At 39.5% G+C, this 57,671-nt stretch carries 42 protein-coding genes and 7 tRNA genes (1 of these 49 running past the window's edge); 22 read left to right on the top strand and 27 right to left on the bottom strand.

The features are described from left to right. The 3 genes in view from H5160_RS17290 to H5160_RS17280 are tightly spaced (at most 9 nt apart) and all read right to left on the bottom strand, a layout consistent with a single transcriptional unit that may run on beyond the window. Positions 1-1,362, bottom strand: partial view of a TonB-dependent siderophore receptor gene (locus tag H5160_RS17290; protein WP_182738148.1) — the 5' end (the start) only. The gene continues 1,674 nt to the left of window position 1, outside the view; 1,362 of the gene's 3,036 nt are visible here — the first part of the coding sequence; it begins with the start codon at positions 1,360-1,362; its stop codon lies beyond the left edge, outside the window. Between the two features lie 9 nt (positions 1,363-1,371). Continuing rightward, the gene (locus H5160_RS17285) at positions 1,372-2,451 is read right to left on the bottom strand and encodes a FecR family protein (RefSeq protein WP_182738146.1); all 1,080 of its coding nucleotides are present in this window, start codon (positions 2,449-2,451) and stop codon (positions 1,372-1,374) included. Beyond that, complete coding sequence (locus tag H5160_RS17280) at positions 2,448-3,014, bottom strand: RNA polymerase sigma factor (RefSeq protein WP_182738144.1); 567 nt, start codon at positions 3,012-3,014, stop codon at positions 2,448-2,450. Before H5160_RS17280 ends, H5160_RS17285 begins: the two co-directional genes overlap by 4 nt. A gap of 374 nt (positions 3,015-3,388) precedes the next feature. Here H5160_RS17280 and H5160_RS17275 point away from each other — a divergent pair, with 374 nt between their 5' ends. After that, the gene (locus H5160_RS17275) at positions 3,389-3,904 is read left to right on the top strand and encodes a DUF2937 family protein (protein WP_165723945.1); all 516 of its coding nucleotides are present in this window, start codon (positions 3,389-3,391) and stop codon (positions 3,902-3,904) included. Here H5160_RS17275 and H5160_RS17270 read toward each other — a convergent pair. Then, positions 3,884-4,771, bottom strand: coding sequence for a LysR family transcriptional regulator (locus tag H5160_RS17270; protein ID WP_002961497.1), 888 nt, complete (start codon positions 4,769-4,771; stop codon positions 3,884-3,886). The genes H5160_RS17275 and H5160_RS17270 overlap by 21 nt on opposite strands. Positions 4,772-4,893: 122 nt before the next feature. Between H5160_RS17270 and H5160_RS17265 the strand changes: the two genes are divergently transcribed. From H5160_RS17265 to H5160_RS17230, 8 genes are all read left to right on the top strand, one after another. Continuing rightward, complete coding sequence (locus H5160_RS17265; protein WP_039490073.1) at positions 4,894-5,544, top strand: peroxiredoxin-like family protein; 651 nt, start codon at positions 4,894-4,896, stop codon at positions 5,542-5,544. Further along, complete coding sequence (locus H5160_RS17260; RefSeq protein ID WP_182738142.1) at positions 5,544-6,311, top strand: haloacid dehalogenase type II; 768 nt, start codon at positions 5,544-5,546, stop codon at positions 6,309-6,311. Before H5160_RS17265 ends, H5160_RS17260 begins: the two co-directional genes overlap by 1 nt. 220 nt (positions 6,312-6,531) lie before the next feature. Continuing rightward, the gene (locus tag H5160_RS17255; protein WP_182738140.1) at positions 6,532-7,140 is read left to right on the top strand and encodes a PilZ domain-containing protein; all 609 of its coding nucleotides are present in this window, start codon (positions 6,532-6,534) and stop codon (positions 7,138-7,140) included. 57 nt (positions 7,141-7,197) lie between these two features. Further along, positions 7,198-8,253 (top strand): agmatine/peptidylarginine deiminase, encoded by a 1,056-nt coding sequence (locus H5160_RS17250; RefSeq protein WP_154903878.1) that lies wholly within the window; start codon positions 7,198-7,200, stop codon positions 8,251-8,253. Beyond that, positions 8,250-9,143, top strand: coding sequence for a carbon-nitrogen hydrolase (locus H5160_RS17245; protein WP_024597239.1), 894 nt, complete (start codon positions 8,250-8,252; stop codon positions 9,141-9,143). The genes H5160_RS17250 and H5160_RS17245 overlap by 4 nt, the downstream gene beginning before the upstream one ends. Before the next feature lie 59 nt (positions 9,144-9,202). After that, a complete protein-coding gene (mfd, locus tag H5160_RS17240) occupies positions 9,203-12,676 on the top strand; it encodes a transcription-repair coupling factor (RefSeq protein WP_182716158.1) in 3,474 nt (1,157 codons plus the stop codon). Next, positions 12,676-13,512 (top strand): peptidoglycan binding protein CsiV, encoded by an 837-nt coding sequence (locus H5160_RS17235; RefSeq protein ID WP_165723939.1) that lies wholly within the window; start codon positions 12,676-12,678, stop codon positions 13,510-13,512. The genes mfd and H5160_RS17235 overlap by 1 nt, the downstream gene beginning before the upstream one ends. Positions 13,513-13,531: 19 nt before the next feature. Further along, positions 13,532-13,786: a lipoprotein gene (locus H5160_RS17230; RefSeq protein WP_024597375.1), complete on the top strand. Its 255-nt coding sequence runs from the start codon at positions 13,532-13,534 to the stop codon at positions 13,784-13,786. A 54-nt stretch (positions 13,787-13,840) separates the two neighbouring features. Here H5160_RS17230 and H5160_RS17225 read toward each other — a convergent pair whose 3' ends face one another. From H5160_RS17225 to H5160_RS17215, 3 genes are all read right to left on the bottom strand, one after another. Then, positions 13,841-15,193 carry a hypothetical protein gene (locus H5160_RS17225; protein ID WP_024597376.1) on the bottom strand — a complete coding sequence of 451 codons (1,353 nt, stop codon included), beginning with the start codon at positions 15,191-15,193 and terminating at the stop codon, positions 13,841-13,843. 104 nt (positions 15,194-15,297) lie between these two features. Beyond that, a complete protein-coding gene (locus tag H5160_RS17220; RefSeq protein WP_182671753.1) occupies positions 15,298-17,880 on the bottom strand; it encodes a TonB-dependent receptor in 2,583 nt (860 codons plus the stop codon). 622 nt (positions 17,881-18,502) lie between these two features. Then, on the bottom strand, positions 18,503-18,928 hold the full coding sequence (locus H5160_RS17215) for a hypothetical protein (protein ID WP_039490088.1): 426 nt from the start codon (positions 18,926-18,928) through the stop codon (positions 18,503-18,505). A 339-nt stretch (positions 18,929-19,267) separates the two neighbouring features. Between H5160_RS17215 and ccoN the strand changes: the two genes are divergently transcribed. The 11 genes from ccoN (at position 19,268) to ttcA (ending at position 29,376) form a co-directional block, all read left to right on the top strand. Then, entirely contained in the window at positions 19,268-20,701 is a 1,434-nt protein-coding gene (gene ccoN / locus H5160_RS17210) for a cytochrome-c oxidase, cbb3-type subunit I (protein WP_002961515.1), read from the top strand. A gap of 12 nt (positions 20,702-20,713) precedes the next feature. Next, positions 20,714-21,388 carry a cytochrome-c oxidase, cbb3-type subunit II gene (ccoO, locus tag H5160_RS17205; protein ID WP_024597379.1) on the top strand — a complete coding sequence of 225 codons (675 nt, stop codon included), beginning with the start codon at positions 20,714-20,716 and terminating at the stop codon, positions 21,386-21,388. A gap of 6 nt (positions 21,389-21,394) precedes the next feature. Beyond that, positions 21,395-21,580, top strand: a complete 186-nt coding sequence (locus H5160_RS17200; RefSeq protein WP_024597380.1) for a CcoQ/FixQ family Cbb3-type cytochrome c oxidase assembly chaperone — start codon at positions 21,395-21,397, stop codon at positions 21,578-21,580. Beyond that, positions 21,577-22,611 carry a cytochrome-c oxidase, cbb3-type subunit III gene (gene ccoP, locus H5160_RS17195; RefSeq protein ID WP_138488889.1) on the top strand — a complete coding sequence of 345 codons (1,035 nt, stop codon included), beginning with the start codon at positions 21,577-21,579 and terminating at the stop codon, positions 22,609-22,611. Before H5160_RS17200 ends, ccoP begins: the two co-directional genes overlap by 4 nt. Positions 22,612-22,760: 149 nt before the next feature. Then, positions 22,761-23,252 (top strand): FixH family protein, encoded by a 492-nt coding sequence (locus H5160_RS17190; protein WP_002963075.1) that lies wholly within the window; start codon positions 22,761-22,763, stop codon positions 23,250-23,252. Between the two features lie 8 nt (positions 23,253-23,260). Continuing rightward, positions 23,261-25,636, top strand: a complete 2,376-nt coding sequence (locus tag H5160_RS17185; protein WP_182738138.1) for a heavy metal translocating P-type ATPase — start codon at positions 23,261-23,263, stop codon at positions 25,634-25,636. Continuing rightward, the gene (gene ccoS / locus H5160_RS17180) at positions 25,633-25,800 is read left to right on the top strand and encodes a cbb3-type cytochrome oxidase assembly protein CcoS (RefSeq protein ID WP_002963071.1); all 168 of its coding nucleotides are present in this window, start codon (positions 25,633-25,635) and stop codon (positions 25,798-25,800) included. Before H5160_RS17185 ends, ccoS begins: the two co-directional genes overlap by 4 nt. Continuing rightward, a complete protein-coding gene (locus H5160_RS17175; RefSeq protein WP_039490095.1) occupies positions 25,793-26,464 on the top strand; it encodes a sulfite exporter TauE/SafE family protein in 672 nt (223 codons plus the stop codon). Before ccoS ends, H5160_RS17175 begins: the two co-directional genes overlap by 8 nt. Positions 26,465-26,534: 70 nt before the next feature. Next, positions 26,535-27,272 (top strand): FNR family transcription factor, encoded by a 738-nt coding sequence (locus H5160_RS17170; protein WP_002963069.1) that lies wholly within the window; start codon positions 26,535-26,537, stop codon positions 27,270-27,272. Positions 27,273-27,375: 103 nt separating this feature from the next. Then, on the top strand, positions 27,376-28,308 hold the full coding sequence (gene uspE, locus H5160_RS17165; RefSeq protein WP_182716156.1) for a universal stress protein UspE: 933 nt from the start codon (positions 27,376-27,378) through the stop codon (positions 28,306-28,308). 153 nt (positions 28,309-28,461) lie between these two features. Beyond that, entirely contained in the window at positions 28,462-29,376 is a 915-nt protein-coding gene (gene ttcA, locus H5160_RS17160) for a tRNA 2-thiocytidine(32) synthetase TtcA (protein WP_002963067.1), read from the top strand. 81 nt (positions 29,377-29,457) lie between these two features. Here the strand turns inward: ttcA and H5160_RS17155 are convergent, their stop codons facing one another. The 10 genes from H5160_RS17155 to H5160_RS17110 all read right to left on the bottom strand — a co-directional run bounded on the left by H5160_RS17155 (position 29,458) and on the right by H5160_RS17110 (position 48,834). Then, a complete protein-coding gene (locus H5160_RS17155; RefSeq protein WP_165723935.1) occupies positions 29,458-30,519 on the bottom strand; it encodes a hypothetical protein in 1,062 nt (353 codons plus the stop codon). 216 nt (positions 30,520-30,735) lie between these two features. Further along, positions 30,736-31,806 (bottom strand): hypothetical protein, encoded by a 1,071-nt coding sequence (locus H5160_RS17150; RefSeq protein ID WP_182671759.1) that lies wholly within the window; start codon positions 31,804-31,806, stop codon positions 30,736-30,738. Positions 31,807-32,092: 286 nt separating this feature from the next. Beyond that, entirely contained in the window at positions 32,093-33,418 is a 1,326-nt protein-coding gene (locus H5160_RS17145; protein WP_182737806.1) for a PAS domain-containing methyl-accepting chemotaxis protein, read from the bottom strand. 479 nt (positions 33,419-33,897) lie between these two features. Continuing rightward, entirely contained in the window at positions 33,898-35,946 is a 2,049-nt protein-coding gene (gene recD / locus H5160_RS17140; protein ID WP_182738136.1) for an exodeoxyribonuclease V subunit alpha, read from the bottom strand. Continuing rightward, complete coding sequence (gene recB, locus H5160_RS17135; protein WP_182738134.1) at positions 35,943-39,521, bottom strand: exodeoxyribonuclease V subunit beta; 3,579 nt, start codon at positions 39,519-39,521, stop codon at positions 35,943-35,945. The genes recD and recB overlap by 4 nt, the downstream gene beginning before the upstream one ends. Further along, positions 39,508-42,807: an exodeoxyribonuclease V subunit gamma gene (gene recC / locus H5160_RS17130; protein WP_182738133.1), complete on the bottom strand. Its 3,300-nt coding sequence runs from the start codon at positions 42,805-42,807 to the stop codon at positions 39,508-39,510. Before recC ends, recB begins: the two co-directional genes overlap by 14 nt. A 160-nt stretch (positions 42,808-42,967) precedes the next feature. Continuing rightward, complete coding sequence (locus H5160_RS17125; RefSeq protein WP_182738131.1) at positions 42,968-44,029, bottom strand: alkaline phosphatase D family protein; 1,062 nt, start codon at positions 44,027-44,029, stop codon at positions 42,968-42,970. Continuing rightward, a complete protein-coding gene (locus H5160_RS17120; RefSeq protein ID WP_182738130.1) occupies positions 44,026-45,153 on the bottom strand; it encodes an alkaline phosphatase family protein in 1,128 nt (375 codons plus the stop codon). The genes H5160_RS17125 and H5160_RS17120 overlap by 4 nt, the downstream gene beginning before the upstream one ends. 73 nt (positions 45,154-45,226) lie before the next feature. Further along, the gene (locus H5160_RS17115) at positions 45,227-47,596 is read right to left on the bottom strand and encodes a TonB-dependent receptor domain-containing protein (protein WP_182738129.1); all 2,370 of its coding nucleotides are present in this window, start codon (positions 47,594-47,596) and stop codon (positions 45,227-45,229) included. A 194-nt stretch (positions 47,597-47,790) separates the two neighbouring features. Beyond that, positions 47,791-48,834: an alkene reductase gene (locus H5160_RS17110; RefSeq protein WP_165723927.1), complete on the bottom strand. Its 1,044-nt coding sequence runs from the start codon at positions 48,832-48,834 to the stop codon at positions 47,791-47,793. Positions 48,835-49,058: 224 nt separating this feature from the next. Here H5160_RS17110 and H5160_RS17105 point away from each other — a divergent pair, with 224 nt between their 5' ends. Then, positions 49,059-49,448, top strand: coding sequence for a DUF2750 domain-containing protein (locus H5160_RS17105; protein WP_002962412.1), 390 nt, complete (start codon positions 49,059-49,061; stop codon positions 49,446-49,448). Positions 49,449-49,514: 66 nt separating this feature from the next. On the opposite strand, the gene H5160_RS17100 is transcribed toward H5160_RS17105, so the two are convergent. Then, complete coding sequence (locus H5160_RS17100; RefSeq protein WP_182738128.1) at positions 49,515-50,384, bottom strand: alpha/beta fold hydrolase; 870 nt, start codon at positions 50,382-50,384, stop codon at positions 49,515-49,517. Between the two features lie 106 nt (positions 50,385-50,490). After that, positions 50,491-51,816, bottom strand: coding sequence for an OprD family outer membrane porin (locus tag H5160_RS17095; RefSeq protein ID WP_182694195.1), 1,326 nt, complete (start codon positions 51,814-51,816; stop codon positions 50,491-50,493). Between the two features lie 624 nt (positions 51,817-52,440). On the opposite strand from H5160_RS17095, the gene H5160_RS17090 reads away from it, so the two are divergent. Further along, the gene (locus H5160_RS17090; protein WP_182738127.1) at positions 52,441-55,119 is read left to right on the top strand and encodes a CHASE domain-containing protein; all 2,679 of its coding nucleotides are present in this window, start codon (positions 52,441-52,443) and stop codon (positions 55,117-55,119) included. A 70-nt stretch (positions 55,120-55,189) separates the two neighbouring features. Here the strand turns inward: H5160_RS17090 and H5160_RS17085 are convergent. The 8 genes from H5160_RS17085 to H5160_RS17050 all read right to left on the bottom strand — a co-directional run bounded on the left by H5160_RS17085 (position 55,190) and on the right by H5160_RS17050 (position 57,517). Further along, positions 55,190-55,279 (bottom strand) — tRNA-Ser (locus H5160_RS17085). Between the two features lie 262 nt (positions 55,280-55,541). After that, positions 55,542-56,582 (bottom strand): quinolinate synthase NadA, encoded by a 1,041-nt coding sequence (gene nadA / locus H5160_RS17080; protein WP_182738126.1) that lies wholly within the window; start codon positions 56,580-56,582, stop codon positions 55,542-55,544. A gap of 141 nt (positions 56,583-56,723) precedes the next feature. Next, a tRNA-Lys gene (locus tag H5160_RS17075) sits at positions 56,724-56,799 on the bottom strand. A gap of 63 nt (positions 56,800-56,862) precedes the next feature. After that, positions 56,863-56,938 (bottom strand) — tRNA-Lys (locus H5160_RS17070). Between the two features lie 83 nt (positions 56,939-57,021). Further along, a tRNA-Lys gene (locus H5160_RS17065) sits at positions 57,022-57,097 on the bottom strand. Between the two features lie 24 nt (positions 57,098-57,121). Continuing rightward, a tRNA-Lys gene (locus tag H5160_RS17060) sits at positions 57,122-57,197 on the bottom strand. An 83-nt stretch (positions 57,198-57,280) separates the two neighbouring features. After that, positions 57,281-57,356 (bottom strand) — tRNA-Lys (locus tag H5160_RS17055). 85 nt (positions 57,357-57,441) lie between these two features. Next, a tRNA-Lys gene (locus H5160_RS17050) sits at positions 57,442-57,517 on the bottom strand. Between the last annotated feature and the right edge of the window lie 154 nt (positions 57,518-57,671).

The raw sequence follows: 57,671 nt of genomic DNA, 5'->3' as shown, positions 1-57,671 counted from the left end.
TTCACGTGTTGAGTAAGTAATAAAGCCGTAAAGCTCGCCATCACCTAACTCGTAACCGGTATTAATTGTTAAACCAAACTGCTGAGAATCAGCATCACCAATTCTAAAGGTATCACGATCGGCTGTCAGCTCACGCGGATCGCCAGCAAGTAAAGTGCCGTCACTTAGTTCTGTACAACCATAAAACTGACAAGAGCCATGTAAACCTGCACGGTTAGTCGGTGCACGGTCACGGTAATTAATAGTTGTATTTAAATAACCGTCATCACCTAGCGCAAAGCCTTTATTAAAATCAAGGTTAATGGTTTCGCCATCGCCTTCAGAATATTGACCGTAGTTAATAGCTGCTTTACCGCCTTCGCTACCATCTTTAAGTACAATATTAATAACACCTGCAATTGCATCAGAACCATACTGAGCAGCAGCGCCATCACGTAATACTTCAATGCGTTTAATTGCAGAGGCTGGAATTGCATTCATGTCAGTACCTGCGGTACCACGCCCAACAGAGCCATTAATATGAATAATACTTGCTTGGTGACGACGTTTGCCGTTAATTAACACCAATGTTTGATCGGGGCCCAAACCGCGAAGTGTCGCAGGTCTTAAAGCATCAGTACCGTCACTAATTGCAGAGCTTGAAAAGTTAAATGAAGGGGCGATAGACTGTAGCATACGACCAACTTCTGTTTGGCCCGTATTTTCAAGTGCTTCTGCACTTAGGATATCTACTGGAACGGGTAAATCTTCAACTGAACGTCCTGCTACACGGCTACCGACAATAGCAATTTTTTCAATTTTTTCTTGAGCGACTTCTTCTGCTGCGTTTACACCTTGCGAATTTACTGCAAGTAAAGCTGGTAATACTGCTGCACTGACCGCTGAAAGCTTCATCATGTTGTTATCATTCCTGTTGATTTGTTTGAGTTTTATACTCAGTAAACCATTTTGATCAACAACCGCATCGAGCTCAGTCCCACCTAATAATGCCTCTAGAGCATCTAGCTGAGTGTAAAATCCATAAACTGAATTTGCGTCATACTGCTTTGCCAACTCATAAGAAAACACCACGGTTTGCTCTGTTTGTTTAGCATATTCAATTAAGGCTTTGTCTGCTCGCTGCGCTTTTATATCAAATTGCACCATTTGCCCAGTGGTTTGTGTTGCTGCTTGTACACTTAAACTAAAAATAGCCGGTGCAAGCACACTAAATCCACTCAATAAATGCGTTTGGTTACTGCGCAACTTATATAAACAGCTGACAAACAAAAATCCTCTATGGGTTTGTTTCTTTTTTTTAATGTTTTTTTTACGTTCAATCTTTATTGATGCAACTTTATCTAACATTAGTTTGATTTGCATAACGTCTACTTATGATTCTGTATGGTGTTTTAGCGTTACTACATGCTCACCTAAACGCTCATGATCAATCGAAAAATTAGTTTGTAAACTTTCTAGTAAACCTTCAACGTCACCGGCTTTGAATACTCCAGCCACTTTAATACTGGCAAGCTCAGCTGATGAAAGCTCAAAACGTGTGGCTGTATAGCGGCTTACTTCATCTAAAGCATCGCTTAGCTCTTCTCCATTAAAAATAAGCATCCCGTTTTGCCATGCCAAATCGCGTTGTACGTCGTTCATTGAAAGCTGCGTAATTGGTTTTGTAACACTTTGCTCAATAACTGCTTTTTCGCCTGAGGTAACAATATTGGCATTAATTTGACGAATTTTTTTCGTGCTGTTATCTGCAAGTTGATAATCTTTAAAGTCATTTGCATCAACCGCTACACTTGGGTCAGTGATCATCACTTTGCCTTCAGTAACCACCAGTTCTAAATCTGATGAAGTATTGCGTTGTACATTAAATACCGTGCCTAACGCGGTAAAACTTTTATCACCAGCCATGACACTAAATGGACGCGTGGCATCTTTTGCTACATTAAAGCGACCTTCCCCACGACTAAGTAATAACTGTCTGCGACCTTTGCTATAAGCAACTTCTAGTAAGCTATTAGTATTAAGCTGCACTATGGTGCCATCTGGCAATACATACGTTGCTTGCTCGCCTACTTTTGTTTTGTAAATTTTAGTGTAATTAACTTTAGCAAGCTCTTGGTTGTAGCCATTTTCTAAGTTAATTAATAAGTAGCTGCATACCATTAACGCTGCAAACAAACTCGCTGCAATTGAGTAAGAAAACATCCACTTGTTTTTTGATGTTTTAGTATTGTTGCGCTGAGGAAATAAATGACTTAATTCGTTTAATACTGAAAGCTCATCCCAAAGCTGAGCAAGCTCATATATAGAATCTTGATGTGCAGTGCTTTGCATCATCCATAATTTAAATTGCTCTTTTTCATCATCAGTTAAACCACGATCAATCGCGCTTATCCAATCACATGACTTTTCTAAGATTAAATCTTTTGAATTAAATTGATGAACATTACTCATTCTGCGACCCTCTTAACTGATATAGGATGTGCCTGAGCTTTAGGGTTCGTTTGAGGGCTTTGCTCATGTTCACGCATGTATAACATGGTTTGTAACAATCCTTTGGCAATGTGTTTTTCAACAGTGCTTTGGCTTAACTGCATTTGGTCTGCTATCTCTTTTTGGCTCATACCGTAAACTTTTTTTAATATAAAGCATTTACGAATCGATGAGCTTAGTTGCTCAGTAGCTCTACAAAAAAGTAAAAAACGCTCTTTAGATGTGTATTCGTCTTCGAGCTTCATTGATTTGAGTAATAAGGGCAATTCGTTATCGTTTTCTAACGAATCATTAAATTTATTGTCCCACTTAGCTATATGGTTGAGTGCTAGATGTTTTGCTGTTTTTAGCATATAACTGCGGGTAAACTGGATGTCTTGTTTTAAATCAGCTTCATAGCTTTTTACAAAAGTTTCTTGCACAATATCTTCTACATCGTCGGGTTGAACAATGCGCGATACAAAACGTTTGAGCTGTTTAGAAATATCAACAAATGTTGACGTGAACTTTACTTTTTTCGTCATCCTTAACATCCACCTGTTGTTATTTTTATTATTAGGGCGTGTTGGCCTTTCGTGGTTGAATTTGCAGCAGTACGTTTGGTATTTAGGCAAGGCAGAGCCTATGTAGTGTGGTTACTCCCCGTAAATAGGTGATAACGCAGCATAAATGCCAAACATGCGCTGCCCGTTGGGTTCTTTCTAGGGACGATTAACTCTTTGTTGCTCGGTTTTGACTTAGCCCGCTAGGTTACAAACCTCGCGCCGCGATTAAATCGTACCTAGATTGAACAAATTTCAATCCACAAAGGTTAACACGCCCCAATAGATTACGAGTTTTTGACATAAAAACAAGCTCAAATGTTAATTCTGGGTTATTTAAATGCATAGGAAGATAAATGAGTAAACTTTTAGATTATATACGACTTAGTTTCTTTGCATTCGGTTTACTACTTGGAGTGCAAATACCTGCATTTGTAAGTGACTTTGGCCAAGCATTATCAGCCCAGTTAATTGAAGCTAATAATGCCGTTGCGCCTTTTAAAAGCGATGCAGCTAAGTATTTCAATAATGATTTAACTAAGCTAATAAAACACTATCAAAATATTGATGATGAAATTGTGAACAAAGGGGCAAGTAATATCAGTACTCTTTACGAGCGACAGCAAGATTTACAGATAGCCGTAAATAGGTTTGAGAAATCTCCGTATATATTTACTATGATCAGTGGCATGAGCGATATAAAGCAACAAGTATGGCAACGCTTTGAAGGTCAAATCATTTTGAAAAAAGACTCTATTATAGCCGCCATTGTTGCAGCCATAATTGTTGCCTTGCTTGCAGAGCTTACTGGTTATTTGTTTTTAATTGGAGTAAAACGCTCATTTAAACGCTTATTCGCAGCTCAAAAATAGTGATTTCATAAAATCATAAAATACATCGGTTTTGCGGGTTGTTAAACTATTTTGCGGACGTAAAAACCAAACCGGTGCATCATCTTGTGCCATTACCCCAGGCATAACTTCAACCAAAATACCGTTTTTAAGATCTTCATTAATCGCTATTTTTGATTTAATAGCAATACCATGACCTGCAATGGCAGCTTGTGTCATATTATCAGAGTTTGAAATAGTAAAACGAGTTTTAGCATTAAAGGTATGTATTTTTTTGTGTTCGTCAAAAAGCTTTAACTGGCGTTGCCACGGCAGGCAAACCCAATAATGCTCACTCAATTGCGTTAAATTTTCAGGCATGCCGTACTTTTCTATATAGCTAGGGGCTGCACACAGTATGCGACTATTGTTTACGATTTTACGAGAAAGTAATCCTGAGTCATTTAATTTTCCCACCCTAATTGCAACATCTTGCGCGTCATCAACTACATTTACAAAATGATCCGTTATTAAAAAATCAAGCTTTAGTTCAGGGTAAGCTTGCTCAAACTCATTGAGTTTAGGCATTACGTATTTTGAAAAAACCCAAGGCGGCATGGTCACGCGTAGTAAACCACTCACCGATGAGCTGCGCGCGCCAATACTATGTTCAGCATCGTGAAGGGCTTCTATTATAGCCCCCACACGCGTATAAAATATTTCACCTGCGGGAGATAACCGTACTCGCCTGCTATCTCTAAAAACAAGTACTGTAGCAAGCTCACGCTCTAGTTTACTTAAGCGATGGCTCACCGTTGCAGGCGATAAACGCTGCTCGCGGGCAGCAGCAAGTACGCCCTTGTTTTCAACTACAGCTATAAATGTTTCTAGGTCGCTTAAATTATACATAAAGATGCCATTGTGCACTTTTCAATGTTTAATATTTTCGAATGAAGCTTTCAGTATTGCAATGTTTATTTAAATATGTAAAACACTATAATTGCAAATAGTCTAATTATTGAGGTTCAATCATGAGTTTAAAAGCGCAAATAGATGCCTATAACGTACAAAAAGATGCCAAATTGCCAGCTGACGTTTTGGCACTAATGAACACTACAAACGAAGAGCTAATTGCACAGCATATAAAAGACAATGCATTGCAAATTGGTCAAAAAGTAGAAAACTTTAGCTTAGCCAACCATAACGGCGAAAACATTGAGCTTGCAGATTTATTAAAAAAAGGCCCGGTAATTATTAGCTTTTACCGTGGTGGCTGGTGCCCATATTGTAATTTAGAACTAAAAGCACTTAACGACTACTTACCACAATTTAAAACTCAAAGTGCTCAGTTAGTCGCAATATCACCACAACTACCTGATGAAACTCTCTCAACTGCACAAAAAAACGACCTTGAATTTGACGTGCTTTGCGATGTGAGCAATAAAGTAGCTGAGCAATTTGGTTTATTGTTTACACTTGATGAGCGTATTCAAGCGTTATATACACAATTTGGTATTGATTTTGAACACTACTACGGCGATAAAAGCTTTAAATTACCGCTACCGGCCACCTATGTGATAAACCAAGAAGGTGTTATTACATACGCATTTTTAAGCGAAGATTATACCCTACGCGCAGAACCTATTGATGTTATGACAGCACTTGAATCGGAGAATAATTAATGTCTATTTTAAAATCGTTAAAAACACTTACTCTTTCACTACTTCTGGGCACAAGCCTTGTATCTGGTTATGCAGTCGCTGATGAACCAAAAGAACAAGCAAAACCTAAAGTGCTTATTTTTGATGTAAACGAAACCCTACTTGATTTAACGTCAATGCGTACCTCTATTGGTAAAGCGCTAGGCGGACGTGAAGATTTATTACCACTGTGGTTTTCAACTATGCTGCATCATTCATTAGTAGATACAGTAAGCGGTAGTTATCACGACTTTGGGCAAATCGGTGTGGCGTCACTTCTTATGGTTGCTCAAAACAACAACATTGATATTACAAGTGAACAAGCTAAAACAGCTATTGTTACGCCTCTTTTAACGCTTCCTCCACACAGCGATGTTAAAGAAGGACTAGCAAAACTCAAAGCACAGGGCTATAAGTTAGTAAGCCTTACAAATTCTTCTAACAAAGGTGTAAAGGCACAGTTTGAAAGCGCTGGTTTAATGTCTTACTTTGATGCGCGTTACAGCATTGAAGATATTAAAATTTACAAACCAGACTTACGTGCGTATGAGTGGGTACTTAAAAAGCTAAACGTAGCACCAAATGAAGCAATGATGGTTGCAGCCCATGGTTGGGATGTTGCTGGTGCAAAAGAAGCTGGCTTACAAACCACTTTTATAGCACGCCCAGGTAAAGCACTTTACCCATTAGCTAAAAAACCAGATCACGTTGTGAAAGATTTACATGAATTAGCCGCTCTACTTAAATAAGTACACGCTGATGAATCAATACCCAAGCGGCCAATGTTAGGATGACATTGGCCGCTTTTTTATAACTAACCCTAAATATGTCTTAGTGTATTTATTTTCATAATTAGTATGTTAAAAATCGAATGTAAACAAAGCATTTAGACCGCTATGCGCTATTTTATCTGCTAGCAATTTAGTACTCACAACGCTACTATTAAATAAATACGTGGTGGAGAACATAATGAATAGTGAAAGATTAGGTGAGTTTGAGCAGTACTTTCAAATTAATGAAAGTATAAGAGTGAATTTATTCGCTGTATCGAACGAGCAAGTTCCTAAATCGCAGCTTGAGCTTGAAGACGACATTCCCCCACTATTTAGATTAGCAAATGAAGTAAGTGAACTTGAGCAAAGCTCGTTACGCCCACTGCGTAACTTGGGCGATATAGCACAAGAGCTAGCTACTTTTTTACAAGCGCAGTCACGTAAAATAGATTTAATAATGAGCCATATTTTGGCCTCAGAACAAGCCCAAGATAACGCAATACAATGTGATAGCTACGGCGGTGGCGGTATTCGTTTTACATCACCTGAAGTACACTCAATTGGCCAAGCATTTAGAACCAAACTGTTTTTGCACCACGAGGCCTCTGCGGTTTATTGTTACACCGAAGTTGTAGCAGTAGAAAAACAAGATAGCGAACACTACCAATACACTATGCTCTTTACCGCAATTAGAACTACTGACCAAGAACTTATTGTTAGAGCGAGTTTACATGCTCAAACCCGCCAACTTAAAAAACGTCAAGAACTTGATCAAAACCGAGGCGACCTAAACAGTGATAATTAGCTGACATCTTTATGTAAAATGCTAAACTAGCGCCATCTTAATTAGTATATAAAATTCATGAACTTTAGACTTTTACCAGAATGGGCCGAGCAAGACGCTGTTATGCTTACATGGCCTCACAAAGACACCGATTGGGCCGACAACTTAGCGCGTGTAGAACCTGTATATATTGAACTTGCTAAACACATAACAACGCAGCAACAGCTTGTTATTGTGGCGCATAACAGTGCCTTAAAAGTGCATATTACAGCATTACTAAATAGTGCTAACGTCTCTCTTAATCGTGTTCATTTTGTAGTAACCCCTACTAACGATACATGGGCGCGCGATCATGGTCCGCTTACTTGCGCCGCTATTGATTCAACAGAACAATTAAAAGTATATGATTTTACTTTTAATGGTTGGGGCAATAAGTTTGAAAGCGCATTAGACAATCAAATTAATCGCACTTTGGTAAAAGAGCTAAGTAGTACAAACAACCAATATCAAGCGCTCGATATGGTACTTGAAGGTGGCGGTATTGAAATAAACGAGCACGGTGTGTTGCTAACAACCAGCGAATGTTTGCTTAATAAAAACCGTAACCCTGATTTAAACCCAAATGATATTGAAGCACTTTTAAAAGAGCACTTAGGCGCGACGAGTTTTTTATGGGTTGAACATGGCTATTTAGCGGGCGATGACACCGACAGCCACATTGATACTTTAGTGCGTTTTGCTCCAAATAATACCCTTGTATATGTGCAGTGTGACGATAAAACTGATGAGCACTTTAGCGCACTTGATGCGATGGAAAAACAACTAAAAACCTTTAAAACTGCCGATAACACCCCATATAACTTAATTGAGTTACCGTGGCCAAAAGCCGCTTATGACGATGAGCAAACACGCTTACCGGCTACCTACGCTAACTACTTAATTATTAATAATGCTGTGCTTGTGCCAACGTATAATGATGCCAATGATAAACGTGCTCTTGCACAAGTTCAAAAAGCATACCCACAACACACTATTATTGGCGTAAATTGCCAACCAATTATTGAACAATTTGGCAGCCTGCACTGTATTACAATGCAATTACCTCGTGGATTTTTAGCTGGAGCAGCACAATGACAAGCCCTGCAAAATTAACCGTTGCGTTAGTGCAACAAAGCAATACCGATAACGCAAAGGACAATATGGCAAAATCAATAAGTGCCATTCGTGAAGCCGCTCAAAAAGGTGCAAAACTGGTTGTACTCCAAGAGCTACACCGAAGCCTCTATTTTTGCCAAACCGAAAATGTTGACGTATTTGATTTAGCCGAAACCATTCCAGGCCCTAGCAGTAATGCCTTAGGTGAGCTTGCTAAAGAGCTAAGCATTGTTATTGTCGCGTCTTTATTTGAAAAACGCGCTACGGGCCTTTATCACAATACTGCAGTTGTATTAGAGCAAGACGGCAGTATTGCAGGTAAATACCGCAAAATGCATATTCCTGATGATCCAGGTTTTTACGAAAAATTTTACTTTACCCCAGGTGATATCGGTTTTGAGCCTATTCAAACCTCGGTGGGTAAATTAGGCGTGCTAGTATGTTGGGATCAATGGTTTCCTGAAGCTGCACGTTTGATGGCAATGGCTGGCGCTGAGGTATTAATTTACCCAACCGCTATCGGTTGGGATCCTAACGACGACATTGCTGAGCAAACCCGTCAAAAAGATGCGTGGGTTATTAGCCAGCGTGCCCATGCTGTTGCCAATGGCGTGCCGGTAATTAGCTGTAACCGCGTTGGCCATGAAAGTGACCCTAGTGCGCAAAGCGATGGTATTTCGTTTTGGGGCAATTCGTTTATTGCAGGCCCACAAGGTGAACTATTAGCAGAGGCTAATAATACTGATGAGCAAATTTTAGTAGTAGAAATTGATCAAAAACGCTCAGAAAACGTAAGACGTATTTGGCCTTTCTTACGTGATAGACGAATTGATCACTATAAAGACCTAACAAAAATATACCGAGACTAAGTAACCTTAACTCAAGATGGCTCTTACTTGCTAAGAGCCAACTATAAATGGAGTAATAAATGGCGTTTGAGCAATGGGCAGCCTTGCCTTGGGTAAAATCTCATAAAGATAAAATTCAATGGGGCCAGCTAAGCGGAAGTGGTTTAAGTATTGCTATTGCTGAAGGCGTTAAACAACAAGATAACTTAGTCTTAATTGTTACGCCTGATACACCAAGTGCACTGCGCCTTGAAACAGAATTAGAATATTTATTACCCGATAACCCAGTCATGGTATTTCCTGATTGGGAAACTCTGCCATACGATCATTTTTCTCCCCATCAAGATATTATTTCAGCCCGTTTGGCCACTTTAAACACCTTAAAAAAAGAACAACAAAGTGTGTTAATTGTGCCTGTATCTACTTTAATGTTGCGCACAGCCCCGGCCTCATTTATTTACGGTTCAACAATAAACTTTAAAGTAGGCGACAAACTAGACACACATAACTTTCGTGACAACTTAGAGCAAGCTGGTTATTTAAATGTTCAACAAGTAATGGAGCACGGCGAATACGCTATACGCGGCTCTATCGTTGACTTATACCCAATGGGTAGCCCACACCCATTTAGACTCGACTTTTTTGATGACGAACTCGATACCATTCGCTTATTTGATGTAGAAACACAGCGCTCTGATGAAAAAGTAGATAAAATTGAGCTACTTCCAGCGCATGAATTTCCTACTAACGACGCTGATATTGAACGTTTTAGAATAAGCTACCGTGAAAAATTTGGCGCAAGCTCGCAGCAAGATTCAGTATACATGCAAGTAAGCAAAGGTAACTGGCCTGCAGGTATTGAATACTACATGCCATTATTTTTTGAAAAGCTCGCGACTATTTTTGACTACCTGCCAGATACAACAACCGTTATGCAGCTAGGTGATTTAGAGCACGCGGCAGATAACTTTTGGCACGATGTAAATGTACGCTATGAAAACCGCAGAGTTGACCCACTTCGTCCATTACTTGAACCTAATGCGCTTTATCAGCCTATTGAAGAGCTGTTTTCTAATTTAGGCAATTTTGCACGTATTAGATTATCCCTTGCAAAGCTTGGCACTAAAGCGGGTAATAAAAACTTAAGCGTTAGTGAGCTGCCGGCCATTCGTATTGATCATAAACAGCATGAACCTTATGGCGCGTTTATAAATTATGTAGCAGAGCAAAAAAAGAAAAAAGGCCGCATATTACTCAGTGTTGAATCGGACGGTCGTCGCGAATCATTGCTGAGCATTTTAAAACCAAGCGGTTTAAAATTTAAAGAATTTGAAACACTCGAACAATTTATAAAAAGTGCAAGTGACGTAGGCTTAATAGTAAGTCCGCTCGAGCAAAGTGTAGTACTTGGCACTAAACCAAGCCTTTCTATTATTACCGAGCAAGAACTGCTTGGCATAAAAGTATCTCAGCGCAGACGCCGCAAGCACAAGTACGAAGCCAGCCAAGATGCGCTAATTCGTAATTTAGCCGAGCTTAAAGAAGGTCAACCTGTTGTGCATCTTGATCACGGTGTTGGCCGTTATCAGGGGTTGCAAACAATTGATGCTGCAGGTGTAGTTACTGAGTTTGTTACGATTACTTACGCAAGTGAAGCTAAATTGTACGTGCCAGTATCTGCATTGCATATGCTGAGTCGTTACTCTGGCGGTGAAGAAGCCAGCGCCCCACTGCATAAGCTTGGCTCAGATGCATGGGAAAAAGCAAAAAAACGTGCTGCTGAAAAAGTTCGCGATGTAGCCGCAGAATTACTCGACATTTATGCTCAGCGCCAAGCAAAACCTGGTAATAAATTTACTCTAGATGCCCCCGCATATCGACAATTTAGCGATAGCTTTCCGTTTGAAGAAACTGACGATCAGCGCAACGCCATAGAAGCCGTATTAGGTGATATGCAATCAAAACAAGCGATGGATCGTTTAGTGTGTGGTGACGTAGGCTTTGGTAAAACAGAAGTGGCCATGCGCGCTGCTTTTGTAGCAGTTAACGATGATAAACAGGTAGCCATTTTAGTGCCTACCACCTTGCTGGCTCAGCAGCACTTTGAAAACTTTAAAGACCGTTTTGCTGATTTTCCTATTGAAGTAGGTGTGCTTTCGCGCTTTAACTCCACTAAAGAGCAAAAAGACACACTTGAAAAAATGGCCAATGGTAAGCTCGATATAGTTATTGGCACGCATAAACTTATTCAACAAGACATTAAATTTAACGATTTAGGCTTGTTAATTGTTGATGAAGAGCATCGCTTTGGTGTTCGCCAAAAAGAGAAAATTAAAGCACTGCGCGCCGATGTAGACATACTCACACTGACTGCAACGCCAATACCTCGTACACTCAACATGGCCATGAGCGGCATGCGCGATTTATCGATAATCGCAACGCCACCGGCTAAACGTTTAGCGGTAAAAACCTTTGTACGCCAACGCGATGTAGAACTAATACGCGAAGCGGTACTGCGAGAAATTAAACGCGGTGGCCAAGTTTACTTTTTACATAACAACGTAGAAACTATCGAGCGTGTTGCACAAGAAATTAGTGAATGGGTACCTGAAGCCAGTGTGACTACAGCCCATGGCCAAATGCGCGAGCAAGAGCTTGAGCAAATAATGACTGACTTTTACCATCAAAAATACAACGTGCTGGTATGTACCACGATTATCGAAACCGGTATTGATGTGCCTACGGCTAATACCATTATCATGGACAGAGCAGATAAACTCGGCCTTGCCCAGTTGCACCAATTACGTGGACGAGTTGGGCGAAGCCACCATCAAGCGTATGCCTACCTACTAACAGGTGACCCTAAAGCCCTTTCTAAAGATGCGAGTAAACGCTTACAAGCAATTGAATCATTAGAGGACTTAGGTGCAGGTTTTGCCCTCGCTACACATGACTTAGAAATTCGTGGTGCGGGTGAGCTACTTGGCGATGATCAATCAGGCCAAATGCAAACCATCGGCTTTAGTTTGTATATGGAAATGCTCGAACAAGCCGTAAATGCGCTGCGCGAAGGTAAAGAGCCAACGCTTGAAAACCTACTTCAAAAACAAACCGAAGTAGATTTAAAGCTGGCTGCATTATTACCTGATGACTACATACACGATGTTAATGCACGCTTGGGTATGTATAAGCGCATTGCAAGTTGTGCTAACCTTGATGATATGGATGAACTTCAGGTAGAACTAATAGACCGCTTTGGTTTACTACCTGATGCTGCTAAAAACCTATTTAGCCTACAATTATTAAAAATGAAAGCTAGTAGTTTAGGTATAACTAAAATTGAGGCAAACCCAAAAGGTGGTTACTTTGAGTTTAGCCAAGATACCAAGGTTAACCCTAGCTTCATCATTGGCTTGATACAAAGTGCACCTAAGGTGTACAAAATGGATGGCGCAAATAAACTGCGCTTTGCAATTAGTGAGGCAAATGCCCGCGAACGCTTAAAAATGGTCACTGCAATGATTGCAGATTTCGAAAAAAAGGTTAGCCATTAATGTTGCTAAAAAAATCGCTTATTGTTTTATGCTGCTTATTTAGCAGCACTGCATTTGCAGAACGCTGGTTTGAGGTTGAGGTGCTTGTATTTAAACAGCGCCCTGCCCCGTATTTACAAGAAGACTTTAGCCTTAAGCACAAAGCTATTGAAGATAAAAATACGCTAGACTTACTGACCCCTCTTTACACTGAACAAGCAATGCAGGCCTGCATAGATGGCGATGAGCGTTTTCAAAAACGCACTTTTACTGATTCATTAGTTAATTCAAACCCGCAATCAGGTGTATGTGACAACAGTATTGACTACCTACAAAGCTACGATGAGCTACCTGTAACGCCTTTAGCACCCGCTAAAGATGATATGCAGCAAACCTATTTATTAGCGCCGCAACAGCTGCAATTTAAAGCGCAATATAGGCAACTGGACCGCAAAGGCTTAACACCTATTCTACATACTGGCTGGCGCTTTGAAGGTGCAAGCAAGTCACGCGCCCCAAGCATGCATTTAATGGCGGGTAAGCATCTTAAAAATGAACCCAATGTAACACCTAGCTATTCAAACCCTGATTTTGTAAGTTTATTGAATTCACAACCGGCGCTATTTAACGACCCAGATCAATCAAAAGCAGAATGGGAACTAGACGGTTTATTTAAAATACATTTACGACATTATTTATACATAACAGCTAATTTTGATATTAGCCAAAAGCTAGAAAACGGCGATATAGAGTCAGCCCGTTTTTCTCAGTTTAGACGTGTAATTAGTGGTGAAGTACATTACTTTGACCATCCACGAATGGGCATGATTGTCCAGATCAGAAAATTCAAACATTAATATTAAGTAGGATATAACAATGAAAAAACTCCTTATCATCGCAGCTACATTAAGCCTTGCGGCTTGTTCTAAGGTAAGTCTTGAAAATTATGAAAAAATTAAAGTAGGCATGGATAAGACTGAAGTTGAAACTATTTTAGGCAGTGCTGATAACTGTGTTGAAAAAACACTACATACAAACTGTGTATGGGGCGATGAAGCAAAAAATATCGAGATCACGCTAGTATCAGACAAAGTAACTTTATATAGCAAACATGGCTTAGCTAATAAATAAAGTGACCAAATATTAGGGGCTGATTGTATCAGCCCCTTTTAAAATTAATTAAACTCATTTTTTGGAGTAAATAAGCTCAATATTAACGATTTTACTGCGATTTAACGTTATTTTATAGCGTTGATAAAGTGTTTTATCTTCCTCAGTTAGCACAAGTACCATGTTTAATTGATAACGCCTTTCTACAGCCTGCTTAGAAATTTTATTACTGTCTAAATGATATAGCTTCCCTTCACCACGTTTTAAATAACGTGCAAATGGTGCAAGATTAAATTGTAGCGTGTGCTGTAGTGTATCGTAGCCGGGCAAAAATTCTTTCGCACTAACACGTGTCTCACTTGCAAAGTGTAACCACTGCGCAGCTTGTTTATTTTGTTGACGACGTTTTGAAAAAATAGATTTCACTTCTTTAGGTATTTTTTTAAAGCGCATGTATTCAAGCCAAATTAACTGACTCGCTACTTTGTCTTTGGTAATACTATTTTTAAAACTAAATCGCCACTTAGGTCGCCCTTGTACAATGGCTCGCCAAATCATACGTGTAATATCCTCTTTAAATATTTCACGTAGCCCGTAAATAACACCTAAAATTAAAATAAGCGTCGCGGTGACTTCCGTAAACGTTGAGCGAGCATTGAGTATTACAACCATCACAAATGCCATGATAACGGCTGTAACAGTGCCTTTAACTAATCGCTTAAGGTAGCTGTTAAGAAACCGCGTTTGACGCTGTAATATTACGCCGTGCTCAATTAAGCGTTGTAACAAGCGCATTTTATTTGTTATTCGATTTGCGTCTTGCATGGTTGTTTCAGAGTTGTAGCTTTTCTCTGCTCGATACGTATTTTCGCTTTTACAAAACTGCAGTAAATCGTTACGCTCTTTTGCATAATCGCTACTACGTGGGCCTTCATCTAAAAGCTTTAAAAAAGATTGCTCAACATGCCAACTTAAATAGTTATCAGCATTGGTAAAAAACGGCAGTAGTTTTTCGTCATCTGGTGTGTAGCGACGCAGCTTTTTTAAAAGCCCTTCGCTTTGCTCATATACCTCGTTAGCACGTTTATAAAAATCTTCTGCCTCATCAATTTTTAACGCGTCTTTTATATCGGCATCAAGGGCTAAACGTACTTGGTAACAAAATAAATTAAGATTTTGCCGGTAATCTTGTTGCTCACCTTTGTTTTTACTAACAAAACGACTTCGCACTAAAGGCAAGTGTATATTGTTAGCGTTATACGCTAAGTGCGATTTAAAGTGGTTATTAAAGTAAGATTCTTCGGTAAGTGTTTGCGGATTAATCCCCATTTCATTAGGGATAGAAAAATACAGATCTATGCGCTGTTCAGAACGAGGAGTTAGTTCTGGTTCAATGACAAAAGATAAGTTTTCATCTTGTTTTAACAATCAGTTCTCCTTCTAAAATATCGTTTTAGTGTACTTGTCTCCTTTATTTTGTTCAATAAAAAAGGCTCAGTAAATACTGAGCCTTAATAAGATTAATGTGCTAGTTAAAATTTAACGTTTACACCAGCAAATACACGACGGCCAAGTACATCATATGTGTACGGGTCAGTATTAGAATCGTTGTTACCTGAGTAGTATGGTGGTTGCTTATCGAATAAGTTATTTACACCTGCAGTTAACGAAACCATGTCACTGATAAAGTAAGAACCGCTCACATCATGGTAAACAACCGATGGTGTTGTTGGTGCATAACATGTAGATTCTTTACCTAAACAGCTGTAGCTATCCATTCCTGCAATGTAACGTGCTTTGTAGTTAGCAGACCAAGCATCACCTTTAACATCTAGCTCAAAGTTTGCTTTTACGTCAGCATAACCACCTATACCAGAAGTAATTAAACCAGCGTAATCAATGCTTGATTCAATAACATCAACAGTGTACTCGTCAAGGTAAGTAACATCTAATGACGTATTCCAAGCAAGGCCAGCTAAATCAAATTTGTAATTTAAGTTTAAGTCATAACCTTTTGTTTGCTCATAACCTACGTTTTGTAGTTGGTTATTAAACGCGATACGACCTGTGCTTTGGTTAAAATCGATATTTGCTGAACTACAAAGTGCTGTTGATTGATTCGCTAAAGAGCCATCTGTTGCAAGACATGAATCCACAATGTATTGGTTGTTTACTGTAGCAATAGCGTTTTCGATTTCAATGTCGTAGTAATCTAACGTCATTGAGAAACCTTCAAACCATTCTGGTTCGTAAACTACACCAACGGTAACTGTATCAGCTAATTCAGGTGTTAATTGGTCATTACCACCAACGGTTACTTCAGCCTGATCTTGTGCACCGGTGAAGCTAACTTGCTCATAAGATGGAGAGTCACCTGAGTATAACTCAGCAACTGTAGGAGCACGGAAAGCTGTAGAACGAACACCACGAAGCATTAATTCGTCGTTTACACGCCAAGTTAAACCAAGTTTCCACGTTTCATCAGAACCAAATGTGCTGTAATCAAAAGCACGGATCGCAGCGCTTAATTCTACATTTTGTGCAAGATAAGCATCTGCAACTAAAGGAATAGCCAGCTCAAGGTATGCTTCGTTTACATCAAAACGACCGCTTGTTGCATCAACGCGTGGATCATTTGCAAGACCTTGTGAAGTGATCGAATCTGGTGTGTACCACGCTTTTTCTTCACGGCGTTCAAGACCTGCAGCAAAGCCTACAAAGCCCGCAGGTACTTCCATTAACTCACCAGAAAGCGCAGCTGTAATCATAAATAATTGACTGCCGCCTGAGTTTTGCTCAGTGTAAACATAATCACTAAAGCTACTGCTTGACCATGAAGCTTGTGAAAGTGGGTTAAAGTTACCAGCTTCAATTTCGCTTTGAATTGAACCCATATTGTGAAGGTTGCTTAAGCGATCTACTGAGTCATTACGACCAAAAATTACTGATGTATCCCACTCTAAACCGTTATCTAAATAACCTGCAGCACCGATAACAGAACGAACTGTATCAACTACTTGAGATGAATCACGTGTACCAGTGTCAACCATACGACGGCCGTAAGAAACTTCATCACCGTAATTAATATTTTGGTCGATTAAAGAATCACCCATCCACTCAGCGTAGTCAAAGTCGAACCATACTGGTTGAGGTGCTAATTGCTGCTCTGACCAACGTTTTGAGTATGTAAATTCAGAGTATAAACGCGTGTCATCAGTTAAATCAAAACTACCAATACCTGTAAGGTTTAAACGACGCATTGGCGTGTATAAGTAGCTAGATTGCGAATAGTTGTAAGCATCACTAGTACCAAAGTCGTGCCAACCATTATCAGCTTGACCTTGTAAAGATTCATCACCTGACCAAACATGGCCATTAGGAGTATAAGAAGAACCAGAACAGTACGGAGCACTGCCATCGCCATCTTCAGTTAATGGACAATCAGAAAAGCTACGATCAGCCTGAGAAGCATCGCCACGGTCTGTGTACTGCAAACCGATTACAACGTTACCACGACCGAAGTTACCACCCATTGTAATATCAAAAGACGTTTCATCTGCGTCACCTTCAGTAGTGATTGCTGATTTAACATTAAGGTCTAGGCCTTCAAAGTTATCTTTTAAGATAATATTTACAACACCCGCAACAGCATCAGTACCATAAACAGCAGATGCGCCATCTTTAAGTACTTCAATATGCTTGATCATAGATACTGGGATAGTATTTAAATCAACTGTAGAAGCTGCGCCTGTACCTGAGTTGATCATACGGCGGCCGTTTACAAGTACTAAAGTACGTTGTGAACCTAAACCACGTAAATCAATTGATGCATTACCACCAGAACCATTATTGATACCTGGGTTTGTCATTGCGCCGCCTGTAGCGGTCATTTTTTGTAGTACAGAATCTACTGATACTGCGCCTGAAGCAGCAATATCGTCAGCACCGATAATAGTAACTGGGCTAGCGGTTTCCATATCTGCGCGCTTAATGCGAGAACCCGTTACTTGAATTTTTTCGATTGCTTGTGCTGAGTCTTCAGCAGCAAGAACTTGCACACTTGAGAACATTGGAAATGCTGCGATTACAGCTAAACCAAGAGTTGATTTTTTCATGAAAGAACCCTACTTGTTGGAAATTTACCTTTATTGGTAATGCTCACTTTTTATTAGAATAGTGAGTCAGGTGGGCAACTTAGGCGCTTTTAACTGAACGAAAACTTAATGGCAGCTCAATTTATATCAAGAAATAAAATGGAATAACCATAGTAGGTACATAGGTTACATTATGTTTCAGTGTTAATTAATAAATACACTTTGAAAACAATACCTTGAAAAGACAAGGAAACATTAGAAACACACCTGAAACCAAAGTGATTCACTTTGTAATCAAATGTAATTAACTGAGCTACGTACCAAAAATAGACAAATTAACAACTTAATCACAGCACATTATTAAAACCGCAAAACTAAATGTTAATTAATAACCATATTTATGCATACTTGATGCTTAAATAGTCTTATTTAGTCTCTTTGGAAGGTTTTTTGATTAGATTTTTTTATTCAGTCGTAATTAAAGTTGAACTTTTTGAGAGCACTTATTCACTATTGAAGTTTTGTCAGTATTAAAACCTAAAAAGGCAATTTTATTGATCTTGTCACTCAAATAATCGTATGTATAAGAAAACGAACTCACATCAAAAATGTAAGCTGTATACAAGAGTTTGTAGTCGCAACTTTAATACGTAACGTAAAAAGAGTAATTGAGTGTTTGTATTACAGAGGTGGCATTATCTTTAACGGTTAGTTCTAAATTCCAAAGCATATTTTGCTCTGAACAAATACCAACCATAGTATTACTTTGCCAAAGATCATTATGTTTTTTAAATTTTTGGGGAATGTAACCCATGTACATAGTGATGCCTTTAAGCTTGGCATCTTCAATTGTAACGTTTGCAGGTAAGTCACTAAAGATAGTAAATGGGGTTTCGGGGGAAAGGGTTTTCTCGCTTAACCATACTTTAACATCATTTGAAAAAGTACAAGGCAAATTGGCTTCGCACTGGGCATTTTTAAGAAATTTTTCATCTGTATTTTTAGAAAAATCACACGCTGTTAATAAAAAAAACACCACAGTGAATAAACTTAACCTATATATAAGCATAACAATTTCGCACTAAAGAAAAGCAAATACTAATAATCGTGACTGTAAATAACAAGTGCGAGTGTTACTATTAGGCCAAATTAGGCACAAACTGTATCAAAAAATAAACAACAAGCTCACAAAGTTTGATTGATGTCATAATTTTATGTAATTGACCTATCTTTTTTAGGCCAAAAAATTTATCATTTCACCCGCAAAAAATAAGGGTTTCTCAAGTTTTTTTCTGAAGTTTTCATGTATTGAAAGTTTTAGGTAACACGCTTGAGAAAAATAGTAGGCCCCACTTTTAATAGTGGGTAATTCATTTCTAAACGCATTTATTGCAGCGGAAGCCAGAAAATGAGCCAAACAGTAGCATCACAAACTGAGTATAACTATAAGGTTGTACGCCAATTCGCTATTATGACAGTGATTTGGGGCATCGTTGGCATGAGTATTGGGGTTCTGATTGCTGCCCAATTAGCTTGGCCAGCACTTAACTTTGATACACCATGGTTAACTTACTCTCGACTACGTCCGTTACACACGAACGCAGTAATTTTCGCATTTGGTACTAGTGCACTGTTTGCGACGTCTTATTACGTCGTACAACGTACTTGCCAAACGCGTCTTTTCTCAGACAAACTCGCCGCCTTTTCATTTTGGGGCTGGCAGCTAGTTATTGTATTAGCAGTAATTACATTACCACTTGGTATTACTAGCTCAAAAGAATACGCAGAACTTGAATGGCCAATCGATATTTTAATCGCTGTGGTTTGGATTGTTTACGCTATTGTATTCTTTGGTACTTTAATCAAGCGTAAAGTGTCGCACATTTATGTTGCTAACTGGTTCTATGCTGGCTTTATTATTACTGTTGCAGTACTACACATTGTAAACAGCATGGCAGTGCCTGTGTCGTTAACTAAATCATACTCAATCTACGCAGGTGCGGTAGATGCTATGGTTCAGTGGTGGTACGGTCATAACGCTGTAGGTTTCCTATTAACTGCTGGTTTCTTGGGTATGATGTATTACTTTGTACCAAAACAAGCAGGTCGCCCAGTTTACTCATACCGTTTATCGGTAGTTCACTTTTGGGCATTAATTTCATTATACATCTGGGCAGGTCCTCACCACCTTCACTACACTGCGCTTCCTGATTGGACGCAAAGTTTAGGTATGGTTATGTCTATTATCCTATTCGTACCGTCTTGGGGTGGTATGATTAACGGTATTATGACCCTATCAGGCGCATGGCATAAACTGCGTACTGATCCAGTACTACGCTTCCTAGTTGTTTCATTGTCTTTCTACGGTATGTCTACGTTCGAAGGCCCTATGATGGCAATTAAATCTGTAAATGCGTTATCTCACTACACAGATTGGACGATCGGCCACGTACACTCAGGTGCACTAGGTTGGGTTGCTATGATTTCAATTGGTGCTATTTACCACTTAATTCCTGCGTTATTTGCGCAAGGTCGTATGTATAGCGTTAAATTAGTTAACACCCACTTCTGGTTACATACTGTAGGTGTTGTTTTATACATTGTTGCAATGTGGATCTCTGGTGTAATGCAAGGTCTAATGTGGCGTGCGGTAAATGCCGACGGTACATTAATGTACAGCTTTGTGCAGTCTTTAGAAGCGTCGCATCCTTTCTACATTATGCGTTTTGTAGGCGGTGTATTCATCGTAACAGGCATGTTAGTTATGGCTTATAACGTTTTCCGTACAATTTCAGCTGAGAAAGAATCTCTGAAGTTAGACGCGCAAGCACAATTAGCATAACGGAGTGAGATGATGAGCAATAAAAATTCACAAAACAAACATGAAATAGTAGAAAAGAACGTTGGCCTTATGGCTATTCTGACTGTTTTTGCTATCAGCTTTGGTGCATTAGTTGAAATTACTCCGCTAATGTTCCAAGACGACACAACTAAACCAGTAGAAGGCCTACGCCCTCTTAATGCTTTAGAAATGGAAGGCCGTGACATATATGTACGTGAAGGTTGTTATAACTGTCACTCACAAATGATCCGCCCTTTTCGTGATGAAGTTGAGCGTTACGGTCACTACTCTGTAGCAGGCGAATCAGTATGGGATCACCCTTTCCAATGGGGTTCTAAACGTACTGGTCCTGACCTTGCTCGCGTTGGTAAACGTTACTCGGACGATTGGCATTATGCTCACTTAGTTGACCCACGTGCTGTGGTTCCTGAGTCGAATATGCCAGGTTTTCCTTGGTTAGCAGAGGATAAGGTAGATACAAGCCTGACTCTGAAAAAACTACAAATTTTCCGTGATACTTTTGCTATTAACCCAGAAAACCCTAAACACCCGGGCCTAGGTTATGGCAGCGACGAAGAACTTAAAGCTGATGTTGAAAAAGTTAACGCTATGAATAACGGCGAAGGCGCAACAGAAATCCAAGCTCTAATCGCGTATTTACAGCAACTTGGTACCCACTTGAAGTAAATTATTATGGATTACGGAACATACAGAGGCATTTTGACTCTGGTAATTTTAGTATTGTTTATTGTGATTGTTGTATGGGCATACAGCAAGCGTAGCAAAAATCGTTTTGATAGCGCTGCTAATGCCATTTTCGAAGATGAAAAAAAACATAACAACACACTCTCTAACGAGGAAAAGGAGTCTGAAAAATGACTAGCTTTTGGAGTATTTGGGTTATTGTATTAACCCTTGCATGCTTATGCATCATCTTTGGCCTATTAGTTTGGAACTTAAAAAACTATGCTGGCGTAAAAGAAGGTGAAAGCTGTGGACATGAATTTGACGGCATTGAAGAGCTAAATAATCCACTACCAAAATGGTGGACTTACATGTTTTTCGCAACTTTTATTTGGTCAGTATATTACCTTGCAGCTTTCCCAGGTTTAGGTAACTGGGAAGGTTTTGGTAAATGGACTAGCTCTAACCAAGGTATTACGTCTTTAGCTGAATCTAAAAAAGCAGTTGCAGAGGCCAAAGCAGAAGGTCGTTTTGTTAAACTTGATAAAGAGTATGAAGCTGCAGAAGAACGCTTTGGTCCTATTTTTAATCGACTTGCACAAGTGCCGGTTTTAGATTTAGTTAATTCTAAGTTTGAAGGTGACGCAGCGCAGCAAGTTGCTCTTGAAAATGGTGACAAACATGAACAAACAGATGGTCAACTAGCCATCGAAATTGGTCAGCGTTTATTCTCACAAAACTGTGCGCAATGTCACGGCTCTGATGCACGTGGTGGTACAGGCTTCCCTAACCTAACTGATAAAGATTGGTTATATGGCGGTACACCAGACAAAATTAGAGAAACACTGCTTAATGGTCGTATAGCTGCAATGCCAGCTTGGGGCGATGCTCTTGGTGAGCAAGGCGTTAAAGAAATGACTGCACATGTGCTGAGCCTTTCTGGTCGTACTGTTAACCAAAAAGATGCTGCCGCAGGTAAAGCTAAGTTTGCAATGTGTGCAGCATGTCACGGTGCTGACGGTAAAGGGTCGGTTGCACATAACCTACCATTTGGCGCGCCTAACCTGACTGATAACATTTGGTTATACGGTGGTTCTCAACGTGCTGTTGAAGAAACACTTAACCACGGCCGTGCTGGTGTAATGCCTGCTTGGAAAGACATTTTAGGTGAAGATAAGATTCACTTATTAACAGCCTACGTTTACAGTTTATCGCAAGATAAATAAGCACGCGGTTAATAAAATGTTTATAAATTAATTTATTTAATTCAATAGATTAATCCAGATCAAAAAAGCCTCCAGTCGGAGGCTTTTTTTTAGTCTTTTACGTATAATTCCTATAAAATAACGCTTCCTAAACTAATTTTAGAGACACTATGCAACCTACTCCGTGGTATAAAAATTTTTGGCCTTGGTTTTTAATCTTTTTTCCGTTAGTTGCCATTATTGGCTGTATTAGCTTATTTATTACGGCAATAGGTAACGGCCCAGATATGGTTGTTGACGACTACTACAAAAAAGGCAAAGCAATAAACTTAGAACTGACTAAGTTTGAAAAAGCAAAAGCACTTTACTTACATGGCGAATTAAATGTAACCAACGAGCGTGTAAGCTTTAAGTTTACAAAAGGTGACAGTAGCAACGTGCATGTTTTAAAACTTTCGTTTTACCACCGTACTATTAAAGCGCATGACTTTGAGGCCACACTTACACCTAATGCCAATCAAGAATTTACTGCATTACTTGATAAGTATACACCAGGTGCATACTCTGTATTTATTGAGCCAATTGATGGCAGCTGGAAACTCAAAGAAAACATTGTTCTACCGACGGCTGAAACCGTTTTAGTTACTCCTAACTATAAGTAATCATCACTATGTCTCACTCTTGCTTTCATTGCCTTGAAAGTGTGCCAAACGGATTTAGCGCAAACGTTATAATTGACGATATAGCCCAGCCAATGTGTTGCATTGGCTGCCAAGCAGTTGCGCAAAATATTGTTGATCAAGGTATGACTGATTATTATAAATACCGAACTGTTCGCGCAGGTAAGGTTGAGCAACTGGTACCTGAGCAACTCGCATTTATAAAAAGTTATGACAACGAAGATATTCAAGACGAATTTATAGCTACTAACGACAATATCTCAGAGGTATTGTTGAGTGTTGAAGGTATAACCTGCGCAGCGTGTGCATGGCTTATCGAAAAACAACTCTTAAACTTAAAGACTGTAAAACGGGTTGATGTAAATACATCCACCAACCGCGCGATGATCCAATGGGATAAAACCAGCACCCCATTGAGCGAAATTATTACTTCCTTAGCCAAAATTGGTTATAAAGCCTACCCATTTCAATCAGATATTGAAGCTCAACAAAAGCAACAAACTGCCAAAGCCTATATTCGCCGCTTAGGTGTTGCAGGCTTAATGACCATGCAAGTTATGATGTTTGCGTTTGCCATGTACTTTGGCATGTTCTCAGGGATGGACAGCAATTTTGAGCAGTATTTTAGATGGATCAGCTTAGTACTTGCCTCTCCGGTTATTTTATATAGCGCACTGCCCTTTTTAACCAACGCCATGAATGGCTTAAAAGCAAAACAGCTCAATATGGATTTACCCGTATCGCTGGCTATTTTTGGTGCGTTTGGCGCAAGTTGTTACGCCACATTTATGCAAGTCGGCGAAGTATATTTTGAATCTGTGTGCATGTTTACCTTTTTACTTTTATTAGGTAAGTACCTTGAATTTAGAGCGCGTTTAAAAGCGAGCGAATTTACTGCCAACTTACAAAAATTATTGCCATTAACAGCCCGCACCATTAACGACAGTGGTGAAGAACTTATAATTGCAGCCAAAAAACTAAAACTTAATGACGTAGTACTCATTAAAGCGGGTGAAACAATCCCTGCCGACGGCGAGCTTATAAAGGGTAAAACTACGGTTGATGAATCAATGATGACGGGCGAACACCAACCCGTTACAAAATTTATCGGCCACAATGTCTACGCCGGTTGCGTTAACCACGACGGCGTTATTGAAATAAAAATTAATAAAATTGGCCAAAATACCCTTTTAAATCAAATTATCCGCTTGCAACACAACGCATTAACTAAACGCCCTAAACTGGTTGAAATTACAGATAAAGTTGCGCAATGGTTTATAGCGTGCCTGCTTATATTTGCTTCACTTACAGCTATTGGCTGGTACCAAATTGACCCTGAACACGCATTTTGGATCACCATTTCGGTTTTAGTTGCTACCTGCCCATGTGCCCTGAGTTTAGCCATACCAACCGCACTTACATGCGCGGTTGCAACCTTGACCCGTAAAGGCGTATTAATAAAACAAGCGCATGTGCTCGAAACACTCTCACAAATTACGTTATTTGCCTTTGATAAAACAGGCACACTTACTCAAGGTAAATTTAGCCTTGATGAAGTAGATATACTCGATAAGCAATACACAAAAGCGCAAGTGCTAGATATGGCAGCTATGTTAGAGCGTTATTCTGAGCACCCTATCGCCAGCGCATTTGATGAAATTACTCCTGCTCACCACAATTTTGATAACGTTAAAGTACATCCAGGTCTGGGAATTAGCGCACAAGATGCAAACAATCATTATGCTATTGGTAAAAGTGGTTGGTTTGATAGCAAAAAATCAAATGCACAAGTAAGCTTGTATATAAATAAGCAGGTTGTTGCTCGTTTTTACTTTATTGATAAAGTAAAAAAGGATGCTCAAAAGCTTATAGGCTCACTTCAATCGCAAAATTTAACGTGTCATATGTTAACCGGTGACGCATCAGATGCTGGGCAAAAAGTAGCTAAGCAACTCAACCTTGAAAGTGTGCAATCTGGGTGTTCGCCACAAGATAAACAAACAGCCGTTGAACAATGGGCGTCACAAAACGAAGTTGTAGCAATGGTCGGCGATGGCGTAAACGACAGCCCTGTATTTGCTAGTGCGCATTTATCCATTGCAATGGAAACCGGTGCTGACATATCAAAAAATAGCGCCGATGTAGTGCTCCTTAATAGCGATTTAGCTTCAATTGATCATTTACTCAATGTGGCAAAACAAACCAGACGAATTATTAAGCAAAACCTTGCGCTGTCTTTATTGTATAATGCGTCCATATTACCATTGGCAGCGCTGGGCTTAGTTGCTCCGTGGATGGCTGTTATTGGCATGTCTGCCAGCTCAATTATTGTGATTAGTAATTCACTAAGGCTATTAAAGTTATGAGCATAATTTACATTTTGATCCCCATCGCCATTTTGTTTGTCATTATTGCTATAGGCGTTTTCTTTTGGGCCGTAAAGAGTGAGCAATTTTCTGATTTAAATAAGCAAGGTCATAGTATTTTGTTTGAAGATGACAAAGAGCAACATAACAAAAGTAATGATTGACCCTCTTTACACCAGCGCATTTTTAATGGGGCTAATAGGTAGCGGTCATTGCATTGCCATGTGCGGCGGTATTGCAAGCTCATTACAACTGGCAAGTGATAAACGCAAAACATTTACCTATTCATTTGCCTATAATACCGGGCGTGCACTGAGCTACATGGCAGCAGGTGCACTTGTTGCTGGTATTAGCAGCCAATTTGCTAGGCAAAACACATCTTTTTCTTTAGCACTTTCATTCATTGCAGCTATTTTTATGCTCCTAGTCGGCGTGTATATAATGCGCTTAGGCCCTACGTTGCAATGGTTAGAAAAAATTGGTAAAACCTTAGTGTGGCAACACATTGTTAAGCTAAATAAATACTTAATGCCTATTAACTCCCCTTTTAAAGCTCTAGGTTACGGTGCTTTGTGGGGATGGCTTCCATGTGGACTTGTTTACTCAGCACTTACATGGGCGATGACTAGCCCAAGTGCCCTAGACGGTGCTTTAGTGATGCTTTGTTTTGCTTTGGGTACTTTCCCCGCAATGATCACGTTAGGCGTTACCGCACAAAAACTAAATAGTATTATTAACCACCCTTGGACCCGAATTGTATTGGGCAGTGTTATAATCTGGTATGGTATCTACTTATTGATAATTGCAACTGACAAGCTGATACAATAACCTATTTGCAGTATTAACCTTTTATGGTTATTTTGCAGTCGTGTGTATAAAAATTTAAACGGATTAAATTATGGATTTCTCTCAAAGTCGCGCTAAAGGTAATTGTGCTATTAGCTGTAATAACTGCAGTATTAGTCAATTGTGCTTGCCATTTTCTCTCAATGGCCAAGAAATGGATAAGCTAGACGAAATTATTGAGCGAAAAAAACCACTCCATAAAGGCGATTATCTATTTGAATCAGGCGCACCTTTACAGGCGATTTATGCTGTACGCTCTGGCTCATTTAAATCGTACACATTATCAGAGCAAGGTGATGAGCAAATAACCGGGTTTCATTTAGCGGGTGACTTAGTAGGCTTTGACGCGATAAGCAAAATGGCGCACCAGAGTTTTTCACAAGCACTTGAAACGTCAATGGTGTGCGAAATACCATTCGATACCCTTGACGAACTTGCTGGTAAATTACCAAAACTTCGTCAACAAATAATGCGCTTGATGAGCAGCGAAATTACATACGATCAAGAAATGCTGTTATTACTCAATAAAAAATCAGCAGAAGAACGCTTAGCTAGTTTTATTTATAACTTATCAGAGCGTTTTGGTGAACGTGGTTTTTCACGCAAAGAATTTAGATTTACCATGACTCGCGGTGAAATAGGTAACTACTTAGGCCTTACCGTAGAGACCATTAGCCGTTTATTAAGCCGTTTTCAAAAAGCCGACTTAATAAAAGTAGAAGGTAAATTTATTACAATTTTAGATAATGATGCCTTAGCTAAAACGGCAGCAATCGTTAAGCCTCGCTAAATTAAATAGTTTGATTTAGAACAACAATTTATATGCTACCCCTTTAACTGTTTTATATTTGCGTTACACTAATTGTACACCCGTTAGGCAAATGGAGTAGCATATGAACACTATTAAACGCATTATTGCGGTTATTGACCCTACCAAAGACGATCAACACGGTTTATCACGTTCAATAGACTTAGCCAAAAAATCTGGCGCAAGTATTACCGCCTTTATGACGGTTTACGACTTCTCTTATGAAATGACAACGATGCTATCTGGCGATGAACGCGAAGCAATGCGTGATGCCGTACTAAAAGATCGCCAGCTATGGCTTAAAGATTTGGTTTCACCTTACAAAGATATAAATATTGACACCCAAGTGGTTTGGCATAACCGTCCTTATGAAGCCATAATCGATACTGTAATTGATCAAAAGTACGATTTAGTAATTAAAGGCACACATCAACATGGTGCACTTAAATCCGTTATTTTCACCCCTACCGACTGGCATTTAGTACGAAAATGCCCTGCCCCGGTGTTGTTTGTTAAAGAAATGGCATGGCCAGAAAACGGTAATATTTTAGCTGCTGTGAATGCGGTTAGTGAAAACGAAGAACATGTAGCACTTAATAAACGGGTAATTAAAGACGCACAATTTTTATGTGAACTTGCCAACGCAAAACTTAATTTAGTTAATGCTTATCCTGCAACGCCCATAAATATAGCAATTGAAATTCCTGAGTTTAACCCTGGACTTTATAACGAATCAGTTAAAAAACACCACATTGAATCAACCAATGCACTTGCTGCTGAGTTTAATTTAAGCCAAGAGCAATGTTTTATTGAAGAAGGCCTACCAGAGGATGTAATCCCTGATGTAGCTAAGCGGTTAAATAGCGAATTAGTTGTTATTGGTACCGTTGGTCGTACAGGCTTAAGTGCCGCTTTAGTAGGTAATACAGCAGAGCATGTAATTGATAGCCTTGACTGCGATGTACTAGCACTTAAGCCCGATGGTTACGTAAGCCCGATGGCAAAGAAACTAGATTAATTAAAAATTTAGCAAGTAACAAACTGGATATTACTTGCTAAAAATACCGTGTTTAATTACATCCTAAACTCGCATATTCAGGTGGTTTGGGTATAATACGCCCCTTTATTTTTAGCAAATAACTTTGCTGTATTGTTTTACTAGGGGGCGTAATTGTCACACTCAGATCAAGCTAAAGCTCAATTTAACTTAAATAAGCTACAAAAGCGTTTACGTCGCCAAACTGGTCAAGCCGTTATGGACTTCAATATGATTGAAGAAGGTGACCGTATAATGGTGTGTTTATCAGGTGGCAAAGACAGCTACACAATGCTTGAAATGCTTCAACATTTAAAACGTGTAGCACCTATAAAGTTTGATCTCGTTGTTGTAAACCTAGATCAAAAACAACCAGGGTTTCCTGAGCACGTTTTACCCCAGTATCTTGATAAATTAAATGTAGAATACAAAATTGTAGAAGAAGATACCTACAGCATTGTTACTGACATTATTCCTGAAGGTAAAACAACCTGTTCACTTTGCTCACGACTGCGTCGTGGTATTTTATACCGCACAGCAAATGAGTTAGGCGCAACTAAAATAGCCCTTGGCCACCATCGTGACGACATGATTGAAACGTTGTTTTTAAATATGTTTTACGGTGGAAAACTAAAAAGTATGCCGGCTAAATTAATGAGTGATAACGGCGAGCATATGGTTATTCGCCCACTTGCATACTGCAAAGAAAGCGATATAAGCCAATACGCATTTGCACAAGGTTATCCAATTATTCCGTGTAACCTATGTGGTTCGCAAGAAAACCTACAGCGTAAACATACAAAAGCAATGCTCGCTAAATGGGATGCTGAGCACCCAGGCCGTATTGAGAGTATTTTTACAGCAATGCAAAACGTCGTGCCTTCACACTTAGCTGATGCTGATTTGTTTGATTTTAAAAACTTACAAACCGGTGAAGTCATTGATGGTGGCGATATAGCTCTTGATAAGCCAGACATTCCTAAAGTGCCTGTTACTAATGAGCTTGATGAACAAGAAGCGCCAAGTGTAGTTACTATAAATCTAAGCTAACATATCTAGGCTAACAAATTTAAGGGGTTGTATTTATGTACAACCCCCTTAAATTTACCAATTCAGCCTTACGTTGTCTTTTTAACTCTCAGCTAGGCCTTGTAAAAACTCTAAACTTAACTTTTCTTGTGCATTAGTCTGATACGGCAACTGCTGTAAACTGTCGTACGAGAAATCGTTTATATCAAAATGGCTTATTTCACTATTCCCAAAGCTGTTACGCTCACCTGGGCTTGGCGACATTCTTTCTATTACAAAGTCACTTAAGCGCATATCGGTAACGCCCTTAGGTAATACTGACCAATGAGCTTTTAAGTCTACGGTTTGGCTCCCTTGTGTTAAGCGTTCCTTAGATACCAAATGAGCAAGTGGTGTATCACCACTATATAAATTCGCCCTAACACGATACAAACCACTTTTTATCACCGTTAAATTAGCTGGCATAATCATGTTTTCATTTTGAGCATAGGCAATTTCAAAACCTGTCAAAGTAGCACTTGGCGGCATATATTGAATTTGCGCAACTACGGGTACTTTTTTGCCGTCAACATCGCCCTGCACATACACTTGCAAACTACGAGGGTAATCTTCATCTTCTTTAAATGTAATAATTGCCTCACCTTCACGCGCATTGCCCGTATGGGTATTTAATACTTCCTTTGTATCAGTATTTGCAAGTTCAACGACCACTTTACCAAGCCCTTGAGCGCTTACCTTTATTGTTATTTCTTCTGGATATACAAAACGATATTGTTTAAGGCTTACCGTTAAAGCATCGCCGCTTTCACCTATGGGGCTCGACACAGGATAAAACTGATTTGGCTTTAATCGATCTTCATCTAAAGGACTCAAAGGTTGGGAATAAGGAGGAAACTTAAGTGCACTTTCGTATTGCATCACCACTTGCTGCGCTGCTTTTGTTAGGTCTTCATTAAACGCAATTTGCTTTTTTGATTGTGGTTTTTTAGCTTTAGGCACATCTATAGGGATCACTTTTACAGGCGATAAGTCAGGTGCGTTCGCGCTGTGTTTAATCTGTGGTTTTATTGGCTCAGCAACTTTATGAGCATCATTTTTACCAGTAAACCATAGCGAGAATAAAATAGTGCTAATAATTAAAGCAACGACATAAAATTTTTTCATTTTTATATTTCAATCTTTTATAAGGCGTATAGTTTTTAATACCAATCTGCTTATATATGGGTCTATTTAACGTTAAGAAAATTACGCTAGAACTAGGCAAAAATTTTTGTATCTAGTTGTTCTAAATAAAAAATTTTTAACGACGTTATAGTGGAATTTAATTTGTTAAATTGATCAAAGATTTATGCAGATTGGTATAACTACACGCCTTCTATGTTATGGAATCACATTATAAATAAGTGCTGATGCACTTAAATTATTTGAATCCCTAATATAACGATATTGTTTTTTCCAAAACCAACTACCTGTAGTTTTATCAAACGTATTAAACCCTACGTTATTACCTTCAACATTTACGTTATTCATGGCTATTGTGACATTACCTTTACGCTGCGCGTTATGTATTTCGTTATGGCTATAACTGTCACTCATCATCATTGGATAATGATTTGGCATAAAGCTACTAACAGCATCACCTTGCGATTTTAAATGGCCATCTGTATCAATACTGCTGCTACAACTTCCAAACGAGCCAGCCGAACTTGCACCACATGAAGAGTGCGATGCTACAACCGAATCATCATTACCTTTTAAAAATCCACCTGTTAAACCTAAATACGCATTACCATCTGCCACAAAGCGTAATCTAGGTGTACGTGCATCAGGAAATGGCGATATTTTACGGGCATTATTCACTTTTAAATCGTGTAATACACCAACAGCTTCGGTTACATCGCTCCCTAGCCACCATTTGAGTGCTGCATCGACCGCAAAGTTCCATGATGCGCCAGTTAAAGCACTAACTGCTACATCAGCCAGCTCACTTCCACCGCCCGCGCCTGCTAAATCAAACGTCGCAACAATATTAAGCGGCTGTAAGCCTGCGTTTTCTAACCAGTTTTCTTGGTTATCAATAATATGGCGTGCAACTAAGTCGCCTGTTGAATGTGTTACAAATACACAGCCATCACTGCATAAATTAGAGCGTGAAATTTGCTTTAACTTTGGCCACACCCAATCGGTAGCAATTTTACCTTCAATTCGCTCATAAGCAGGCCAATCAATTCGCTCATCTGCACGATTATTCCAGTACGATTGCCAATATGTTTCACCGTCATTAATTACATCACTACCCGACTTATTGGTTATTTGCGAAGTTTGTAACCCGTGAATTAATATAATTTTGTAGTCTTTACTCGCAGCAGAAAAGCTCATTAGCATAGCAAGCCCAGCACCAATTAGGTGACTTGGTTTAATTAATGTGTGTGTGCGCTTAGTGTTGTTCATACAATTCCTTAATGTTGTGTACGTAATATTTTATTATCATTTAAGGTATTCATACTAGGGCTTGTCAGCCTTGGCGTTCATCAGTATTAGGAACAAAGAACAAAAATGCAACAATTTATTATCATTTATAGAGATGAAGAAACTTATTACTTGTTATTTAATGGGTTAATAAAGAATAGTTGTTAAATTTAAAATTATCAGGGATGTTTCGAGAGTAATATTGAGGGGGGTTAGGTTGAGCGGGTACCGGTAAAGGTGCCCGCTTTAGAATAAGGACGTAACTAATCTAGCCGTTAGCTTTGAGTTCACTGGTAAATTGCCCAATCGCATTTACAACTTCTTGTGCGCCTTGCTGAATTTCCTGCATCACATCACCCGACTCTTTAGATAGTGCTAAACCTTGCTCTGCTTTTTCTTTACCTTTTTCTATTACAGCCACCGTATTTTGGGTTTGTGATTGGTTACGCTGTACTACTTCTACTATTTCTTCTGTTGCTTTTGATGTACGCGATGCAAGCAGTCGAACCTCGTCTGCAACCACAGCAAAGCCTCGACCTTGCTCGCCAGCTCTAGCCGCTTCAATTGCGGCATTTAATGCTAACAAATTGGTTTGCTCTGCAATACTACTAATACTTTGTACAATACTCGATATTTGTTGCGACTGCTGATCAAGCGCTGAAATTTCACTTGCCGCTTGCTCCATGTTAATAGCCAGCTCGGTCATTACTGCAACCGTGTCTTGTATAACGCTCGCGCCTTGCTCTGCTTTTTTATCCGTTTGGGTTGAGGTGCTATAAGCAATTTCGGCAGCCTTAGATATCGCAATTTCTTGATTTACTTGCTCTGTAATAACTGTTGCAAACTTCATTACTTTATAAAGCTCATTCGCGTCATTTGAGATTGGGTTATATGACGCTTCTAACCATACAACATTGCCGTATTTATCAACACGCTTAAAGCGCTCCGCTATAAACTGTCCTTCTCTTAATTTAGCCCAAAACTGTTGATACTCTTGGGAATTATACTCTGAAGCTTCACAAAATGTGCGATGGTGTTTTCCTATTAATTCACTTTCTTGATAACCCATTGCTGATAAAAACTGCTCATTTGCTTTTAAAACATGGCCTTCTAAATCAAATTCAATTACTGCCATAGAGCGATATATCGCTTTGATAGTGTCGCTTTGCTCGCGGGAAGCCGTAATTGTTTTTGTAAGCACACTCCCGAATATAGAAAAATAGAGCAACTGATCTTGCTCCCCTTTTACAGGATGTACTATTAAACGTAACCATTCAGCTTTACCATCACCGCGCGCAATTTGTAATGCACCGCCCCAATGTCCTTCTTTTTTTATAGCTTGCTGTAGGCTTTTAAATTCTGAAGATTGACGAGATGACTCAGTAATAAAATCATCAAAAGAGTTATTAGTAAGATCGTCTTCGTTGTAGCCTAAGTTTTCTAAAAACCTATCATTGGCGTGCGAAATTCTGCCATCGTAGAGAATGTTCAGTACTAACATCTCTCGGTAAAGCCCTTCCCACACTTGTTGTAACGGATAGAGTTCTGCTTTTAAAGAGGCTATTTCATTTTGCTTATTTTTAGAAAAAAACATTAATATCCTTAATTGGGCGTGTTGACCTTTGTGGATTGAAATTTGTTCAATCTAGGGGCGATTAAATCACGGCGCGAGGTTTGTAACCTAGTGGGCTCGATAACTGCTCCTGCGTTATTCTAATGGCTTACATCCATGTAAGAATAAGTAAAAACCGAGCAAAGCTTCCGCGTCCTGCTCACGCCCCTTACCTACATCCATGTAGGCAACAAAAATTTAATCGTCCCTAGAAAGAACCCAAAGGGCAGCGTATGTTTGGTATTTATACTACGTTATCGCCTATTTATGGGGAATACCACACTACATAGGCTCTGCCTTGGCTAAAAACCAAACACACTACTGCAAATTCACCCACCAAAGATCAACACGCCCGAATACATTCAATATAAAATTAACTTTAGTATAGAAGACATTTATAATAACGCGATAAATAACAAGCAGTTTGAAGCTAAATTATTAATAAAAAATTCAAATTAAGCTTAAAATTGTAACCTTTCATATAAACCAGATGCTCTTGATACGCTTTTATTCATTGCTAGTTGCAGTACTTTTTTGTCAGCCACCAGCTCAAACTTATTTTTAGCGCGAGTTATTCCCGTATACACTAATTGCCTGTTAATACCCATGCGCGCTTGTTTTAGCGGTGGCAGTACCATAGCGGTGTAACTAAACTCTGAACCTTGTGATTTATGAATAGTCATTACGTATACTTTATCGTGTGCAGGGAGTCGTGCTGGCGAAAATGCTCGTTGATTACCTTGCTCGTCAATAAATATGGCTTTGAGCTGATTGCTTTCATCGGGCATTAAAATACCAATATCGCCGTTAAATAACTTAAGCTGGTAATCGTTTTGGCTCACCATAATGGGCATGCCTGTATAATGATGAGTATTAGGGCTAACTGTTATTAAACCTTGCTGTTGCAATACGCGCTCTATTCGCTGATTTAAGCTATGCACGCCGTAATCGCCCTCTCGTACCGCAGCTAAAAGCTGATAACTAGCAAAAGCAGCATGCACCTGTGCAACATCTGCACCTTGGGCAATTAAGTTAAGGTATTTTGCATAATGACTTGCTGCACTTTTAACAAGCTTTTCAATTGGTTTCGCTACAAAGTCGTAATCTAAAATTACATCGTTAAAACGCCCTTCGGTACTTTCTTGCTCAACGTAATTTAAAATACCGGTGTTATTTGTGTTTACCGCAAGTGCGAGTTGACCAATGCCGCTTTGTGCATCAAATCGATAACTGTGCTGTAAAAAGGCAACGCAATCTGCGAGTTTAAATTCACTCACGCTTTGCGCTACGAGCTTAGGCTCATTATTAAAACATAAGCTATTTAGCTCATCACAACGTGCTTGCGAGTAGCGTGGCGTTTGCCCAAGTGTTAAACCTTGGCATAAATCGCTCATTACGCTGCCAGTATCTACCGAGGCCAGCTGGTCTTTGTCACCTAGGAGTATTAATCTCGCATGCGCAGGCAGTGCTTCTATTAATTTAGCCATCAGCGATAAATCGACCATACTGGCTTCGTCAATAATCAGCACATCTAAATGCAGTGGATTGCTTTTGTTATGTCTGAATTTATTAGTAAACGGTTTTACGCCTAATAAGCGATGAATAGTTTGAGCGTTTTGCGGTATCAGCGTTTTTATATCATCAGGAATCGTTGTGAGCTTATTTTTAGCGCCTAAAATAGACTCACTTAAACGTGCAGCGGCTTTACCTGTAGGGGCCACCAGCTTAATGCTAAGCGGCGCGGTTTTATAAAGTGACTGCAAAATAGCCAACAACTTAGTCACTGTGGTAGTTTTACCGGTACCTGGACCACCCGTGATCACGCTAAAGCCTTTGGAGGCAGCAATCGCACACGCCACTTTTTGCCAATCAGTTTCAATTGCAGAATCAGCAGGAAAATAGGTATTTAAAAGTTCTGCCAATATTTCATTATTAATATTGAGCTTTCGCTCGCTCATGCTTAATAGTCTATCTGCGAGTGTTTGCTCATAACCGGCAAGGCGCGCAAAATAAAGTCGCTCTTTAAACAGTTGCAGTGGTTTATTTTCGCCCACGCTTTCATGGTTTTGCAAATAACTGAGCGCTGTATGTACATTAAAGTCATCACTAAACGGGCTTAGCGTACTGGGTACATTGCCATCTAGTTTATTAAAGTCGCTTTTGCGCAAGTTAAAAGGATTGCTCCAGTCAACCTCATTTAAAGTTAGGCAGCTATGCTGACTTTGCTGCGATAAGCACAGTAATAAAATAATATAAAACACCTCATTATGTGTTTGCTCAATGTCATTAGCACACAGTAATTCAGCGAGTTTAACATCAACCACACGTAGTCGATTTTGCGCTAATAAATATTCAAGTAACGGGACTTCGATAATAGTATTATTTAACACAATGTCCTCTAATGGGACATCTTGTGCTACATTTTTTGAAGTAAGAGGCTCTACGGCTTCATTATTAAGTGTCTCGTCTATATCGTCAAACAAACCAGGTTGCTCATTTAAATCGCTCATAGCATGGCTCCTTGGCTAAATAAGCCATCTAAAATAATCACTTGTTCTTCAGTTAGCTTTTTAAAGTACACACCTTGCCCTGCCGGCATTCCTCGTAAAAATGTGTAATACACGCCGCCTAAATGAGTTTCTATTGAGTAATCAGCTATACGTTGTTTTAATAAACGATGCAGTGCTACGGTGTAAATTAAATACTGTAAATGATACTGATGACTGCTCATCGCTTGCTCAAGCATGTCGCTCTCGTAATCAGCTGGCGTGCTACCTAAATAATTAGACTTATAATCTAAAATATAATATTTGCCTTGGTAGCAAAATATTAAATCGACAAAGCCTTTTAACAAGCCCTTTACGTGCGAAAACTCAAGCTTACTTTGTGTAAAACCAAAATGTTTAACCAGCATTTCGTTTAGCTTTGGTGCACTTAAGCTCTCAAGAGGTAAATTAAATTCCATTTCGACTAGGCAATCTTTGGGTGTAAGCACACCCAATGAAAGAAGGCTTTTTTCTAAAGAACTGTTATCTAGGGGGCACGCAAGAACATCAAGTACCCACTTTTCAGCCACTTCTCGCCATTGATCACCTATGTGGTACTTTTCAAGGCTGCGCTTAACTACTTCAGATAAGTTTTGCTCGGTATTAGTTGGGTGAACTATTGGGCTAGTAAAATCTATTTGTTCAAATATTTCGTGTAAACAGCTACCAGGCTTTGCCCCTTTAGGAAAACTATAAGGTGATGGTAGTTCGTCCTCTTGCACTGCAAACTCGTCTTTTTCGTGATCTTCATCACTTCGCCCTGGGGCTAATTGGTCGCTGTGCTTTTTAAAGCTCAACGCACTAAAGCTGGTTGCTCGCCAGTTACGTTCAATATTTGCTGTTACTTTATTAACACTTAACGTTTGCTGCGCACTTTCACTGTTATTAAAACAAAGTGTTCCCTGCTCTAATAATGTTTGTGAGGTAAATTGCTGATAGCTCATCGCGCTGTTAGCGTCGCAAAACTCACTTAAATGCGTGCGCCATGTTTGGCTACTGGCAAGTTCAAGCCCTGCAAATAAAACATGCCCAAGTGCACTACTTTGCATAGCCAAGCGGCTACTTTGTCCTTGCCCTATGTTATAAACACCAAGCGCACAAAAATGTACGGCGCGAGTAAGTGCTACATAAAGCAGGCGTAAATCTTCAGCTAGGCGCTCTTGCTCTGCTTTTTGAAGGGCATCTTCGTCTTTACTTAAATCGTAAACTAGCTTGCCATTATTATGATAAAGCGCTTCTTTTGTTTCGCGATAGCCACTGGCAAACGGCATAAATACCAAAGGGTATTCAAGCCCTTTTGAGGCATGCATAGTGACAATTTTAACTAAGTTGGCGTCACTTTCTAGGCGTACCTGTACTGTTTCACCGTCTTGTTGGCTTACCTTTTGTGCAAACCATCGCAGTAAACGCAGCGTGCCTTCAAGCTCTATTTGTTTTTGCTGAAGTATTTCGCCCAAGTGCCTAAAGTCAGTAAGCCAACGCTCAACGTTATATCCTAACCCTTGCCATTTAGCGCTAAGCTGGTTATGGCTCATTAAGCGCTCAAGCATGGCCATAGCGCCTTGCTTGTTCCAAATGTGGCTAAGTTGTGCAAAAAAGTTTAAGTAGTCTTGCCATTGATTTTCATCATCAGCGAGTGCATGTATTTCGTTATAACTTAAACAAAATAGCGGACCCGCTAAAACACCGCGCAGCAATGACTCATCATATTGTCCATGCAGCGCTGTTAAAAAGTTAAGTAGGTGATGGCTAAGCTCTTGGCTAAAAACGCTTTCGCGCGATAAATACACACTGGCTATTTTGGCATCATCTAGCGTTTTTTTCATTATTTGCGCTTCAACACGGTCGCGCACTAATATACAAATATCGGCAGCGCTTACAGGGGTACTGCCAATACACGCATCCCCTTGTTTTGCTTTTTCAAGCAGGGTGACTATTTTATTAGCAAAGTGAGTGGCTAAATGCGCTTGCCCTATACCTTTATTGGTTGGTTTGTTTTTTTCGTCTGCGGCTTCATCCACAAATACATTAAATTCGAATGCGGTCGCGGGTTTGCCATCAATTAAAAAAGAGTCTTCCGCTTTTTTACCTTTAGCAGCTACTGCGTTAAAGGGGATGGCGTCGTTATAAATAAAGCTGTTAGCGTGTTTGCCAAATAAACTATTAACGCTATTGACTATATCGGTGCTTGAGCGAAAGTTAGTACCCAGCGTAAATTGCTGATCAGTCTGTACAGCTTCTTTTGCGCCAATATAGGTAAAAATATCTGCGCCCCTAAAGCCATAAATAGCTTGTTTAGGGTCGCCTATCATGGCAAGCGTGGTATTTTGTTGCCCATAAATTTTACTAAAAATACCGTACTGAATCGGATCGGTATCTTGGAATTCATCAATCATGGCAACCGGAAACAACTGCGCAATTTTTTGCGCTAGTACTTCGCCTTGCTCGTTATTAAGCGCACTATGTAAATTGGTCAATAAGTCATCTGGGGTGATAACGCTTTGCTCTTGTTTACGCTTAACTATTGCGGCTTTTACCCAGCGTGCTGCATGTTGTATAACCGCTATTTTGAGCCCTTGGTTTATGGTGTTGTTAAGGGCGGCAAGCTCGTCAAACTGACTCAGTAATGGATGCACAAATAATGGCTGATTTTTTTTATAATTGCTCACATCGCTTAAGTTTTCTGTACTCCACACTTCAAACGAATACTTGCTAGTGCCAAATTCAAAAAACAAATCGCCGCCTAAACAAAATGCTTCAAGCGCACCAAGGCTGCCTTTTCGTGCTGGCGTTTTAGACCCGCTTAAACCCGAGCTTTTAATAGCACCGATAAACTCTTGCTCTAACACCGCTTTTTTAAATGCAGGCACACGGGTTATGTACTCGTCACGGGCTTTCCACACATCGTCTAAATTTATTTGTGGCGTAATGTGCGCATTAGCTTTGTTTAAAATACTCGCCACTTGAGCGAATAAAGACTCTGGTGCGGCAAATACATCTAAAATAGCATCGGTGCGTTCTTTATTAAGTGGGTATACAAACGCACGCCAAAAATCTTTAATAGTTTCAAGTAATATGTCGCGCTCATCTAAAATAAATTCGAGATTAAACGCCACTCCCGACTCAAACGCATGTTGTTTTAGCATCCGCTGACAAAAGCCATGAATAGTAAAAATAGCGGCTTCGTCCATTGATTTAGCAGCTGCATCGAGCAAATCAAACGCGCGGTGCTTATCATCAATTTTGGCAATTACGCCTTCAATGAGTTCGTCGTTTGGGTCTTGCCCAAGCAATGCGTCGCGCGCAGCAATAATTCGGCTACGTACGCGGTCTTTAATTTCTTGAGTGGCAGCGTCGGTAAAGGTTACTACCAAAATTTGCTCAACACTAAGCGGCGTATTTAACTCACCTTCTATTTGCATACCTAGTAAGTAACGTAAATACAGCCCCGTAATTGTATAAGTTTTACCAGTACCCGCACTGGCTTCTATTAAACTTTGACCAATGAGCGGCATAGTAAGAGGATTAAGCGCTTGCATGGTCACTCTCCTTTGCGTGTTCAAATAAAGGCGTGAGCAATTTATCACTCCATTTTATAAATTCTTCTTGGCAGTCGTTTAGCGATTGCACCGTTAAGCGAATATACGGATTTTCGCCCTCGCCTCGCCCTATGTATTGCGGGCTAAATTTGCTCATTGCTTTTGTTATATTGCCGCCGCTTTTAACGTATTCATAACCACTTACCGGAAAAAATGGCACAGGCTCCGCGCGCAGCGCTTTGTATAACTCAAACCAATCAAGTAACAATGCATCGGCATCAGCTTTATTAATTGGCGCAAAGGTAATTTGCTTATCAAGCCCAAGTAACAATGTTTCTACTTGTTGATCCATACTTTGCGCTGCGAGGTGATAAATAAAGCCTTTAATTAAATCTTTCGCTTTAATACTCGCACTGCGGTAAAACACTTGTTTTTGCAAATACACATGATTGAGCCAGCCCTCTATTTTAGTGCCTTCAATGGTAAGCAAAACTTCTATTGGCTCACTTTTCCCGCCTTTAATGTGCTCTTTTACTTGCCCTGCAAGCGCGTCAACTCGGTGCTCCATACTCTCAAATATGAGACTGCCTACATTGGCTTGAGGTAACTCACCCCGCTGCAGTATTTGCTCGGTACTTAGGGGTTGCTCGTTTATGTTTGCTTCGAGTATTTCATCAAGGTAAAAATAACGGCGCAGCGCATCTAGGCTAAAGGGTTCTTCGTCTTTTGCTACTTCGTTAAATTGTGGCAGGCGTAAGCCCAATGTTTGTTGATAAAAGCTCTCTTGTGCGCTGCACACACTTCTAATAAACACATCGAGATCTAGCTGATCTGGCACAGTCACATCAAGCGCAATAACTGGCTCTGGTTTAATTGACTCACTTGGCAGCCAAATTGGATTGTAACTGTGGTTGCTCAGCACAGTATTTGCTTGCTCATCGGCTAAATAGTAATGGCTATTAAAGGGCTGTAAATGCTGCTGATTAATTAGACATGCGGGCAGCGTTTTTTCACTCTTTTCGCTTAATACAAAACTACGCCCAATATATTCTAACAGCTCGCTTACAAGCGTTGATGGCATGCGCGGTTGGTTATCAAAACACGAGCGACCAATGTAACTCATGTATAAGTTGTCGCGGGCACTCAGTAGCGCTTCTAAAAATAAGTAGCGGTCATCTAATTTACGTGATCGGTCACCTTTTTGCTTTTTAGAATAAGGCACCAAGTCAAAACCAATGGGTTGTACGTTACGCGGGTAGTCAGCATCGTTTAAGCCCAGCATGCATACCACTTTAAATGGTACGGCGCGCATGGGCATAAGCGTACAAAAGTTTACTTGCCCAACCAAAAACCGCTGCCCTACGCCTTTTTCTTGAATGCCTTGTTTAACTAAGTAACTAACAATACGCTGCGAAACTGCTTTACTGTAATCGCCGTTGTCGTGGTGTTTTTGTAACTCTTCCAGCACGTTTTGAAGTACTAATAAATCCCAGCTGTCGTCGCTTTCACTTTCGTATATGGCGTTTAATAGCTCGCTTAAAATATGCGCTTTATTAGTGAGCGTATCATCGGGCGTTAGCTGCTCTTTAAAGCTTTGCAGTACATCAATAAAATGCACGAGCTTGTTGAGCGTATCAAGCGCCATGCCTTCTACTTCATCAGCGCTGTAAATACCGTTAAACGGGCATTGTTCGTCGCGCATGGCTATACCAAGCAGTAAACGGTTGAGCCCATGTTGCCAGGTATTTAAATCGATAGCGGGTAAATCAAAGCTGCTTTTATGCGCTGCGTTTATACCCCATTTTACCCCTACACGTTCAAGCCAATATTGAATTTGCTCGTATTCGTGCGCTTCAAGCCCAAACTTTTCGGCTATTTGCGTCACTTGTAATAAATCGAGAATATCCGACACACCAAAGCGCGAAAACGGTAAGTTAGCTAAACTCGCAAATGAACTAAGGACGGGCTTTTCTTGCTCTATGGCTAAATCGGCTAATGCGTACGGAATAAAACGGCTGCCTTGCGCCCCGCCAAATACAGCTTCAATATAAGGGCTGTAAGTGCCTACATCGGGCATCATGACAATTATGTCTTTGGGAGTAAGCGTTGGGTTTTGATTAAATAAGTTAAGTAAGTAGTCGTGCAAGCGCTCAACTTCTCTGAGCGGTGTATGGCAATCGCTGAGCGTAATACTGGTGTCGGTTGCGCTGATTGGTAACTTACCTTCGTCGTTTATAAACCACTCTTTGTTATCGGTCAGCGATTCGCCTTTAAACGCAAGCTGATAAATCTCGCTTTGTACTTGCCCTAGTAAGGTGTCGTCAAACACATCAATAAAACCATCAATCCAACGGGCATCTAACTGTACAAGTTGTTCAAAATAGTCGCGGCCTAATTTACCCCACGACGATAACAACGGATTACCAATAAAGTAGTATTCTTCATCTGGATTGGTTTGTTTTTTTTGTTGCGCTTCCACCAGCGGCATTTTGGCGTATTTAGCGCTTATTTTAGCTGCTGTTTTTTCATCTATGATATCGCCCCAGTAGTGCTCACTTGGGTTAAAAAAGAATAATATAACCTCTGTTTTTTTACTCAGTGCTTCAAACACCTCAAGCTGGGAGCTGGCAATCGCCGATATACCAAATAAACTAATGCGTTGTGGCAGTAAGCTATTATCCATAGTCTCAAGTGCTTTAAGTAACTGCCCTTGCATATTAGCGCGATGAAATTGGCTTTGCCCAAGTTCTTGGCTTAGCTTTACAATGCGTCGCCATAAATCAGGTTGCCATGGGGCAATGGCTACATCTACGTCATCAAGCTCATCTTTGCCGCTATCCCATGTGGCTATCCAGTGCGGTCGGTACATTAAATATTGGTCGTACACATCGGCTATTTTTTCGCATAGCGCAAAGGTTTTTTGCCCGTCAATATCGCCCTCTAAATAGGTTTTTAGCGGCAAATAAAGCGGTTCATCAATGCAGGTTGGTAAAATTGCAAACAGTTTCCAAGCAAGGTTGGGCTTATTAAATGCCGACTCTTTAGGGACATTTGGCAGTAATTGCTGATACAACTGCCAAATAAAGCTCGACGGCAGCGGAAAATCTACCTGCGCTGCAACCCCTAAGTTTTCGCTCAAACCTATTTTTAACCACTGCGACATACCCGGCGATTGCACTAGCACCACTTCTTTGTCGAACGGGCTTTGCAATGGGTTTATTTTTAACAGCTGGTGGAACTGCGCTTGCAGGGCTTCCATCCGGTTTGATTGAATAATATTTAGCATATAGCACTGACCTTGCTTGAGATAAAACCAGTGTAAGATATTTTCAATATTAGGGGTAGCTCAAACAGGTAATTGATATTAATAAATCAGAGAGTTAGCAAGTAATTTAAACGCACAGCATTAATTTTGATCACTGTGCGTTTTTGTTTATAGAGTAATGTTATTTATAAGGGCTAATACTTGATAAACTAAAGTCACTTTGCATTATTACTTGGCCATCAATGCCTTTTAATTTAAGTGAAATAGTGGGATCAGTTTGCTGCCAGTCTATGCTTAAATCACCGTAATTTACGTTATGAGTATAATTCCCTACTCGGTGCTTGTTAGGGCTTACGTCTTTCCATTTTTCAGTTAAGCCTGAGCTGGTCATCTCAATTAATGGGTAATCAAGGTTTTGCTGGTACTTTGATATTTCACCCCAGTGCGTATCGCCGCTGATGATCACGACCCCATTTACTTTATGCTTTTTAATCAATGCAAATAAACGGTTTCTATCTTCAGGAAAGTTTGCCCATGACTCCCAACCTGTAAAATCGGGTAAAAGCTGTAAGCTTGAGGCAATCAATTTAATTGCAGCAGGCTTTTTAAGCTCTTGTTCAAGCCATTGCCACTGGGCTTCACCTAGCATTGATGCGCCCTTCACTTCACTAGGACTATACGGGCCTTGGTTATTTAACTTACGTTTAGTGTAGTATTCAAGCTCACCTACATGGTTTAACGCATCACGGTTCCAACGTAAATCAGGCATTATTACTTGTATGGTTTGCTCATTTTCACCATACATGTACGAGGTATAAATTCCATCAGAGCGAGTGCGACGCGCTGAGTTTGCAGGCTCACCCCAAAAATTAAGCATAATTTGGCGTGATTGCTCTTTATGCGGATACTCTTTACCTGCATCGTTTTGGCCATAATCGTGGTCATCCCACATAGCAATAATAGGCGTTTGCGCTTTTAACGTTTTAAAACCAGGCTTTGCCCCTAAACGTTGGTACTTATCGGCAAGTACATCCATATCGTTGGTATCGCCGTAGATATTGTCACCCAAAAATATAAACAAATCGCCCTGCTCTTTGTTAATTGCATTAAATATGGGTATCTTTTTATCTTGATGCCCACACGAACCAAATAGAATTTTAGATGGCGCGGCAGTAACACCTGTACTAATAACCAAACTCAACACCAAGGCAAATAGGGTTAATGGTTTTAATAGGTTCTTCATTTTAAAATCTCGCTAATAGCAGGCGCCATATTTGAATTTATTTCATTTGGGTTCTGCCCAAGCGCCTTTAAAACGGTCGCCGCTATTTGCGCTTGTTTAAGCTCATTTTTAGTTTTAATTAAGCCACTACCTTTTATTGCGGGGCCAATGGCCGCAAGCCAAATATGTTCAGAGCCGACAATTCCTTCTGGGTAGGTATTTTCACCTAACTCTAGCTCAGCAAGTGCACGTTTAGAGCTGTGATGTTGCCAATCGTTGGCATTATTGCCACGGCCGTGATCAGTAGTAATAATTAGTGCGGTGTTATTTTTATAACCCGCTGTAGTTTGAATGGTTGCCCATAAGTCTTTTATAAAGGCGTCACTTTGCCTTGCCGATTTAAGGTATTGATCGTAATGACCATCATGCGCAAAGTCATCGGTTTCGCCTAAACTTATCACTAACAACTTAGGCTTTTTAGCCAACATATACGCTTTAGCAAAGCGGTATGTAAAACTGTCTAGTCGTACGTTATACCAAGGACTGGGGATTTCGTTTTGTAGCGCATTTAACAGTGGCGCATCTGTGAATAAATTCTCTTCAATTGACATAAAACCTGCATTTACATACACGTTACTGCGCTTAGTATTTACAATGTATGGGAACACATCCCAACTACCAAATAAGGCTGTGCTATCTTTAAACTCAGGTAACTTATCTAAACGCTCTAAAATAGTTTTATTTGGGTTGAGCACTTTGTTATTACTATTTATATTTTCGTCAACTTCACCGGTGAGTATTTCGTTATAACCAGGGTATGAAAAATACCACGGGTTACTTACCGACATAGTAGAGCCGTTAGCTCTATCGCCAATTATAATCCCTTTTTTAGCCACTACTTGCGTTAAAAAAGGCATTAGTAATTGCTGGCGCTCATTTGCTGTTTTTGCCCAAAACTGGGTCTTTAATTGCTCTGGCTTTTTAACAAAATCAGTATTATTAATTAAGCTATTATCAGCCCCATAAAATACTTCTTGCCAGCGTACTCCATCAAGCGTTACCAGCACTACATTTTGCGCTGCTGTTGCAAAGTTACTCGCTAATACACTTAAGCTAAATAGTGTTACTTTTATAATTGTTTTCATCGCGTTTGCGCCCTTTCATATAATAAAGCCCATCAATGATGGGCTTTATTTTAATTCAATTACTAAAACTTAATTAAAAGTCAGCGGTAAATGTAACTGCTGCGGTGCGTGGCGCGCCAATGTAATAAGTAGCGCCGTTACCAGTACCACCTGCTAAGTAGCTTTTGTCAGTAACGTTATAAACAACAAACGATACGTCAATGGCTTTAAACGGACCTGCATCTACGTCAGTTGAATAACCTGCATTAAAATCAAGTACGGTGTAGCCGTCTACTTTATTACGCGTGCGAGTGTCTTCGTCTTGCCATGCACCTAAGCGCTCACCAGTGTATTTAGCCGATAAACCAACACGAAAGCCATCGCTAAAGTAATCGGTAGATATCACAAATAAATCTTCTGATGAATCTATTATGCTGTCGCCTTTTCTAAAGCTCGGTGCTACCTCATTACCACTTTCATCTCTTAATATTACACCCTGTGAATCGTATGCATTTGGATCATCGGATGAATACTCAGAACTGCTATTAGTATACGACGAGTACACGCTCCAGCTTGGTGTTAACATATAGCTTGCTGCAAGCTCAAGCCCATTTGAGTCAATACCCCCTACATTTACGTACGAGCCATTTGTACCAATGGTGTAATCAATGCCGTCTGTGCCACTACCAGGTGCAATAAAGGTAATGCGGTTATCAAACTTAACACTGTAAGCCGTTGCTGTAAGGGTTAATCTGTCGGCTTGGTAACGTACACCAAAGTCGATGTTGTCGGCAGTTTCTGGCTCTATGTTTGTAAGTGTTGAGCTATCTCGCTCAAGCACACCGTCTTTTATTGCTGAAAAATTCTCGCTGTAACTAGCAAATAATTCTGTGCTGTTATTTAGTTGATACAATACGCCACCGCTAAATAACACGTCTGAGTCGCTATCTACTTTATCTGATCTTTCGTTAGCAAAGTGGTCATACTTTTGTAATTCAACTAAATACTGTTTTGCACCAATATTTAATGTTAAGTCACCAAAATTAATCGAGTCTTGTAAGTACCATTTGAATGTATCGGTATCAAAAGTGTTTTTGTATTGTGTCCAGTAAGGCGTGCTATCAAAGTGATGATAAATACGCGCGTCAATTACTTTGTGCCAATCACGCGATTCATCACGCTCACTTTGCTCATACCAAAAGCCCGCTTCTATATCGTGATCACCAAATGTAGCTTGGTAATTTGCCGTTACACCTAAACGATCTTTGTTGTAATGCGTATGGCGGTAAGACATAACCGGCGTTGCTGTTGCATCGTAACACGCAGGATTTAAACCAGGACCCGACTCCCATGGCCAGCTCAAACTTTGCGTACAATCGGCATTGGGTGCAAGCGGGTTGCCTTCACTATCAGCAAAACCATAAGAGCCTGCATTAGTGCCACCCTCGGTTGTTGGGTCGCCATTTTCATCAACAGGCGTTGTTAAATAAGGTGGGATCCAATCGCCGCGACCTGAATTTTTATGATAATAAGGGCTAACAGTTAATAATGAAGTTGGTGAAATAGCGTATTCAAATTTTAAATAGCCTAAGGTATTTTCACGAAGCGTTCCCCAACCTTCTGCAAACATTTGGTCAAAGTGCGGAACTCCCGTCCAATTCCATGTTAGCTGATCCCAATCTGGTGTTTGTTCAAACTGCTCAAGGCTTACGCTGTTATAGTTTGTCTCGCTTACATCATCGTAAGATAAACGACCAGTAAGTGTTAAATCGTCAAAATTAGATACAAACTTAAGCTCAGCGTGTTGGTTGTCTTTGCCCCCATTACTGCCTGAACCAATCCAGCGGCTTGTATCTGTTTGCGAGTAACTTACGTACGCTTGTGTGTTATTAAAAACAGTGCCTGTTTCGTGTTTAATATAATAACGCGTGGCATCGTGGCTGCCTGATGTATAAGCAAAGGTAGTGCCTTTTTCAAGGCTTGGGTCTTTACTTACAAAGTTAAATGTCCCGCCTAGTGCTTCAAGTGAAGCCGACTTAATATCAGACGTACCTTGACCTACTTCTACTGTTGCTAAATTTTCGCTCTCCAAGTAACGGTTAGCTTTAGCACCACCGCCGTAATTAGAGCCACCATTGGGAATGCCATCAACGGTCATACCTAATTGTTGTTGGTTTCCATCAATACTAAAACCACGCATAGTGATTGTAGTAGACCAATCGTCGCCACCAAATGCATCACCTTCGTTTATGCTAATCCCTGGTAAATTATCAATAACCGATAATATGCTCGATACCGAACTTTGTTGCTCAAGCATTGCAGGCTCAATAACATTGTTAGCGTAGCTCGTTGGTTTAGCAACCACGGTTACTTCTTCTATGGTGTTGTCGTTAGCATAAGTAGATGTTGATACCGCTATAGCAATAGCCATGCTCAATAGCGATTTGTTTTTTAAAGCGTACATTGTTGTCCCGTTTAGTTTTAATTATGAAATATGAAAACGAGCACAGTATGGATTTTAAACATGACAACGAGGATGAACTTTATTTACATAAAGGTTAAACAAATATGGAAGATTTATGGCGGGAATATGTACAAAAAAAGACACTCAAAGATTTAACTTTGGGTGCCTTAATAACTAAATATAATATTTAGCTGTTACTTCAATTCAGCTAGCATTTCATCGCTGTAAGGTACTAACTCTTCACCGTTTGCAATTTTGCTAATGTAATCTGGGTTTGCGATAAGTGGGCGACCAATAGCGATTAAATCAAACTTAGCATCGTTAATTGCCTCTTTTGCTGACTCAAAAGTATAGCTGCCTACGCCTACTAATGTACCTTTGTAGCCTGCACGTAAAAATTCAGACGTCGTTTTACCTTCAAGCGATTCAAACGTTGTACTGTCGTCAAAAATACCGCCGTGTAAGTATGCTAAATCTCTCTTCTCAAGCTCTGGTAATAAGTAATCGAATACCGCTTTATCACGGCTATCTTCGCTCATATTAAAATAAGCACCCGGTGTAACACGTAAAGCAGTACGCTCATTACCTACAGCGGCGATAACTGCATCGGTTACTTCTAGTGCAAAACGCGACATATTTTCAGGCGTTTGACCGTATTCGTCGCTGCGTGTATTTGCAGCGTAATGTAAAAACTGGTCAATCAAATACCCGTTAGCACCGTGAATTTCTACCCCGTCAAAACCCGCTTCAATCGCATTTTCTGCCGCTTTTGCGTAATCAGCTACTAGGCCCTTAATGTCATCTATAGTCGCTGCTTTTGGTGTGATGTATGTAAGCTCACGCATACGAGGTACAGAGCCTTCAACGCCAATTGCCGATGGTGCCAGTACATCGCCATCAAAAAAGTGAGGATGTGCAACACGGCCAACATGCCAAAGCTGTGCAAACATTTTGCCGCCATTAGCGTGCACTGCATCAGTTACTTTTTTCCAACCTTGAATTTGCTCACTGGTAAATAAACCCGGTGTATTTGGGTAACCTTGCGCATCTGGACGAATAATAGTTGCTTCGCTAATAATTAAACCGGTTTCGGCACGGCGAGCATAATATTCAACCATATCTTGTGTTGGCACTAAGTTATCGTCAGCCATACAACGCGTTAATGGTGCCATAAGTACGCGGTTTTTAAGCTCAATCGTATTATTTAGTTTAAACGGAGCAAGTAGATCAGTAGTCATTTTTCAATCCTTCATTAAGTATATGCTTACTACAATGTGGCCTTTTTACAAACATTCAAGCTTATTTTGAATGATCGCTCAAATTAGTTGTGACTTATACTGTTCAATATACAAATTAGATCTGCATTGCTGAAATTAAATAGCAACTTTTCAACACTCTGTCATATAACTCGATATACTTGTGTGCATATAATTTAGATATAGTAATTAAGAGTGAGCTAATTATGACAACGCCAAATTTAAGCGAAGAACAAGCTGTAATTTTAGGGCTTGGGGCAAAAAAACGCCTAGCCTATATGTTCGAAACCGTACAACAATTTAAACAAGTATGGATTTTAAACGACGATGATGGCTGCGTTATGCTTGCCAACGAAGATGACGACTGTGTGCCAGTTTGGCCAACTCGCGAATTTGCAGAAGCATGGGCAACTGGCGAATGGGCTGGCTGCAGCGCTAAAGCAATTCCACTTGCTGACTGGTTTAGTCGCTGGACACCAGGCCTTGAAGAGGATGATTTACTTATTGCTGCCTTCCCTACAGAGGAAGACGACGGCACGATATTGTTTTCAGACGAGTTTGAAAAACAATTAAAAGCACCGAAGAAAAAATATTAAGGTTCAAAGCCTAAATACTCAGAGTTATTAATTTATAAACGCGGCACTTAATTTAGTGCCGCGTTTTTATTGGCAATTTCTAAAATCCAAATAAGCCTGCGTAATAGCATCTGGATTTTCTACTTGCGGATAATGCCCAAGCTCTACAAACTCTTGTACGCGCGCATTCGGAATAAGCTTTTTATAATGTTCAATCATGTGCTTACCAGAGATAGGATCTTCTGCGCCTGCTATAAACGTAAGTGGTATATTGCTATTTATGATGGCACCAACCCAGCGTTCTCGGTTTTGCTGTCTCTGCTTTATATAGCTAATGAGTTTAGGCATAACGGCTAAACCACCTTTATAAATTAGCAACTCCCAAAGTGTGTCTACCACTTGTTTTGAGGGCGGTGTACTTTTACTAAAAATAGTAACTAAATTATTGGCAAATTTTTGTTTATTCATTAATTTTGGCACTACCCAACCTAGCTTTGAAAGTAAAAGCTTTTGTATAAATAATGGTTTATGCACCTCAGGAAATAACCCACCATTTAAAAAACACACGCTGTTTATTTTAAAGTCACTTTGGCTAACCACTTGCCTTGCTAATAACTCTTGAGCCACTGTATCGCCATAGTCATGAGCTAAAATATGTACGTCATTAATATTTAATGTTTTTAAAAATTGGGTATATAAGTCGGCTTGTTCGGTAATTTTATAAGTAGCGTTTATTGGTTTATCTGACAAACCAAAACCTAGCATATCGAGCGTAATTACAAAATAATGTTCACTAAGTGTTTGCCACATACCTTCCCAATCCCAGCTAGCACTTGGAAAGCCATGTATTAAAAGCAGCGCAGGCTTAGTTATATCACCAGCTATTTTTGTAAATATTTGATGGCCAGAAATATGAGTGAATTGGCCCTGCGATTGCCACTGTTGAAGAGAAAACATATATTAGCTTTATTTTTATTATCTATTTGTTTGTTTTATCATAGTGGTAATTAATAAAGGAAATAAAACCAATGTATAAATTTGCATTGGCTTATTAAACGTTATTTTAAAATTTAATAGTGTAATCTACATAAACTCGGTGGTCGGCTCTGTCGCCTTTAACACCATCAACGCTGCCTGATTTTTCGGTTGTATAATCTACAAATAACCAGCGCAAACTTAAGCCTTTTATTTTCTCAACTTTATAGCGCGTATCTACAGCCCAATATTTTTCATCAGCTGTGCCAGCTAACTTACCCAGCGCAGAGTTTTCAGCATCGCTACCGCTTGTGTAGTAAAACTTTGTTGTTAAACCTGGCGATACTGCTTTTAAATCAATGCCAAAACGTGCCTGCCACGTTGCCTCGTTTTGATTTGTTAAATCGGCACCAATCAATGAGCGAGTTGGAAATGGGTTTGTACCATGATCGCCACTAAAGTTATCTTCAATCCAAGCATCACTTACTTTAGTAAATGCCACACCTACACTCCAAATATCTTTTTTCCAATCAGCATCTAAGTAATAGGCAAATCCATCGTTTTCACTTTTAGTTAAACCTGTTAATGCGCCAGTTGCATCTTCATCATCTAAATCGCCGCCCTCTGCGCCTGTTACAAATAAATCACCATCATCTTGTGAGGTAAATATGCCAGTTGAAAGGGTTAACTTACTTTGCTCAAGTTTAATGTCGTAACTAATTTTTAATCCCATTTTACTTAGATAATTGTGGGAATTTAAATATTCAGCCTCTAATGTTATGTCGTCTTTTTTATGCGTAGCACCTACGCCCCAAATTACGCTAATGGCGCCAGGTGCCGATTGATCGGTAGAAAAGTCTTCCCATCTTTCATCATGTCGACGGCTCCATTTATCGTATACGTAACCATATAATTTAGTGTTGCCAATTTTGTAATCGCCAAAAACGCCTCTAAAAGTATTAGGAATAGCACGACTGCCTGAGCTTTTTAAAAGCATACTTTTGGTTTTTTGCCCACCTACTTTAACGTGACCGTTTTTGCCCAATTTAAAATCTAAAAAATATTGACCAAATTTAGAAAAGCTATCGTCTACTCCGCCACTCTCATTACCTGCTGGTAAAATATTACCTGCGGCTGAACCTGTAGAGTTAATATTCATTACGGTGTAAGTCGATACACCCACACTCAATAAATCATTTATATAACCTGATGTGTAATTGAGCTCTATACCTTGAGCAAAAGTTGAATCGTCACTTGCGTCGTTATCGTAGTCACGGTCGAAATAAATTGATCTAAGTTTTAAATTAAATTCATCTTGTTCTGTCAGCCCATTAACAGCAGCATACGAAGGAATAGAAATGCATGTTAATACTGCGCCTGTTGCCGCAAGTAATTTAGATACTCGGTGAGCCATAGTTATCTCCGTTACCTTGTTTTTTAAGTTTTTACTGTGCAGCACATAGGGATGTGTATGCTTTTTGACCTACACGGCAAACATGTCATAAGGTAATTACATTTCAAGTAATTACCTTTCTTTCATGCTAATAAATATAGAACAATATAAATTTATAATGTTTTAATTTTTATATTATAAAATAGTAAGAGTTTGTTTTATTTCGGATGAATTGTAAAAATTGGTAAAGATTACCTCTTGCTCACTCGTATCTAAGTCGCTAATTTTATTTAAAAAAGCCTCATAATATTAATTAAATTTTACTTGATTTAAACTTACCTAAGTAAAGTTATGAGCAACTGATTTCTTCTAAAAATCAATAGGCACAAAAACCAGCGCCTTTTTCTACTACTTTTGTTGGTATCTATAAAGTGATGCAGAATTTATAAATTATTATATTTATATGTATTTTAATTTTATCTTGAGGCTTAAAATCAACTTTTTAGACTCCCCCTACTCTAAACCTCTATAAAATATATACATTCCAATTAATAACAAAGTTGTGTCTTGAATAATAGGTGCTATATTTATCACGTTATTAAAATAGAAACACACTTACTGCGACTCATGAAAAAGGATTAATTAATGATTCAAGCACGACCGGTTAATAAAGGGTTATTAATCTCACTGCTTCCTCACGTCATTTTATTAGTTGCGGGCATTATACTTACCTACTTTGCTCATATTAAACACCAAGAAGCCATAAAAAATAAAATAAACAGTGCGCTTGATAACCGCCTATCATCGCTTTCTACAGGTATTAACAGTAGGCTCGATTTGTATCAATATGGGCTATTTGGTTTAAAGGGCTTTGTACATGGGATAGGTGCAAATAACTTAAACTATCAAGCCATAACTAACTACTCTGGAAGCCGTAACTACGCTAAAGAATTCCCTGGAGCTAATGGTATTGGCTATATAAAAAAAGTTGGCGTTGAGCAATTAAATAAATTTTTGAATGATGCAAAAAACGATAGACCCGATCAGACATTTAATTTGAATACACTCGTAGCGACTAGTGATGAGCATTTTATAATTCAATATATTTTTCCTGAGCAAAAAAACTTACAAGCAATTGGATTAGATATTGGATCTGAGAGCATGCGCAAACAGGCAGCACTAAATGCTGCCATAAATAATACAACCCAATTAACGGCGCCACTGACTTTAGTACAAGCGAATAAACTCTCACAACAAGGCTTTTTAATATTAGTGCCAATATATAAAACCATTACTATTTCTGATAATAAAAAACAGCGCCTTAATGAGCTTTTAGGTTGGGCATATTCGCCGTTGTTAATTGATAAAATTTTAGACTCACTTTCACACCTTGATGAAAATCAACTAACGATAAGTGATATCAATAACGATACTGAGACTGATTTTTTTAGTTATGGCATAAAAAGCAAAACTAACGATTATCAATTAACTAAAATTATAAAATTAATGGGTAGAACGTGGAAAATTACCATTGATGCCTCAGACGCCTTTATTTATAACCTTCATCTCCCTAGTCGGTATCAAGCCATTGTTAATGGCTCTTTCGCCACTATTGGCTGTATGTTTGTAGTTTTTTTAATGCAATTGTTTATTTTTAGAAGAAACCAAAGAATTAAGAGAAAAACACTTCAGGCTAAAAAAAATAAACTCGCATTGCAGCAAGCAAATTTAAAACTAGAAAGCGAAGTTAAACAACGTACGCAAGAAATAGCCGATATGAGCATGCTCCAACAAAGTATTTTAAACAGTGCTAGTTATTCAATTATAGCGACCGACACAAACGGCTTAATCACCCTATTTAATCCCGCCTCTGAAAAGTTATTAGGCTACAAAGCGCAAGATGTTATTGGCATTAAAAACCCTGGCATATTTCATTTAAAAGAAGAAATTATAAAAAAGGCTAAACTACTTAGTGCTGAATTAAATAAACCTGTCACCCCTAGTTTTGAAGTATTTATCTTAAAAGCAACAGCAACAGAGCCAGATATTAATCAATGGACATACATTTCTTCTACAGGCGAGCAAATACAAGTTAATTTAAGTGTCACTTCGTTGTTAAATAACGAAGGAGACACCGTTGGCTACTTAGGTATTGCTTACGATTTAACAGAACAAATTGACCACGAGCAAGCCCTTGGTCACTCAAAAGAACTTGCTGAGCAAGCATCGCAAGCAAAGTCTGAATTTTTAGCAAATATGAGCCACGAAATACGAACCCCAATGAACGGTATACTTGGCACATTACAACTATTACAAGAACAACCGCTTAATGAAAAATCAAAAGAGTATTTAAAAAAATCACTATATTCAACTCGAGCACTCACCACCATTATTAACGATATTCTTGATTTTTCTAAAATAGAGGCCGGCAAGCTCTCATTAGAGAATAAGCCTTTTGACTTTTTTGAACTTATTCATCACTTAGAGTCAGACTTAGGTGTGCAAGCAACAGATAAAAACATTTACCTTAAATTTGTGATTGATATTGAGCACAAGCATTGGGTGGGCGACCCAGTTAGACTCAGACAGGTATTTTTAAACTTAATATCTAACGCGATTAAGTTTACATCTCAAGGTGGCGTTACAGTAACGTTTAGGCTAACCGACGAAAAAAAAATATGTTCTTGTATATCAGACACCGGAATTGGAATCTCTGAGCAAGCAATTGATCGATTGTTTGAGCGCTTTGAACAAGCTGAGCAATCAACCACGCGTGAATATGGTGGTACGGGCCTTGGCTTACCCATCACTAAATCATTAATAGGCCTTATGAATGGCGAAATTAAAGTAACAAGCCAGTTAGGTTCAGGGAGTCAGTTTTATGTGTACTTACCATTAAAACAAGCGCAGGTGGATGACAGCACATTAACAACCAAAAATATTGAGCTTCCTGACCTATCTGGAAAAATTATTTTATTAGCTGAAGATAATAAAATAAATCAGCTTGTTGCAGCTGCGATGCTTGAACCAACTAAAGCCACCATTATTATTGCCAACAATGGTTTAGAAGCGATTTCATTATACGAGTTACACAAACCAGACATTATTTTTATGGACATTCAAATGCCAAAAATGGATGGTGTTCAGGCATGTAAAAAAATTAAGGCGCTTAATAGCGAACAAATTGTTATTGCATTAACTGCTAATGTTTTTACAGAACAAAAAGAAATATACAGGCAGCTATTTGATGGTTACGTTTCAAAACCAATCGAAAAACATGAACTTGTCGGCATGTTATCGACACTTTGCTTAGTAAATAATTAGTCATTCTGAGGGCATTAAAAAACCCAGTTATTGTTACCTTTCGATATTAATAACTGGGCTCTAAGAATAATGGTGGAGGGAGAGGGATTCGAACCCTCGTTAGGGATAAACCTAAACACACTTTCCAGGCGTGCGCCTTCAGCCACTCAGCCATCCCTCCACGGTGCTGCAATTGTGTAATGCAACAGCGCGCTATAGTATGAAATAGACCCTTAAGGTGCAAGGCATTTTTAAATTTGGGCCTTTAAATGCTTACTAATCAAGCAACACTTACCTATAGGCACAAAAAAACGGCTAAATCTAAGACTTAACCGTTTATAATTTATACTTTAAAAATGACTTAACCTGAACTCTGATTAAGAGATTTACTACGTATTGAATATGATGATATTTAAATTTATTTTCTCTAGCCAGAGTTTAGGTTACTTAGCCATACTCGCGGTAAATTCAAGCATGCGATTAAGTGACTTAAGTGCGCCTTCGCGTAAATCCATATCAACAAATACTTCTTTGCCTTTAGGGTCAATTAGGGCTTCCTCAATCGCTTTTAAGCCATTCATTGCCATCCAAGGGCAATGAGCGCAACTTTTACATGAAGCGCCCTCACCTGCAGTAGGAGCCGCAAAAAACTCTTTATCTGGACATAGTTGCTGCATTTTATAAAAGATGCCGCGATCAGTTGCTACAATAAACTTTTTGTTGTCCATTGTTTGCGCTGCTTTGATTAATTGGCTCGTAGATCCAACCGAATCGGCAAGAGCAACTATTTCTGCTGGTGACTCAGGATGAACTAAAACGCCTGCATCTGGGTGTAGCGCTTTCATGTCTTTGAGTGCTTTTGTTTTAAACTCGTCATGTACAATACATGCGCCATTCCACATAAGCATATCAGCACCGGTATTTTTTTGAATATAACTACCAAGGTGCTTATCTGGGCCCCAAATGATTTTTTCGCCTTGCTCATCGAGGTGCTCTACTATTTCAAGTGCACAGGATGAAGTTACAATCCAATCTGCACGTGCTTTAACAGCCGTAGAGGTGTTTGCATATACAACTACTTTACGATCAGGGTGCTGATCGCAAAACGCAGAGAACTCGTCTATCGGGCAGCCAATATCTAACGAACATGTTGCTTCAAGCGTTGGCATAACAACAGTTTTATTTGGCGTTAAGATTTTGGCTGTTTCGCCCATAAATTTTACGCCCGCAACAATAATCATATCTGCATCGTGACGTGCGCCAAAACGCGCCATTTCTAGCGAGTCGGCAACGCAGCCGCCGGTTTCTTCAGCAAGTGCTTGAATTTCAGGATCGGTATAATAATGGGCAACAAGTACTGCATTTTTATCTTTTAGTAATTGTTTTATACGCGCTTTATGTTCGCCTTGCTCGTCTTGTGTTAACGGTGCTGGCTTAGGGGGAAAAATATAACCTTCAGGCATAATAGTTTGAGCTAGACTCATGTTCTCGACCACTTATCTACAGTGCATTAATTAGGGCGAATTATACGAGAATATGAAAGCAAATAACAGCGAACTAGTAAGGCTGTTTATAAAAAATAAAGTGGGAAATTAAAAAAGAATATAAAGGAAAGTATTAGAGAGTGGTGGGTCATGATGGATTTGAACCATCGACCAATTGATTAAAAGTCAACTGCTCTACCAACTGAGCTAATGACCCGCTCTAATATAAATCTGCTTTGTAAAAAGCTTGCGTAAATCCGCCGATTAAACTGTCATAGAATGGTGGGTTATGATGGATTTGAACCATCGACCAATTGATTAAAAGTCAACTGCTCTACCAACTGAGCTAATAACCCGCTCTATGCACTTATTCAATTAAGAATGAAGCTTACGTATATCCGCCGACTAATGCCAAACCCTATTCACAAGGAATAAAGAATGGTGGGTCATGATGGATTTGAACCATCGACCAATTGATTAAAAGTCAACTGCTCTACCAACTGAGCTAATGACCCGCTCTTATATAACTTTTCATAGAATGGTGGGTTATGATGGATTTGAACCATCGACCAATTGATTAAAAGTCAACTGCTCTACCAACTGAGCTAATAACCCGCTCTATGCACTTATTCAATTATGAATGAAGCTTACGTAAATCCGCCGATTGATGCCAAACCGTATTCACAAGGAATAAAGAATGGTGGGTCATGATGGATTTGAACCATCGACCAATTGATTAAAAGTCAACTGCTCTACCAACTGAGCTAATGACCCGCTCTATTGTTGCGTTTAAATGCAACTTACTACTTTGCGTAAATCCGCCGATTGGAACCAATTATTATTCACAAGGAATAAAGAATGGTGGGTTATGATGGATTTGAACCATCGACCAATTGATTAAAAGTCAACTGCTCTACCAACTGAGCTAATAACCCATTCCAGTTGCTAACTTATTACTAAGTTAAAGCTTACGTAAATCCGCCGATTGATGCCAAACCGTATTCACAAGGAATAAAGAATGGTGGGTCATGATGGATTTGAACCATCGACCAATTGATTAAAAGTCAACTGCTCTACCAACTGAGCTAA

This window comes from Pseudoalteromonas sp. SG43-4, assembly GCF_014164325.1.
In the GTDB taxonomy this organism is placed as follows: Bacteria; Pseudomonadota; Gammaproteobacteria; order Enterobacterales; family Alteromonadaceae; genus Pseudoalteromonas; species Pseudoalteromonas distincta.
This window is presented reverse-complemented; position numbering and strand designations above follow the sequence as displayed.

Bases quoted from the DNA above. Each gene is read 5' to 3' on its own strand.
- H5160_RS17255 (WP_182738140.1), top strand. From the start codon at position 6,532: ATGAATAGTGAAAGATTAGGTGAGTTTGAGCAGTACTTTCAAATTAAT.
- H5160_RS17250 (WP_154903878.1), top strand. From the start codon at position 7,198: ATGAACTTTAGACTTTTACCAGAATGGGCCGAGCAAGACGCTGTTATG.
- ccoS (WP_002963071.1), top strand. From the start codon at position 25,633: ATGAGCATAATTTACATTTTGATCCCCATCGCCATTTTGTTTGTCATT.
- recB (WP_182738134.1), bottom strand. From the start codon at position 39,521: ATGCAAGCGCTTAATCCTCTTACTATGCCGCTCATTGGTCAAAGTTTA.
- H5160_RS17260 (WP_182738142.1), top strand. From the start codon at position 5,544: ATGTCTATTTTAAAATCGTTAAAAACACTTACTCTTTCACTACTTCTG.
- H5160_RS17265 (WP_039490073.1), top strand. From the start codon at position 4,894: ATGAGTTTAAAAGCGCAAATAGATGCCTATAACGTACAAAAAGATGCC.
- H5160_RS17270 (WP_002961497.1), bottom strand. From the start codon at position 4,771: ATGTATAATTTAAGCGACCTAGAAACATTTATAGCTGTAGTTGAAAAC.
- H5160_RS17220 (WP_182671753.1), bottom strand. From the start codon at position 17,880: ATGAAAAAATCAACTCTTGGTTTAGCTGTAATCGCAGCATTTCCAATG.
- H5160_RS17150 (WP_182671759.1), bottom strand. From the start codon at position 31,806: ATGAACAACACTAAGCGCACACACACATTAATTAAACCAAGTCACCTA.
- recD (WP_182738136.1), bottom strand. From the start codon at position 35,946: ATGAGCGATTTAAATGAGCAACCTGGTTTGTTTGACGATATAGACGAG.
- H5160_RS17215 (WP_039490088.1), bottom strand. From the start codon at position 18,928: ATGCTTATATATAGGTTAAGTTTATTCACTGTGGTGTTTTTTTTATTA.
- mfd (WP_182716158.1), top strand. From the start codon at position 9,203: ATGGCGTTTGAGCAATGGGCAGCCTTGCCTTGGGTAAAATCTCATAAA.
- H5160_RS17275 (WP_165723945.1), top strand. From the start codon at position 3,389: ATGAGTAAACTTTTAGATTATATACGACTTAGTTTCTTTGCATTCGGT.
- H5160_RS17200 (WP_024597380.1), top strand. From the start codon at position 21,395: ATGGATTACGGAACATACAGAGGCATTTTGACTCTGGTAATTTTAGTA.
- H5160_RS17115 (WP_182738129.1), bottom strand. From the start codon at position 47,596: ATGTACGCTTTAAAAAACAAATCGCTATTGAGCATGGCTATTGCTATA.
- H5160_RS17235 (WP_165723939.1), top strand. From the start codon at position 12,676: ATGTTGCTAAAAAAATCGCTTATTGTTTTATGCTGCTTATTTAGCAGC.
- H5160_RS17100 (WP_182738128.1), bottom strand. From the start codon at position 50,384: ATGTTTTCTCTTCAACAGTGGCAATCGCAGGGCCAATTCACTCATATT.
- recC (WP_182738133.1), bottom strand. From the start codon at position 42,807: ATGCTAAATATTATTCAATCAAACCGGATGGAAGCCCTGCAAGCGCAG.
- H5160_RS17280 (WP_182738144.1), bottom strand. From the start codon at position 3,014: ATGACGAAAAAAGTAAAGTTCACGTCAACATTTGTTGATATTTCTAAA.
- ccoO (WP_024597379.1), top strand. From the start codon at position 20,714: ATGAGCAATAAAAATTCACAAAACAAACATGAAATAGTAGAAAAGAAC.
- H5160_RS17090 (WP_182738127.1), top strand. From the start codon at position 52,441: ATGATTCAAGCACGACCGGTTAATAAAGGGTTATTAATCTCACTGCTT.
- H5160_RS17245 (WP_024597239.1), top strand. From the start codon at position 8,250: ATGACAAGCCCTGCAAAATTAACCGTTGCGTTAGTGCAACAAAGCAAT.
- H5160_RS17105 (WP_002962412.1), top strand. From the start codon at position 49,059: ATGACAACGCCAAATTTAAGCGAAGAACAAGCTGTAATTTTAGGGCTT.
- H5160_RS17230 (WP_024597375.1), top strand. From the start codon at position 13,532: ATGAAAAAACTCCTTATCATCGCAGCTACATTAAGCCTTGCGGCTTGT.
- H5160_RS17175 (WP_039490095.1), top strand. From the start codon at position 25,793: ATGATTGACCCTCTTTACACCAGCGCATTTTTAATGGGGCTAATAGGT.
- H5160_RS17155 (WP_165723935.1), bottom strand. From the start codon at position 30,519: ATGAAAAAATTTTATGTCGTTGCTTTAATTATTAGCACTATTTTATTC.
- H5160_RS17120 (WP_182738130.1), bottom strand. From the start codon at position 45,153: ATGAAAACAATTATAAAAGTAACACTATTTAGCTTAAGTGTATTAGCG.
- H5160_RS17190 (WP_002963075.1), top strand. From the start codon at position 22,761: ATGCAACCTACTCCGTGGTATAAAAATTTTTGGCCTTGGTTTTTAATC.
- H5160_RS17285 (WP_182738146.1), bottom strand. From the start codon at position 2,451: ATGAGTAATGTTCATCAATTTAATTCAAAAGATTTAATCTTAGAAAAG.
- H5160_RS17145 (WP_182737806.1), bottom strand. From the start codon at position 33,418: ATGTTTTTTTCTAAAAATAAGCAAAATGAAATAGCCTCTTTAAAAGCA.
- H5160_RS17125 (WP_182738131.1), bottom strand. From the start codon at position 44,029: ATGAAGAACCTATTAAAACCATTAACCCTATTTGCCTTGGTGTTGAGT.
- uspE (WP_182716156.1), top strand. From the start codon at position 27,376: ATGAACACTATTAAACGCATTATTGCGGTTATTGACCCTACCAAAGAC.
- H5160_RS17110 (WP_165723927.1), bottom strand. From the start codon at position 48,834: ATGACTACTGATCTACTTGCTCCGTTTAAACTAAATAATACGATTGAG.
- H5160_RS17170 (WP_002963069.1), top strand. From the start codon at position 26,535: ATGGATTTCTCTCAAAGTCGCGCTAAAGGTAATTGTGCTATTAGCTGT.
- H5160_RS17185 (WP_182738138.1), top strand. From the start codon at position 23,261: ATGTCTCACTCTTGCTTTCATTGCCTTGAAAGTGTGCCAAACGGATTT.
- ccoP (WP_138488889.1), top strand. From the start codon at position 21,577: ATGACTAGCTTTTGGAGTATTTGGGTTATTGTATTAACCCTTGCATGC.
- H5160_RS17095 (WP_182694195.1), bottom strand. From the start codon at position 51,816: ATGGCTCACCGAGTATCTAAATTACTTGCGGCAACAGGCGCAGTATTA.
- ccoN (WP_002961515.1), top strand. From the start codon at position 19,268: ATGAGCCAAACAGTAGCATCACAAACTGAGTATAACTATAAGGTTGTA.
- nadA (WP_182738126.1), bottom strand. From the start codon at position 56,582: ATGAGTCTAGCTCAAACTATTATGCCTGAAGGTTATATTTTTCCCCCT.